At 42.7% G+C, this 57,671-nt stretch carries 52 protein-coding genes and 1 pseudogene (2 of these 53 cut by a window edge); 26 read left to right on the top strand and 27 right to left on the bottom strand.

Going from position 1 to position 57,671, the window contains the following annotated elements; translation table 11 throughout:
* The 8 genes from ampG to Xedl_RS05700 all read left to right on the top strand — a co-directional run.
* Window positions 1-1,301 carry the 3' portion of a muropeptide MFS transporter AmpG gene (gene ampG / locus Xedl_RS05735; RefSeq protein WP_074022865.1) on the top strand. The gene continues 229 nt to the left of window position 1, outside the view, so 1,301 of the gene's 1,530 nt are visible here — the last part of the coding sequence; its start codon lies off the left edge, out of view; the stop codon is at window positions 1,299-1,301.
* A gap of 277 nt (window positions 1,302-1,578) precedes the next feature.
* On the top strand, window positions 1,579-2,346 hold the full coding sequence (locus tag Xedl_RS05730) for a nucleoside-specific channel-forming Tsx family protein (protein ID WP_074022864.1): 768 nt from the start codon (window positions 1,579-1,581) through the stop codon (window positions 2,344-2,346).
* Between the two features lie 350 nt (window positions 2,347-2,696).
* Window positions 2,697-3,662 (top strand): cytochrome o ubiquinol oxidase subunit II, encoded by a 966-nt coding sequence (gene cyoA, locus Xedl_RS05725; protein ID WP_074022863.1) that lies wholly within the window; start codon window positions 2,697-2,699, stop codon window positions 3,660-3,662.
* Window positions 3,663-3,666: 4 nt separating this feature from the next.
* A complete protein-coding gene (cyoB, locus tag Xedl_RS05720) occupies window positions 3,667-5,649 on the top strand; it encodes a cytochrome o ubiquinol oxidase subunit I (RefSeq protein WP_074022862.1) in 1,983 nt (660 codons plus the stop codon).
* Window positions 5,649-6,260, top strand: a complete 612-nt coding sequence (locus Xedl_RS05715; protein ID WP_074022861.1) for a cytochrome o ubiquinol oxidase subunit III — start codon at window positions 5,649-5,651, stop codon at window positions 6,258-6,260. The genes cyoB and Xedl_RS05715 overlap by 1 nt, the downstream gene beginning before the upstream one ends.
* Window positions 6,260-6,592, top strand: a complete 333-nt coding sequence (locus Xedl_RS05710) for a cytochrome o ubiquinol oxidase subunit IV (RefSeq protein WP_074022860.1) — start codon at window positions 6,260-6,262, stop codon at window positions 6,590-6,592. Before Xedl_RS05715 ends, Xedl_RS05710 begins: the two co-directional genes overlap by 1 nt.
* Before the next feature lie 12 nt (window positions 6,593-6,604).
* Window positions 6,605-7,489, top strand: coding sequence for a heme o synthase (cyoE, locus tag Xedl_RS05705; protein ID WP_074022859.1), 885 nt, complete (start codon window positions 6,605-6,607; stop codon window positions 7,487-7,489).
* A gap of 140 nt (window positions 7,490-7,629) precedes the next feature.
* Window positions 7,630-8,997 (top strand): MFS transporter, encoded by a 1,368-nt coding sequence (locus Xedl_RS05700; RefSeq protein ID WP_074022858.1) that lies wholly within the window; start codon window positions 7,630-7,632, stop codon window positions 8,995-8,997.
* A gap of 86 nt (window positions 8,998-9,083) precedes the next feature.
* Here the strand turns inward: Xedl_RS05700 and Xedl_RS05695 are convergent, their stop codons facing one another.
* A complete protein-coding gene (locus Xedl_RS05695; RefSeq protein WP_074022857.1) occupies window positions 9,084-9,575 on the bottom strand; it encodes a YajQ family cyclic di-GMP-binding protein in 492 nt (163 codons plus the stop codon).
* Between the two features lie 126 nt (window positions 9,576-9,701).
* On the opposite strand from Xedl_RS05695, the gene panE reads away from it, so the two are divergent.
* Together panE and yajL are read left to right on the top strand one after the other, a co-directional pair.
* On the top strand, window positions 9,702-10,613 hold the full coding sequence (gene panE / locus Xedl_RS05690) for a 2-dehydropantoate 2-reductase (protein WP_074022856.1): 912 nt from the start codon (window positions 9,702-9,704) through the stop codon (window positions 10,611-10,613).
* Entirely contained in the window at window positions 10,576-11,172 is a 597-nt protein-coding gene (yajL, locus tag Xedl_RS05685; RefSeq protein ID WP_074022855.1) for a protein deglycase YajL, read from the top strand. The genes panE and yajL overlap by 38 nt, the downstream gene beginning before the upstream one ends.
* An 83-nt stretch (window positions 11,173-11,255) precedes the next feature.
* Here yajL and thiI read toward each other — a convergent pair whose 3' ends face one another.
* The gene (gene thiI / locus Xedl_RS05680) at window positions 11,256-12,704 is read right to left on the bottom strand and encodes a tRNA uracil 4-sulfurtransferase ThiI (RefSeq protein ID WP_074022854.1); all 1,449 of its coding nucleotides are present in this window, start codon (window positions 12,702-12,704) and stop codon (window positions 11,256-11,258) included.
* Between the two features lie 249 nt (window positions 12,705-12,953).
* On the opposite strand from thiI, the gene xseB reads away from it, so the two are divergent.
* From xseB to Xedl_RS05660, 4 genes and pseudogenes are all read left to right on the top strand, one after another.
* Window positions 12,954-13,211, top strand: a complete 258-nt coding sequence (gene xseB / locus Xedl_RS05675; protein WP_074022853.1) for an exodeoxyribonuclease VII small subunit — start codon at window positions 12,954-12,956, stop codon at window positions 13,209-13,211.
* A 4-nt stretch (window positions 13,212-13,215) separates the two neighbouring features.
* Window positions 13,216-14,148, top strand: coding sequence for a (2E,6E)-farnesyl diphosphate synthase (gene ispA, locus Xedl_RS05670; RefSeq protein WP_074022917.1), 933 nt, complete (start codon window positions 13,216-13,218; stop codon window positions 14,146-14,148).
* A 108-nt stretch (window positions 14,149-14,256) separates the two neighbouring features.
* A complete protein-coding gene (gene dxs / locus Xedl_RS05665; RefSeq protein WP_074022852.1) occupies window positions 14,257-16,122 on the top strand; it encodes a 1-deoxy-D-xylulose-5-phosphate synthase in 1,866 nt (621 codons plus the stop codon).
* A 278-nt stretch (window positions 16,123-16,400) separates the two neighbouring features.
* Window positions 16,401-16,610 (top strand): annotated as a pseudogene (locus tag Xedl_RS05660) (helix-turn-helix transcriptional regulator); the annotation flags it as partial.
* Here Xedl_RS05660 and Xedl_RS31030 read toward each other — a convergent pair.
* The gene (locus Xedl_RS31030; RefSeq protein ID WP_208605028.1) at window positions 16,562-16,711 is read right to left on the bottom strand and encodes a hypothetical protein; all 150 of its coding nucleotides are present in this window, start codon (window positions 16,709-16,711) and stop codon (window positions 16,562-16,564) included. The pseudogene Xedl_RS05660 and the gene Xedl_RS31030 overlap by 49 nt on opposite strands.
* A 204-nt stretch (window positions 16,712-16,915) precedes the next feature.
* On the opposite strand from Xedl_RS31030, the gene Xedl_RS05655 reads away from it, so the two are divergent.
* From Xedl_RS05655 to pcp, 3 genes are read left to right on the top strand one after another with little or no spacing between them, the layout of a single operon-like run.
* Entirely contained in the window at window positions 16,916-17,644 is a 729-nt protein-coding gene (locus tag Xedl_RS05655; protein ID WP_074022851.1) for a DUF969 domain-containing protein, read from the top strand.
* A complete protein-coding gene (locus tag Xedl_RS05650; protein ID WP_244149674.1) occupies window positions 17,641-18,660 on the top strand; it encodes a DUF979 domain-containing protein in 1,020 nt (339 codons plus the stop codon). Before Xedl_RS05655 ends, Xedl_RS05650 begins: the two co-directional genes overlap by 4 nt.
* 35 nt (window positions 18,661-18,695) lie before the next feature.
* Window positions 18,696-19,343, top strand: a complete 648-nt coding sequence (gene pcp, locus Xedl_RS05645; RefSeq protein ID WP_074022916.1) for a pyroglutamyl-peptidase I — start codon at window positions 18,696-18,698, stop codon at window positions 19,341-19,343.
* A gap of 46 nt (window positions 19,344-19,389) precedes the next feature.
* On the opposite strand, the gene pgpA is transcribed toward pcp, so the two are convergent.
* The 13 genes from pgpA to queA all read right to left on the bottom strand — a co-directional run bounded on the left by pgpA (window position 19,390) and on the right by queA (window position 30,535).
* Complete coding sequence (gene pgpA / locus Xedl_RS05640; RefSeq protein WP_074022849.1) at window positions 19,390-19,881, bottom strand: phosphatidylglycerophosphatase A; 492 nt, start codon at window positions 19,879-19,881, stop codon at window positions 19,390-19,392.
* Complete coding sequence (gene thiL / locus Xedl_RS05635; protein WP_074022848.1) at window positions 19,874-20,920, bottom strand: thiamine-phosphate kinase; 1,047 nt, start codon at window positions 20,918-20,920, stop codon at window positions 19,874-19,876. The genes pgpA and thiL overlap by 8 nt, the downstream gene beginning before the upstream one ends.
* A 101-nt stretch (window positions 20,921-21,021) precedes the next feature.
* Window positions 21,022-21,438 carry a transcription antitermination factor NusB gene (gene nusB, locus Xedl_RS05630; RefSeq protein WP_074022847.1) on the bottom strand — a complete coding sequence of 139 codons (417 nt, stop codon included), beginning with the start codon at window positions 21,436-21,438 and terminating at the stop codon, window positions 21,022-21,024.
* 29 nt (window positions 21,439-21,467) lie between these two features.
* The gene (gene ribH / locus Xedl_RS05625) at window positions 21,468-21,938 is read right to left on the bottom strand and encodes a 6,7-dimethyl-8-ribityllumazine synthase (protein ID WP_074021384.1); all 471 of its coding nucleotides are present in this window, start codon (window positions 21,936-21,938) and stop codon (window positions 21,468-21,470) included.
* 87 nt (window positions 21,939-22,025) lie between these two features.
* Window positions 22,026-23,132, bottom strand: a complete 1,107-nt coding sequence (gene ribD, locus Xedl_RS05620) for a bifunctional diaminohydroxyphosphoribosylaminopyrimidine deaminase/5-amino-6-(5-phosphoribosylamino)uracil reductase RibD (protein ID WP_074022846.1) — start codon at window positions 23,130-23,132, stop codon at window positions 22,026-22,028.
* Between the two features lie 21 nt (window positions 23,133-23,153).
* Window positions 23,154-23,603, bottom strand: coding sequence for a transcriptional regulator NrdR (gene nrdR, locus Xedl_RS05615; RefSeq protein WP_074022845.1), 450 nt, complete (start codon window positions 23,601-23,603; stop codon window positions 23,154-23,156).
* Between the two features lie 122 nt (window positions 23,604-23,725).
* On the bottom strand, window positions 23,726-24,694 hold the full coding sequence (gene secF / locus Xedl_RS05610; protein WP_074022844.1) for a protein translocase subunit SecF: 969 nt from the start codon (window positions 24,692-24,694) through the stop codon (window positions 23,726-23,728).
* Between the two features lie 10 nt (window positions 24,695-24,704).
* A complete protein-coding gene (gene secD / locus Xedl_RS05605) occupies window positions 24,705-26,552 on the bottom strand; it encodes a protein translocase subunit SecD (RefSeq protein WP_074022843.1) in 1,848 nt (615 codons plus the stop codon).
* A gap of 28 nt (window positions 26,553-26,580) precedes the next feature.
* Window positions 26,581-26,919 (bottom strand): preprotein translocase subunit YajC, encoded by a 339-nt coding sequence (gene yajC, locus Xedl_RS05600; protein WP_074021392.1) that lies wholly within the window; start codon window positions 26,917-26,919, stop codon window positions 26,581-26,583.
* Window positions 26,920-27,058: 139 nt separating this feature from the next.
* Entirely contained in the window at window positions 27,059-28,183 is a 1,125-nt protein-coding gene (tgt, locus tag Xedl_RS05595; protein WP_074022842.1) for a tRNA guanosine(34) transglycosylase Tgt, read from the bottom strand.
* Between the two features lie 247 nt (window positions 28,184-28,430).
* Window positions 28,431-28,784: a hypothetical protein gene (locus tag Xedl_RS05590; protein WP_074022841.1), complete on the bottom strand. Its 354-nt coding sequence runs from the start codon at window positions 28,782-28,784 to the stop codon at window positions 28,431-28,433.
* Window positions 28,781-29,083, bottom strand: a complete 303-nt coding sequence (locus Xedl_RS05585) for a hypothetical protein (RefSeq protein ID WP_074022840.1) — start codon at window positions 29,081-29,083, stop codon at window positions 28,781-28,783. The genes Xedl_RS05590 and Xedl_RS05585 overlap by 4 nt, the downstream gene beginning before the upstream one ends.
* 378 nt (window positions 29,084-29,461) lie before the next feature.
* Complete coding sequence (gene queA / locus Xedl_RS05580; RefSeq protein WP_074022839.1) at window positions 29,462-30,535, bottom strand: tRNA preQ1(34) S-adenosylmethionine ribosyltransferase-isomerase QueA; 1,074 nt, start codon at window positions 30,533-30,535, stop codon at window positions 29,462-29,464.
* A gap of 119 nt (window positions 30,536-30,654) precedes the next feature.
* Between queA and Xedl_RS05575 the strand changes: the two genes are divergently transcribed.
* The 3 genes from Xedl_RS05575 (at window position 30,655) to ggt (ending at window position 34,002) form a co-directional block, all read left to right on the top strand.
* Entirely contained in the window at window positions 30,655-31,242 is a 588-nt protein-coding gene (locus Xedl_RS05575) for an acyl carrier protein phosphodiesterase (protein WP_074022838.1), read from the top strand.
* A 197-nt stretch (window positions 31,243-31,439) separates the two neighbouring features.
* Window positions 31,440-32,042, top strand: a complete 603-nt coding sequence (locus Xedl_RS05570) for a peroxiredoxin C (RefSeq protein WP_074022837.1) — start codon at window positions 31,440-31,442, stop codon at window positions 32,040-32,042.
* Between the two features lie 199 nt (window positions 32,043-32,241).
* Window positions 32,242-34,002, top strand: a complete 1,761-nt coding sequence (gene ggt / locus Xedl_RS05565; RefSeq protein WP_074022836.1) for a gamma-glutamyltransferase — start codon at window positions 32,242-32,244, stop codon at window positions 34,000-34,002.
* Window positions 34,003-34,104: 102 nt separating this feature from the next.
* On the opposite strand, the gene brnQ is transcribed toward ggt, so the two are convergent.
* From brnQ to phoB, 3 genes are all read right to left on the bottom strand, one after another.
* A complete protein-coding gene (brnQ, locus tag Xedl_RS05560; protein WP_074022835.1) occupies window positions 34,105-35,445 on the bottom strand; it encodes a branched-chain amino acid transport system II carrier protein in 1,341 nt (446 codons plus the stop codon).
* 356 nt (window positions 35,446-35,801) lie between these two features.
* Entirely contained in the window at window positions 35,802-37,112 is a 1,311-nt protein-coding gene (gene phoR, locus Xedl_RS05550; protein ID WP_074022834.1) for a phosphate regulon sensor histidine kinase PhoR, read from the bottom strand.
* A gap of 19 nt (window positions 37,113-37,131) precedes the next feature.
* Window positions 37,132-37,821: a phosphate regulon transcriptional regulator PhoB gene (gene phoB, locus Xedl_RS05545; RefSeq protein ID WP_074022833.1), complete on the bottom strand. Its 690-nt coding sequence runs from the start codon at window positions 37,819-37,821 to the stop codon at window positions 37,132-37,134.
* 292 nt (window positions 37,822-38,113) lie between these two features.
* Between phoB and sbcD the strand changes: the two genes are divergently transcribed.
* Window positions 38,114-39,331 (top strand): exonuclease subunit SbcD, encoded by a 1,218-nt coding sequence (sbcD, locus tag Xedl_RS05540; protein WP_074022832.1) that lies wholly within the window; start codon window positions 38,114-38,116, stop codon window positions 39,329-39,331.
* A 17-nt stretch (window positions 39,332-39,348) separates the two neighbouring features.
* Entirely contained in the window at window positions 39,349-43,029 is a 3,681-nt protein-coding gene (locus Xedl_RS05535; protein WP_074022831.1) for an SbcC/MukB-like Walker B domain-containing protein, read from the top strand.
* Between the two features lie 377 nt (window positions 43,030-43,406).
* Here the strand turns inward: Xedl_RS05535 and Xedl_RS05530 are convergent, their stop codons facing one another.
* From Xedl_RS05530 to mak, 4 genes are all read right to left on the bottom strand, one after another.
* On the bottom strand, window positions 43,407-45,056 hold the full coding sequence (locus tag Xedl_RS05530) for an ABC transporter substrate-binding protein (protein WP_083600277.1): 1,650 nt from the start codon (window positions 45,054-45,056) through the stop codon (window positions 43,407-43,409).
* A gap of 246 nt (window positions 45,057-45,302) precedes the next feature.
* The gene (locus Xedl_RS05525) at window positions 45,303-45,497 is read right to left on the bottom strand and encodes a hypothetical protein (protein ID WP_074022830.1); all 195 of its coding nucleotides are present in this window, start codon (window positions 45,495-45,497) and stop codon (window positions 45,303-45,305) included.
* A gap of 79 nt (window positions 45,498-45,576) precedes the next feature.
* Window positions 45,577-47,547, bottom strand: coding sequence for a bifunctional 2',3'-cyclic-nucleotide 2'-phosphodiesterase/3'-nucleotidase (locus tag Xedl_RS05520; protein ID WP_422645907.1), 1,971 nt, complete (start codon window positions 47,545-47,547; stop codon window positions 45,577-45,579).
* Between the two features lie 113 nt (window positions 47,548-47,660).
* Window positions 47,661-48,569, bottom strand: coding sequence for a fructokinase (gene mak, locus Xedl_RS05515; RefSeq protein WP_074022829.1), 909 nt, complete (start codon window positions 48,567-48,569; stop codon window positions 47,661-47,663).
* A 167-nt stretch (window positions 48,570-48,736) separates the two neighbouring features.
* On the opposite strand from mak, the gene rdgC reads away from it, so the two are divergent.
* Window positions 48,737-49,648, top strand: a complete 912-nt coding sequence (rdgC, locus tag Xedl_RS05510; protein WP_074022828.1) for a recombination-associated protein RdgC — start codon at window positions 48,737-48,739, stop codon at window positions 49,646-49,648.
* Window positions 49,649-49,692: 44 nt separating this feature from the next.
* Here rdgC and Xedl_RS05505 read toward each other — a convergent pair whose 3' ends face one another.
* A complete protein-coding gene (locus Xedl_RS05505; RefSeq protein ID WP_074022827.1) occupies window positions 49,693-50,841 on the bottom strand; it encodes a porin in 1,149 nt (382 codons plus the stop codon).
* 726 nt (window positions 50,842-51,567) lie between these two features.
* Here Xedl_RS05505 and Xedl_RS05495 point away from each other — a divergent pair.
* Complete coding sequence (locus Xedl_RS05495; RefSeq protein WP_074022826.1) at window positions 51,568-52,197, top strand: TetR/AcrR family transcriptional regulator; 630 nt, start codon at window positions 51,568-51,570, stop codon at window positions 52,195-52,197.
* A 417-nt stretch (window positions 52,198-52,614) separates the two neighbouring features.
* Here the strand turns inward: Xedl_RS05495 and Xedl_RS05490 are convergent, their stop codons facing one another.
* From Xedl_RS05490 to Xedl_RS05480, 3 genes are all read right to left on the bottom strand, one after another.
* Window positions 52,615-53,658 carry an acyltransferase gene (locus tag Xedl_RS05490; protein ID WP_074022825.1) on the bottom strand — a complete coding sequence of 348 codons (1,044 nt, stop codon included), beginning with the start codon at window positions 53,656-53,658 and terminating at the stop codon, window positions 52,615-52,617.
* A 12-nt stretch (window positions 53,659-53,670) separates the two neighbouring features.
* Window positions 53,671-54,327, bottom strand: a complete 657-nt coding sequence (locus tag Xedl_RS05485; RefSeq protein ID WP_074022824.1) for an SGNH/GDSL hydrolase family protein — start codon at window positions 54,325-54,327, stop codon at window positions 53,671-53,673.
* 437 nt (window positions 54,328-54,764) lie between these two features.
* Entirely contained in the window at window positions 54,765-56,678 is a 1,914-nt protein-coding gene (locus tag Xedl_RS05480) for a BglG family transcription antiterminator (RefSeq protein ID WP_158024344.1), read from the bottom strand.
* A gap of 190 nt (window positions 56,679-56,868) precedes the next feature.
* Between Xedl_RS05480 and Xedl_RS05475 the strand changes: the two genes are divergently transcribed.
* Both Xedl_RS05475 and Xedl_RS05470 read left to right on the top strand, forming a co-directional pair.
* Entirely contained in the window at window positions 56,869-57,183 is a 315-nt protein-coding gene (locus tag Xedl_RS05475) for a PTS sugar transporter subunit IIB (RefSeq protein WP_074022822.1), read from the top strand.
* A 63-nt stretch (window positions 57,184-57,246) separates the two neighbouring features.
* Window positions 57,247-57,671 carry the start of a PTS transporter subunit EIIC gene (locus tag Xedl_RS05470; RefSeq protein WP_074022821.1) on the top strand. The gene runs 820 nt beyond the window's last position, so only the first 425 of its 1,245 coding nucleotides appear in the window; it begins with the start codon at window positions 57,247-57,249; its stop codon lies off the right edge, out of view.

Here is a 57,671-nt window from a genome sequence, read left to right as displayed (position 1 = left end):
TTTTAGGACGCCGACGGGGGTGGATGCTCGCTACTCAACTTTTGTTGATCGCCAGTATTGCAGCAATGGGATTCCTGCAACCGTCTCAGCATTTATGGTGGCTTGCGGCATTGGCTGTTGTTGTTGCATTCTTCTCAGCTTCCCAAGATATTATTTTTGATGCCTATAAGACCGACTTATTATCACAGGAAGAACGAGGATCAGGTGCCGCCATTTCCGTATTGGGTTATCGGTTAGCTATGCTGGTTTCGGGTGGATTAGCCTTGTTACTCGCCACCTATATTGGCTGGCAAAATATGTATTGGGTTATGGCCGGATTGATGTTAATTGGGGTTTATGCCACGCTTACAGCCAAAGAACCCGAAATCAATACAGCACCACCAAAAACACTGCATCAGGCAGTATTCGAACCATTGTTTGATTTTTTCAGCCGCAACAATGCCTGGCTTATCCTGCTATTGATTGTACTGTACAAACTAACCGATGCTTTTGCTCTCTCACTCAGCACACCTTTCCTTATTCGTGGTGTTGGTTTCAGTCCGGCTGAAGTCGGTATGATCAACAAAACCCTCGGACTCGCTGCAACTATTGTCGGCGCATTGTACGGCGGTTATTTGATGCATCGGCTTAGCTTGTTCCGTGCCCTGATGATCTTTGGCATTCTTCAAACTGTTTCAAATTTCGGTTATTGGATACTGGCCATTACCCCTAAAGACATCTACCTGATGGGGACGGCGATTTTTCTGGAAAATATCTGTGGCGGTATGGGAACAGCGGCTTTTGTTGCTCTTTTAATGACCTTATGTAATAAATCATTTTCAGCAACACAGTTCGCGTTGCTTTCTGCATTATCCGCAGTTGGCCGAGTTTATGTTGGTCCGGTAGCAGGGTGGTTTGCAGAAGCCTATGGCTGGCCAATGTTCTATCTATTTTCTGTTGTTATTGGATTACCGGGGCTTGTGTTGTTGTTTGTCTGCCGTAAAACACTGGCTTATACCCAGCAAAATGATGACTTTTTGCCTCGGACACTATTTAAGAACGCTTATAAATTTGCCTTTGGGATCATGATATTAGCCGCCCTGATATTCATAGTTTGGTTAATTATCAGTAGCGTACTGTTTATCATCACTCATTTAGTACCTCTGGTGTACACTATATCGCCAGAATACAGATTATATCTGCATGAAGTTGGTGAGTGGATATCTCCACTGTTATCCTGGAGTGTAATCATTGGCACCTTGGGCTTTCTTTTAGGTGGAATATTAGATTATTTGGCTTTAAAGAAAAGTAGGCTCGCTTAGTTCACTATTCCCATTCAACGCCTTTTTCACACCTGCCTACAGCAGAAGGCTGACAAAGTTCAGCCTTCTGTTACCAGTTTATATTGCTGGCTTATCTGGTTTATATAGTGACAAACTTCACAAGAAGCGTAAAAACCTACCATTAGGTGGCCTGAAAAACATTTTTTTCAAAGTGAAATTATTTATATTTGAACTAACAAATATTATTATTTGAACGTAATTATTTCGAACTATTCGAAATATCGTTAATCACCTTAAAACCATATAAAGGGAATTTATGAAAAGACGTATTTTGACACTCACCGCAGTTGCCGCCGCCTTAGTTTCTGCTTCAGCCAGCGCGGAATACCAGTGGGGGTTTGGCAATGTCAGCATGAATTACCTAGACTGGAGCAAACATACCACTCATAAAACCGGACAAACCTCACATAAGGATGATTTTGCTTATTTAGAACTGGAAGGCGGGGCAGGGTTTAGCTGGGGCGAACTCTATGGTTTCGCTGACTTAGAGAATCCTTTTAACAGTAAAACAGCCCAACCGGGTGATAACCAACGTTATACTTTCAAAACAACAGGCCGTTTCTATCTGGGTGATACAGGTTTCAACCTTTATGGTCATGTTTATGGAACCTATTCATTGCCAGGCAAAGCAAACGGTGGCAACTTCCATGAAGTTAATACACTCTATGGATTAGGCTATAATGCAAATATTGCTGGCTTGTGGTTCAAACCTTTTGTCGCACTGCATTATGTTGACCAAACATTCTATTCAGGCAATAACGGTTATGTCGTAGGCTGGGTTGCAGGATACGATTTCAATCTTTGGGAACAAAAATTCAGTGTTACAAACTGGAATGAAATTGAATTGAACCGCAATGAACGCTACGGCAACGGCGGGCGCGAAGGTATTAATGGCGCAATTGCATTATGGTGGACTCCGCATCCTTCTTTTACAACCGGAGTTCAATACCGTTATGCGGATAACAAACTGGGAGAAGACTTCTTACAGGATGGTATTGTTTACAGTGTAAAATATAACTTCTAATAACTAGTTTAATCGATGAGCAGCCTGATGCTGCTCATTAAAACCGATAAACAACAGTTATCCTATCAATAAAAAAGTATATTCTTATAATTTTTCTTTTATTTTTATCAAATTTTTTCTTTTTAAAATAGAGGGTTATTGTAAATTAATTGTTTATTTTGATTTTTTGGTTAAGATAACCAACCGAAATTAACGTTTTGTTAAATTTAGAATCACATGTGATCCCTCTAACATAAAAAGCCCACAAGCCAACCTGCTTCTATTACAATTGTTTACACTCCGGTAACCTTACCGTAGAATGCCCGCACTGATGAAACGACAATAAAGCTTTTGTTATCTGGGGTCGCTCAATGAGACTTATGAAATACAAAAAAACTATTGGGTTATCGTCATTACTCGCAGCCTCCTTAATGCTAGGTGGTTGTGATATGGTATTGATGAATCCCAAAGGGGCGATCGGCGTCGAACAAAAAACGCTGATACTGACAGCGTTTGGTTTAATGCTGATCGTTGTTATACCGGCTATTGTAATGGCAATCATTTTTGCCTTACGTTACCGGGAAGCCAATAAATCTGCAACTTATCGTCCAAACTGGGCACACTCAAATAAAATTGAGCTTGTCGTTTGGACTGTGCCTATCCTGATTATCATCACCTTGGCGACGATTACATGGAAAACGACACATGAACTCGATCCATATAAGCCATTAGACAGTGATGTCAAACCGGTAACGATTGAAGTTATTTCCCTTGACTGGAAATGGCTGTTTATCTATCCGGAACAGGGTATCGCAACCGTAAATGAAATTGTATTCCCTAAAGATGTTCCAATTAACTTCAAAATCACCTCAGACTCTGTGATGAATTCTTTCTTCATCCCACAGTTGGGTGGTCAGATTTATGCAATGGCGGGTATGCAGACAAAACTGCACCTGATTGCTAACTCAGCGGGTAAATACGATGGATTCTCAGCAAGTTACAGTGGTCATGGCTTCTCAGGCATGAAATTCACTGCAACAGCGACGGATGATCGTGCAGGTTTTGAAGAGTGGGTGCAGAAAGTTAAAGCATCATCTAAGACTCTGAATACCGTACAAGCATTCAATGAGTTGGCTAAACCTAGCCAAAACAACCCTGTTGAATACTTCTCAAGCGTGAAACCAAAACTGTTCCAAGAGACTATTGACAAATTCATGGGTGATATGGGCCATGCCGGTATGTTTGGTATGTCTGGTCACGGCAAAACAGAACATGGTAAAGCTGCGGATCATAATATGAATATGAGTCAGCCGGCTCATTCAGGTGTTGAGGAATAAAGGCATGTGGGGAAAATTAACACTGGATGCGGTCCCATTACATGAACCCATTATTGTGGTGACATTACTTGGGATCTTGCTTGGGGGACTGGTAGTTGTTGGTTCCTTGACTTATTTCCGTAAATGGAAATGGCTTTGGAGTGAATGGTTAACCAGCGTTGACCATAAGAAAATTGGTGTCATGTACATCGTCGTTGCCATGGTGATGATGCTCCGTGGTTTCGCTGACGCCATCATGATGCGTGGACAGCAAGCCCTAGCTTCTGCTGGTGAAGCCGGTTTCCTGCCCCCGCACCATTATGATCAGATCTTCACCGCTCACGGCGTTATCATGATCTTCTTTATGGCAATGCCTTTCGTTGTCGGCCTGATGAACATTGTTGTTCCTCTGCAAATCGGTGCTCGCGACGTTGCATTCCCATTCCTGAACTCTTTGAGCTTCTGGTTATTTGTTGTCGGTGTTGCACTGATCAACATCTCTCTGGGAGTAGGTGAGTTTGCACAAACCGGTTGGTTAGCATATCCGCCTCTATCTGGCCTGGAATACAACCCAGGTGTTGGTGTTGACTACTGGATATGGAGTCTTCAGCTCTCTGGTGTCGGTACCTTGCTGACGGGTGTTAACTTCTTCGTGACTATCCTGCGCATGCGTGCACCAGGTATGTCCATGATGAAAATGCCCGTCTTCACTTGGGCTTCACTGTGTACCAACATTCTTATTATTGCTGCGTTCCCAATCCTGACAGTAACCATCGCGTTGCTAACCCTGGATCGTTATCTGGGCACCCATTTCTTTACCAACGATATGGGCGGCAACATGATGATGTACATCAACCTGATCTGGGCTTGGGGTCATCCTGAAGTTTACATTCTGGTGCTACCTGTCTTCGGTATTTTCTCCGAAGTCACCGCAACCTTCTCGAAGAAACGTCTGTTTGGTTATACCTCACTGGTGTGGGCGACAATTGTTATTACCATCCTGTCGTTCATTGTATGGTTGCACCACTTCTTCACCATGGGTTCTGGCGCGAACGTTAACGCCTTCTTTGGTATCGCCACGATGATTATCTCTATCCCAACTGGGGTTAAGATTTTCAACTGGCTGTTTACTATGTACCGTGGTCGTATTGAATTCAAAACCCCAATGCTGTGGACTGTTGGCTTCTTAGTTACCTTCTCCATTGGTGGTATGACGGGCGTTCTGCTGGCAGTACCAGGCGCAAACTTCGTTCTGCACAACAGTCTGTTCCTGATTGCTCACTTCCATAACGTTATCATCGGTGGTGTGGTCTTCGGCTGCTTCGCAGGTACAACTTACTGGTTCCCGAAAGCATTCGGCTTCACGCTGAATGAAAAATGGGGTGTCCGTGCATTCTGGTTCTGGATCACGGGTTTCTTCGTTGCCTTTATGCCGCTGTACGCATTGGGCTTTATGGGTATGACTCGTCGTCTGAGCCAGGATATCAACCCTGAATTCCATCCTCTGCTGGTTGTTGCAGCAGGCGGCGTGGTCTTAATTGCTTTGGGTATTCTGTGTCAGGTTATCCAGTTCTACGTCAGTATCCGTGACCGTGAGCAGAACCGTGATCTAACCGGTGATCCATGGGGTGGCCGTACTCTGGAATGGTCAACTTCATCTCCACCTCCGTTCTATAACTTTGCGGAAGTTCCACACATTCAGACTCGTGATGCGTGGTGGGATACGAAAGAAAAAGGCACTGAATATAAGCGTCCGGCTAAATATGAAGAAATTCATATGCCTAAAAATACCGGTGCCGGTGTGATCATTAGTGCTTTCTGTCTGACCTTAGGCTTTGCTTTGATCTGGCATATCTGGTGGATGGCTATCGCAAGTTTCGCTGGCATCATCATCAGTTGCATCGTGAAAAGCTTTGACGAAAACGTTGATTATTACGTTCCTGTAGCTGAAGTCGAGAAAGTTGAAAATCAGCGTTACGAAGATCTGAGAAAGGCAGGTGTGAAATAATGTCGACTCAAACCCTTAACAACACAGCCGCCCATGATACTCATGGGCACCACGATACGGGAGCCAACAAGGTATTTGGCTTCTGGGTCTACCTGATGAGTGACTTGATTCTGTTTGCAAGTCTGTTCGCTACCTACGCAGTGTTAGTTAACGGCACTGCGGGTGGCCCATCTGGTAAGGATATTTTTGAACTGCCATTTGTACTGGTAGAAACCTTTTTGCTGCTATTTAGTAGTATCACCTACGGTTTCGCCATGCTGTGCATGAATAAAGGTAAAGTTGCTCAGGTTAATTTGTGGCTATTCATTACCTTCCTGTTTGGCCTTGGCTTCGTTTCAATGGAAGTATATGAATTCCATAAACTGATCTCTGAAGGATTTGGCCCTGACCGTAGTGCGTTCCTGTCTGCCTTCTTCGCACTGGTTGCCACTCATGGTCTGCACGTCACCTTAGGCCTGATTTGGATCGTCATCCTGATGATTCAGGTTTCACGCCGTGGCCTGACTGATGTGAACCGTATGCGTCTGAACTGCCTGAGCCTGTTCTGGCACTTCCTTGACGTTGTATGGATCTGTGTATTTACTGTCGTTTATCTGATGGGGGCTATGTAATGAGTCATCCAAATACTTCTCATTCCGGCGCAAGCCACGGTAGCTTCAAAACCTATCTGATTGGTTTTGTTCTGTCAGTCATACTGACCGTGATCCCATTCTGGATGGTGATGGATGGCACGGCTTCACACAGCACCATTCTGGTGACAGTAGTCGCTATGGCTGTTATTCAGATCTTTATTCATTTCATCTGCTTCCTGCACATGAATACATCGTCTGAAGAGCGTTGGAACCTCGTTGCCTTAATCTTCACATTAGTGGTCATCGCTATCGTTGTTGTTGGCTCCCTGTGGATTATGTACAACCTGAACATCAATATGATGGTTGATTAAGGGTTGATTTGAATGATTAAGCAATACCTGCAAGTGACCAAACCAGGAATTATTTTCGGAAATCTAATTTCTGCGATTGGTGGTTTTCTACTCGCTTCCAAGGGCGTAATAGATTACCCCTTGTTCTTTGCAACGATGGTCGGGGTATCGCTGGTGGTAGCATCGGGTTGTGTATTCAACAACTATATCGACCGCGATATTGACCGTATCATGGAAAGAACGAAAGAAAGGGTCCTTGTGAAAGGGCTTATCGATCCGAAAATCAGCCTGATTTACGCCTCAGTGTTAGGTATTGCTGGCATAGTGCTGCTCTATGTAGCAGCCAATGTCTTAGCAATGCAGTTAGCTCTCATCGGATTTATCGTTTATGTTGGGGTTTATAGCCTCTACATGAAAAGAAAATCTGTTTATGGCACGCTGGTTGGTAGCCTGTCAGGCGCAGCACCTCCCGTGATTGGTTACTGTGCAGTAACAGGGCATTTCGATACAGGCGCGTTGATCTTATTACTGATCTTCAGTTTGTGGCAAATGCCCCACTCTTACGCCATTGCTATTTTTCGGTTCAAAGATTATCAAGCGGCCAACATCCCAGTATTACCTGTGATTAAAGGTATTTCTGTCGCGAAAAACCACATCACTTTGTATATTCTGGCCTTTATGATTGCTACTTTGATGCTGACTATCAGTGGTTATGCAGGTTATAAATACCTTATCGTAGCTGCCGCAGTGAGCATCTGGTGGTTGGGTATGGCATTATCAGGTTATAAGACCTCTGATGACCGTATTTGGGCCCGTAAGTTATTTCTGTTTTCTATCGTCGCTATCATGTCATTAAGCGTCATGATGTCTGTAGATTCAACAGCATCTCCAGAAAACCTGTTGACTTACGTCTGGTAATATTTAGATGGTAGGGTAAAACCTGCCATCTTTTCCCTTTCTTTTATCTCTATTCAATGACAACTTATTCGGTTACAAGCGCTTCTTTTTCGTTTGCTCTCACCTAATTGAAATGTCATACCAGATTTTTTGAGGTATCCATGAACGATAATAAAATGACTCCGCTTGAACTTCGGGCAACATGGGGTTTAGGTTCTGTTTTCTCCCTGCGCATGTTAGGCATGTTCATGGTTCTGCCTGTTCTGACGACCTATGGTTTAGCGTTACGTGATGCGACTGAAGCGCTGATTGGGATTGCCATTGGCATCTACGGCTTAACACAAGCAATATTCCAGATCCCATTTGGGCTACTATCAGACAAAATTGGCAGGAAACCTTTAATCATCGGCGGGCTTCTCATTTTTGCATTAGGCAGTGTTATTGCCGCCTTAAGCGACTCTATTTGGGGAATTATTATCGGGCGAGCTTTGCAAGGCACAGGGGCAATATCCGCCGCTATCATGGCATTACTTTCAGACCTGACTCGTGAGCAGAATCGAACAAAAGCAATGGCATTTATCGGCATTAGCTTTGGCATTACATTTGCCTTTGCAATTGTTGCCGGCCCTATTATTACCCACCAAATCGGTTTAAATGGCTTATTTGGGGCAATTGCAATCCTTGCTGGCTGCGCGATCCTGATCACACTGTTTGCCGTACCAAATACACACAACCATTTGCTAAATCGTGAATCAGGTATCGCACGCGGTAGCTTCAAACGTGTACTTTCAGATCCGCAACTGATAAAACTGAATTTTGGTATTCTCTGCCTGCATACCTTATTGATGTCGAGCTTTGTCGCCCTTCCCCTTATTATGGAAAAGGCAGGCTTTCCTCCACAACAACACTGGAAAGTATATTTAATTACTACCCTTATCTCTTTTGTCGCCGTTCTGCCTTTCATTATCTACGCAGAAAAAAAACGTCGCATGAAACAGGTATTTTTGCTGTGTATAGGTATGCTATTCATCGCTGAAGCCGTTTTATGGTCTCAGGGATCGCATCTTTGGGGGATCTTTGCAGGCATTCAGATTTTCTTCCTTGCATTTAATATCATGGAAGCTATCTTGCCTTCACTGATTAGCAAAGAAGCACCTGCGGGTTACAAAGGCACTGCCATGGGGATTTACTCTACCAGCCAATTCCTTGGCGTTGCTTTGGGTGGTTTTCTTGGAGGAATGCTTTACGAATGGCAAGGCGCATCGCTCGTCTTTATGGCTGGCATCGCGCTGACGGCATTCTGGTTTATTGTCAGTCTGACCTTACGGCAACCCCCCTATGTCAGTAGTATCAGGCTCATCTTGCCAGAACAGCTAAACAATTCTGAGATATTGGAGAAAAAGATATTGGCGCAAGCCGGCGTAAAAGATGTTGTCATCGCACCAGAAGAATTTAGTGCGTATATCAAAGTTGATACGAAACTAACCAATCGTGATCAGTTAGAACAGCTTGTATTATCCCATAAATAGCTTGGGTATTTAGTATTTATAACAAGTACGGTGTTACCAAACACCGTACTATGATTAATTATTCACTATTAGGATAATGACAAAAATTAATCGCGGAAATTAGTAAACTGGAAAGGCTGCCCTAATTCTGCGCCACGAACCAATGCAATAACACTTTGCAAATCGTCACGTGCCTTACCAGTTACCCGTACTTGCTCACCCTGAATTTGAGCCTGTACCTTCAGCTTACTGTCTTTAATCAGCTTCACAATTTTTTTCGCTAACGGCGTATCGATACCTTGCAGTAAAGTGGCTTCTACACTATACGTTTTGCCGCTATGAACCATATTTTCAGGAATATTGATTACAGAGCCATCAATTCCACGTTTAGCAAACTTTTCACGCAGAATATCGACGAGTTGGTTCACCTGAAAATCAGATTCACTGGCAATTTTGATCGATTCATTCTTTTCGTTTAATTCAAAACTCGCGGGGACGTTACGAAAATCCCAACGATTGCTTAATTCCCGCTGTGCGTTCTCTACTGCATTGCGCACTTCTTGCATATCAACTTCAGAAACAATATCAAATGATGGCATTACCCGTCACCTCCGGCGAATCAATAAATCGGCATGATAACCGCTTTCCATTATTGACAAAAGCTCTATACTCCGGAAGTTCAGCGATCTTTTTGCAACTCCCCTATTTTCAGATCAGGAAGAAATATGAAAATAACCGTTCTTGGCTGTGGCGCTATCGGTAAACTATGGCTTGCCGCCCTATCCCAACAAAATCATAGTGTTCAGGGATGGCTAAGAGTTCCACAGCCTGTTATTTCCGTCCAGATCGAAAACTTTCATGGTCAGGCTTTTAATCAACAATTCCCTGCCAACGATGAAAAACACCTTGCTGAAAGTAAATTACTTCTTGTTTGTTTAAAAGCGTGGCAAGTTTCTGACGCAATCAATCACCTTGCTGACAAACTTTTCCCCCATTGCCCAATTCTGCTATTGCACAATGGAATGGGAACCCAAGAGGAATTCAGGTCTCTACCCAATCCCATTTTACTTGGCGTAACTACGCATGGCGCCTATCGAAAAAATAGTATTGTGTACTATAAGTCACAAGGGATGACTCACATTGGTGCCATAACAGCCAATGCCGCCAGATTCAGCAATCTGGCCGATATTTTACACAGTGCCCTGCCCGATGTAGCATGGCACAATGAAATACAGGCTATCAGTTGGATGAAACTTGCCGTCAACTGTGTCATTAATCCCCTCACCGTCATCTATGACTGCAAAAATGGTGATTTACGGCATCACCAGACACAAATTAAGGCATTGTGTGGCGAAATTTACCAAGTCATGGAACATGATAGTATCCATACAACCCAACAGACATTGATTGATTACGTCATGAGCGTGATTGAGCAAACCGCTGAAAATTACTCATCCATGCTGCAAGATATACGGGCACAGCGACATACAGAAATAGACTACATTACCGGTTTTTTAATGCGTCGAGCTCGTGTTCACGGTTTGTCAATTGCAGAAAATACGGCTGTTTATCATTACATTAAACGCAAGGAGGAAAAATATGAGCGCCTCAGCCCTTATTTGTCTCGCCCACGGTAGTGAAGAAACCGAGGCTGTTACGACGATTGATTTGCTTGTCCGGGCGGGAGTGAATGTTACCGTAGCCAGTGCGGAAACCGATGGTTCCCTCACATTGACCTGCTCACGCGGCGTCAAAATCGTTGCTGATGTCCCCTTGGTGAATGTCGTTGACGACGATTTTGACGCCATTATTCTGCCGGGAGGCATAAAAGGCGCAGAATGTTTTCGTGACAGCTTACTGGTAGTAGAAAAAATTCGAACCGCACAAAGTCAGGGAAAAATCATTGCAGCAATCTGTGCTTCTCCGGCGATCGTATTGGAATATCATCAACTTTTTCCTGTCGGCAATATGACTGGCTATCCCAGTATGCAGGATAAGATTGCACCAGAAAAATGGATTGATAAACGCGTTTATTTTGACGAACGGGTTAACTTACTGACCAGCCAAGGGCCTGCCACTGCTTTTGACTTCGCCTTGAAACTGATTGAATTGTTGAAAGGAAAAGAGAAAGCCGCAGAAGTTGCCGCCCAACTCGTTTTACCACCTGGCATTAATCATTACCAAAACATCCAATAATCATCTCGCCTTATAAAGGAGAGAGACAACACAGGCTGCCTATGGGATCAGTTCCGTAAGCAGCCTGGTTCTTTAAGGACAAATTAAGGCCGATATACCTTCACATTGTCGAAGCCTTGTTCACGCAGATAAAGTGCCTGTAAACGGCTCATCACACCACGCTCACAATAAAGCAGATACGTTTTTTCTTTCGGCAGATCACCAAACTGAGTGCCCAGTTTATAGAAAGGCAATGATTGGATTTCAATATTATCGATATTTAACGGACAATTATCCTGTTCATCAGGGGAACGGATATCCAACAATACATCATTAGGAGAAAGTGCAGAGACCATTTCCACTTCCACCACTTGCTCACTGGATTGCTCCGCAATTTGGCGGATATCCAGATTCTGAGCTTCACTAACCACGCGTTCTAAAATCTCAAAGTCAAAATTGTTTTCCTCTGCTTCAATTTTGGCTTTAACGGCTTTCACTGTCGGGCTTTTTGATATCACCCCACAAAATTCCGGCATAGTACGGGCAAAATCTTCGGTGCCAATCTCACGAGCCAGCTTAATAATGTGCTCTTTATCATGGGAAATCAGAGGACGGAGGATCAACGTATCTGAAACATTGTCAATCAACCTTAAATTAGTCAAGGTTTGGCTGGATACCTGCCCCAGAGCCTCACCGGTTACGATCGCCTGTACACCATAACGCTCTGCAACTTTGGAAGCTGCCCTGACCATCATCCTTTTCAGCACAACGCCCATTTGCCCATCGTCAACTTTTTCCAGAATTTCAGCCACGACAGGTTCAAAATTAACAGCAACGAAACGGACTTTATGCGAACTACCAAATCGATTCCACAAATAATGGGCAACCTGCTTTACGCCAATTTCATGGGCTGCGCCACCAAGATTAAAGAAACAGTAGTGCACACGGCAGCCACGACGCATCAACATATAGCTGGAAACGCCGGAATCAAAGCCACCGGAAATGAGTGACAGTACATCTTCCTGCGTACCGATAGGAAACCCGCCAATTCCTTCATGACGGGCTTTAACCAGAATCAGCTTATCCTGATCAATTTCCAGATTCACGGTGACATCAGGCTTAGTTAGTTTCACCTTGGCTGATTCAATATGTTGATTCAGCCCGCCACCGACATAACGTTCAACTTCATTGGATGTAAAACTGTGTTTACCACGACGCTTTACGCGAACACAAAATGTTTTACCATGCAGTAAATGACCATATGTTTCGTAAGTTTGCTCAAAGATATGATGCAGATCACGAAAATCTCGCTCTTCTACTTGCAGGATATGGTGAATACCTGGAATACGTGTCAGTGCGTCACAAATTTCCGCACCGAGGTTATCATCCTTAACCCGAACTTCGATATTATCCCAATGGCGAACAACAGCAATACCTTCTCCGAAGGTCTTCAACACATTGCGGATATTGCTGGCAAGAATTTTAATAAAGCGCAAGCGGACGGTCTGGCTCTTAATTGTAATTTCTGGGAATAATTTAATGATAAACTTCATAGTAAGATATAGTAGTCATTCAATGTAGAACTATCACAAACAATATCCATGATTGTTCTTAAGTGTTCAGTTGGATAGGGCGCAGAGTATAACACCATCTGGCTTATCACCTGTAAAAAATCGACGGCAAAAACCGACTATAAAAAAATAGTGGTAATACATGATTTATTTTTCTTGGTGTAGTAGGGTACTCTGCAATTCTGTAACGAACTTGCTGTAATTCGTTAAATAATCACATGTTAAGCCATTATGTCTAAAGCAAATCAAACATCAGCAACCGAAAAAATGCCAGCATTCGAGGATTCTCTTAAAGAGCTAGAGGAAATTGTGATTCGGCTGGAATCCGGGGAACTCCCATTAGAAGATGCGTTGAATGAATTTGAACGTGGTATTCAACTTGCAAGACAAGGACAGAAAACACTTCAACAAGCGGAGCAACGAGTGCAAATTTTACTGAACCATGATGCACAATCGCCTCTTGATGAATTTTCGTCCGATGCTGAGTAAATTTATGTCTGAACACTATAAGGCTCCTTTTGAAGAGCAATTTTTTGAAAAAAGACTGCTCGCTTGTCAGCAACATACCACTGACAAACTGATGGCAATATTTTCTTCATTGCCCTTTTTAAACAGCCCGTTAGGCACAGCCATGCAATATGGTGCAGTGCTGGGTGGAAAACGGCTGCGTCCATTTTTAGTTTACAGTGTGGGAGAAATGTTTGGCCTCCCGAAAAAGAGTCTGGATGCCGCAGCTATAGCAATAGAGTGCATTCATGCCTATTCATTGATCCACGATGATTTACCCGCAATGGATAATGACGATTTACGTCGTGGGCAACCCACCTGTCATATCAAATTTGGTGAAAGTCAGGCTATTTTAGCGGGTGATGCATTACAATCACTGGCCTTTGAGATTTTGGCAAAACAGGACATGCCCAATGTGGCCTTATCCGATCGTCTTGCTATGATCGCTGAACTGGCAAGCGCCAGCGGCTTTGCCGGCATGTGTGGCGGGCAATCACTGGATTTGCAAGCAGAAGGTAAACAAATCGATCTCGCTTCGCTGGAACAGATCCATCGACATAAAACAGGTGCATTAATACGTTCAGCCGTCCGATTGGCTGCTTATAGTGCAGGGCAACGTGGTCGTGAAGTACTGCCGTTGCTGGAACAATATGCCCAAGCCATCGGTCTGGCATTTCAGGTACATGACGATATTTTGGACGTCATTGGCAATACTGAAGTTATTGGCAAGCGCCAGGGTAACGATCAGCAACTCGGCAAAAATACTTACCCTGCACTATTAGGTTTAGAACAAGCCCAACAAAAAGCCAGAGATCTGTATGAAGAAGCGCTTGCCGCCCTGACAGAGCTGGAAAAACGGTCATATGACACCACAACCTTAAAGCAATTGGCTGGTTTTATTATTGAGAGAAACAGCTAAAAAACCGGTAAAGCGCCTTACGGGATGAACCCAGAAATTACACACTGATAATAACAGGGTTCTTAATATTCAACTTCTAACGGATATAGCATTTTACACAGGCATAGCATGAGCATTGATATAGCGAAATATCCAACATTGGCATTGGCAGAAACTCCAGAAGAGCTTCGCCTGCTACCCAAAGAAACCTTGCCAAAGTTATGCGATGAACTGCGTCAATTTTTGCTGAACAGTGTCAGCCGCTCCAGTGGTCACTTTGCTTCCGGCCTTGGCGCTATCGAATTAACCGTCGCACTCCACTATGTTTATAAAACCCCTTTTGACAATTTAGTCTGGGATGTTGGACATCAGGCTTACCCGCACAAAATTTTAACCGGACGTCGCGATCGCATTAATACCATTCGCCAAAAAAATGGCCTTCATCCCTTTCCCTGGCGAGAAGAAAGTGAGTATGACACTTTGTGCGTCGGCCACTCATCCACATCAATTAGTGCTGGCTTAGGTATGGCTATCGCAGCCAAACACGAAGGTAAAGGCCGCAAGACAGTATGCGTTATTGGGGATGGAGCCATTACTGCGGGCATGGCCTTCGAAGCCATGAACCATGCCGGCGATATCGATCCCGACATGCTGGTTATTCTCAATGACAACGAAATGTCTATCTCTGAAAACGTGGGGGCATTGAATAACCATCTGGCACAGCTTCTGTCAGGCAAGCTGTATACAACCTTGCGTGAAGGTGGTAAAAAAGTTTTTTCCAACCTACCTCCTATCAAAGAGTTATTGAAAAAAACGGAAGAGCATCTGAAAGGTATGGTTGTACCTGGAACGCTGTTCGAAGAGCTTGGGTTCAACTATATCGGGCCTGTTGATGGTCATGACGTACTGGCACTAACCCAGACTTTGAAAAATATGCGTGAACTGAAAGGGCCACAATTTCTGCATATCATGACGAAAAAAGGTCGTGGTTATGCACCAGCGGAAAAAGATCCTATCAGTTGGCATGCCGTCCCAAAATTCGATCCCTCAACGGGTTCTTTGCCCAAAAGCGCAGAGACTCGTCCGACATTTTCCAAAATCTTCGGTGACTGGCTATGTGAAAAAGCCGCCCATGATAAAAAACTGATGGCGATCACCCCAGCCATGCGCGAAGGTTCCGGTATGGTGCGCTTCTCCCGCGAATATCCTGAACAATATTTCGATGTCGCGATTGCCGAGCAGCATTCCGTCACTTTTGCCGCAGGTCTGGCTATTGGCGGCTACAAACCTATCGTCGCCATTTACTCCACCTTCCTGCAACGCGCTTATGATCAGGTGATCCACGATGTCGCCATCCAAAACCTGCCTGTCTTGTTTGCCATCGACCGTGGCGGTATTGTTGGTGCTGATGGTCAAACCCATCAAGGCGCTTTTGATCTTTCTTTCCTGCGCTGCATCCCGAATATGGTGATCATGGCACCCAGCGATGAAAACGAATGCCGCCAGATGCTGCATACCGGATATCATTATCAAGCAGGCCCTGCGGCTGTTCGTTATCCTCGCGGTACAGGGACTGGTGCTGAACTCAAACCGCTGGAAACATTGCCAATCGGCAAGGGCGTAATTCGCCGTCAGGGAGAGCGCATTGCGATCCTTAACTTTGGCACATTATTATCCTATGCGCTGCAAGCGGCTGAAACCCTGAATGCAACTGTTGTAGATATGCGTTTTGTCAAACCGCTGGACAAAGAGCTGGTGCTGGAAATGGCAGCCAGCCACGAGCTACTGGTGACTTTGGAAGAAAATGCCATCATGGGCGGTGCAGGTAGTGGTATTAACGAACTGCTGATGCAGGAAAAGTTACCTGTTCCCGTATTGAATCTGGGTTTACCCGATGACTTTATTCCACAAGGAACGCAACAAGAGCTTCATGCTGATTTAGGGCTGGATGCGGCAGGCATTCAAAATAGTATCGAGAAATATCTGGCTAAATAGCTGATAAGAACGGATGAGGATTTTTCAGTCATTCATCCGTTTTTTCCTTATTGTGCCAGTTATACAATCACCTATCGACTACCAATAAGTTTTCTTGAATGCAAGTCGGTAATGACAACCAGATGCAGCGACTTCTCACTGCCCATTAGATAAGTTATACACCGGCCCATTGCTAATTAAGAAGAGGAATTGAGAAGTATATTAATTACGTAATTTGACAGATATATTTTCCCACTGGATTAATTTCATGATAGTGAATTCTCTTCATTGTTTATTCCATATTTCTCTCTTTGCACAAATATACCAGTAAACAAATTGGTAGAATGTTAAACATTTCTTATCGTACTGTCGAAAACTATACAGCCCAAATATATAAAAAAGCAGGTGTTAGCTCCGTTCAACAATTAGAAGAATATTGTCGCCTTAATAATTTCGATCTCTATGTGCCAGAAAGATTTTTACGTTCTGCAAGCCGACTTTTTGTTTGAATTTCAAATGCTGTTGTCTCCACGTTAATACCGATATTTAACGCCTGTAAGGTATCACGAATATCAGTTTTATCCCTTTTGGTTTCTAAGCCGATTAGCAAACCTTCTCATCCAATAAACGTTTTTTCATCCAAGAAGTGAGCTGCATTCCACTTTTACAATTCATTGCGAATTTTATTTGCTTATTTGTTAATCGAAGTTTATTTATTGCTCAACAATGTAAAACAACATGTTAACAATAAGTGCAAATTAAACCCACAATAAATCAACAACATGTCAATGTGTCAATCATGGGGAAATAAAATATGCAGCAAGCCATTAATTTTTGGCCCCTAATCGGGATCGCCGTCATTATCATCGGTTTTGTTATCCGATTTAATCCGGTTCTGGTCGTCACCATTGCTGGCCTTGTCACGGGACTTGCTGCCCACATGCCGATAACCGATATTTTGGAGAAGTTAGGTTCTGGGTTTGTTAATACCCTAAATTTAACACTGACCATCCTGTTTCCTTTAGTCATCATTGGCCTATTGGAAAGGCACGGTCTAAAAGAACGAGCCCAGAAATCCATTGCTCATATCAAAATGGCGACAACCGGGCGTTTATTGATTATCTATTTGTTTATACGAGAAGTCTCTGCTGCATTAGGTTTAACCAGTTTAGGCGGGCATCCGCAAATGGTTCGTCCCCTCTTGGCTCCTATGGCAGAAGCGGCGTCTGAAAATCAATATGGAGAGTTGCCGGATTCAGTTCGTCACCGCATCCGCGCTATGTCAGCAGCAACGGATAATACCGGTCTGTTCTTTGGGGAAGATATTTTTGTCGCCTTCGGGGCCGTTATCTTTATGCACAATTTCATGCTGGAATCAGCGGATATTCACACTGAACCACTACATATTGCCCTTTGGGGGCTACCTACTGCCATTTGTGCTTTTCTAATCCATTCCACTCGGTTATATCGCCTTGATTATCGGATTGCCAACGAACTGAATGCGTTAAATCACACCTGGCTACATAGCAAGGAGGGGAAATAATGTTTCAGTTACAGTATCTCTACGTGCTGGCAGGCGTGCTCTTGATGGCTGTCGCTATCATGTCATGGCGTGATAAAGCTAATCCTCGCCGTTTAACTACCGGTCTATTCTGGGCGCTTTACGGTTTAATCTTCCTGATGGGGAAATGGAGTCATTATATAGTAGCTATCTGGATCAGTGATGAAGCTTATGCCCAAAGAATTGCCTATATTAGTATCGGTGTGCTGGTCGTCTTTATGGCACTATTGGCAGGATTTGGTGGAGTCCAACTGGGAAATTATCATCAAAGTACCCCAAAACAACGGTTGGAAGGCGCTAATCGTCTTGGCAATAAACTATTTTTTCCCGTCCTGCTGATCCCCGTTGTCACCATTATTGGTGTGTTAATGTTTGACCACATTCCAGGCTTACAACAAGCAATCTTTGGTGAGGGAAATCATTCAACCCTGGTGACACTCTTTTCAATTACTCTCGGCTGTCTGATAGGATTGGTTATGGCATTACGCATAAGTCGTGATGCCATACCACAGCCAATACAGGAGACTCGCCGCCTGCTCGACGCCATTGGTTGCGTATTCATCCTGCCACAGCTTCTGGCTACGCTCGGATTACTCTTTACAACTGCCGGCATAGGTACGGTGATTTCCTACCTAACCGAAAATTATATCGCTGTCGATAATCGCTTTATCGCCGTGGTAGCGTATGTTTTTGGGATGGCGCTGCTGACTATGGTTATGGGTAATGCTTTCGCGGCTTTTCCCATCGTTACTGCCGGTATTGGTATTCCCATTTTGATCTTACAACATGGTGGCAATCCCACCGTTATGGCAGCCATCGGTATGTTCTCCGGCTATTGCGGTACATTGATGACCCCCATGGCAGCAAACTTCAATATCGTCCCAGCAGCTCTATTGGAACTACCGGATCGAAATGCCGTTATTAAGGCGCAAATTCCCACAGGATGCGTTTTATTAATCGCCAATGTATTTCTGCTCTATTTTCTGATCTTCTTATAAAACAACAAAAAGGAACCGACATGAAAGCTGTTGCCATAAAAACTACTCTAGTTACTGCTTTTGAACCTTTCGGCGGTGAAACAATCAATCCATCATGGCAAGCCGTTAGGCCATTGCAGGGATGTCAAATCGCGGATGCAAATATTGAAGTTTGCCAACTACCTTGCATTTTCGATACTTCTCTGGAACAACTCTATGCGGCAATTGAACTCATTAAACCAGAAGTAGTGATTTCCGTTGGGGAAGCGGGAAACAGATCAAATATCAGTGTAGAACGTGTCGCAATCAATGTTAACGATGCCCGTATTCCTGATAATGCAGGCCAACAGCCCATTGACACTCCTGTCATTGTCGGTGGCCCTACGGCTTATTTTTCTACCCTGCCTATCAAGGCAATAACCAATGAGTTAAATAATGCAGGAATTCCAGCAACAGTATCCCAAACTGCGGGAACCTTCGTTTGCAATCATGTTATGTACGGTTTGCTGCATTATCTGAACCAACGTACTCCTGCTATACGTGGCGGCTTTATCCATGTTCCTTATTCACCAGAGCAAGCCACAAGACATTCTGGTGCGCCAAGTATGGCTGTAGAGATGATGACGGCAGCCTTGAAAATCGCCATTGAGTCAGCATTGAGGCATGAAAAAGATATTCCTATCTCAGGTGGGGCAACAAACTGAAAAATAAACCGAAAAAATAGCCACTGGATCCCAGTGACTATTTAACTTAAAAGGGTAACAGTTGGTAGAAATCCAGCAGCCAAATGACTACAACCGCAAAAATCGCTGCGATAATGTCATCCAACATAATACCGACACCACCTTTCACATAGCGATCAAACCAGCGAATCGGCCACGGTTTCCACATATCAAAAATGCGGAATACCACAAACCCAACCAAAACCCATTGCCAGTTGAGCACCGGAATTGCCATTAGTGTGATCCACATTCCAATGAATTCATCCCAGACGACACAACCAGGATCGTCCACATTCATGGCATCGGCAGCTTTCTGGCAAATCACACAGCCAATGACTGCTCCCAATACAATAGCCAACCAAATTCCCCATGTCGGTAACTGCATCAACAGTAACCAGAAAGGGATCGCCGCTACTGAGCCCATTGTGCCCGGTATGATCGGCGATAAGCCACTACCGAATCCCGTAGCCAATAAATGCCACGGATTACTCATTTTTAAGTGGCGTTTTGCATCATCCATGCGTTCCCTCCGTTTGATCGTTTTCTTCCTGGTGTGCAGCCGGACAAGGTACTACCGGTTTTTTATCCGTTTTAAAGTGGTCAAAGCCGTTCAGATCCAACGCAATTTCTTTGTTATTGTTAAAATAGCGGATACCTTCTGATTCTGGCCTGATTTGCCCAATACAGCAGAAACTCGCCCCCGAATGAGCCAATGCCATATTTAACGCGCCACGGTTGAGCTCAGGTACAGTGAAGCACAACTCATAATCTTCCCCACCACTCAGCGCCCATTTCAACGCCTGTTCAGCGGGAACATATTGCTGCATCGCTTCCGAATAAGGCAGCGCATCCAGATTAATACGCGCACCGCATTGGCTAGCTTTCAGAATATGGTTGAGATCAGAAATCAATCCATCGGACAGATCAATTGCGGAAGAAGCCAGATCACGCAGTGCCTGCCCTTGTAAAACGCGTGGTTGTGGACGGAGATGACGCTTAACCAACCAATTGTGGATCGCAGGATCTTCCACAAGCAGGTGCTCTTGTAACAAGGCAAGTCCTGCGGCGCTGTCACCTAATGTTCCGGTGACATAAATCCAATCCCCGTTCTTTGCACCAGCACGACGCAACGCCCTGCCAGTCGGCACTAATCCATGCACGGTTAGCGTTAAACTCATGGGACCTTTTGTCGTATCCCCACCAATCAACTGCATACCGTAATAGTTCAGTTGTTCAAACAGACTATCACTAAACCGTTTTAACCAATCCTCATTGATGTCAGGCAAGGTTAATGCCAACGATACCCAAGCGGGATCAGCCCCAACGGCAGCCAAATCACTGATATTGACAGCCAGTGCTTTATACGCCAAATCTTCCGGTGAGATCTCAGGAAGGAAATGGACACCAGCAACCAATGTATCTGTTGTTACCGCTAATTCTTGCTTATCAGCAACGGTCATCAGTGCACAATCATCGCCAATCCCTAGGTTTACATCACGTCGGCGGATGAGAGGGCGATTGAAGTAACGTGCAATGAGGTCAAATTCACCACATGCCATAATAGAATTCCAAAAAGTGACCAACGATGAGCACATGAGGCCGGATTTCCGGCCTCATGTGTAAAATCATTGAGTTATAATGGGGAACTCCTGGCAAGCAATCACTTTTTCTTACGTGCTGCCGGGCCAGCTTTATCCAACACCCCATTCACGAATTTATGACTATCTTCAGCACCAAATATTTTTGCCAGTTCGATGCCTTCATTAATAGCCACTTTGTAGGGAACATCATCACGAAAGCTTAGTTCAAACATCGCAACGCGCAAAATGGCTTTTTCTACCTGACCTAACTCTTCGAGCTGACGGGAAAGATAAGGCGCCATCAAAGCATCCAATTTTGTAGCATTGACTGCTACCCCAGACAGCAATTCACGAAAATAGGTGACATCAGCACCGGATACGTCCTGCTCTGACAGAAACTGCAGTTCAACATCAGCAATGCTGTTTTTGGATAATTGCCATGAATAAATTGCCTGAACAGCACACTCACGAGCACGACGACGAGCAGCAGGTTTCACAAAATTCCCCTTAATTAAAACTAAAAAATTCAGCCTTTAATGGCTTTGATTACATTAATCATTTCCAATGCGGTCAAGGCAGCTTCCGCACCTTTATTGCCCGCTTTAGTCCCAGCGCGTTCAATCGCCTGTTCAATATTTTCTGTTGTCAGAACACCCAATGTAACAGGAATATTGCTGGACATTGCCACGCTGGACAAGCCTGAGCTACATTCACCGGCAACATATTCAAAGTGGGCTGTTCCGCCACGGATAACCGTACCTAAAGCAATAACCGCATCATATTTTCGGGATTCAGCCAGCGCTTTGACCGTCAATGGCAATTCATAAGCACCCGGCACCCATACTACGGTGATATTGTCCGAAGAAACCTGACCGATACGTTCTAACGCATCAACGGCTCCTTCCAGCAGGCTGTCATTAATGAAGTTGTTAAAGCGGGCAACAGCAATGGCAATGCGAGCTTCAGGAGCTGCAACAACACCTTTGATTACGTTCATAGCCTTCCTTATATCTTATTAAGATCCGCAGGGGGGCGGATCTTATCACATTATTTTTGATTTAGGGCAATCCCAAAATCAAAACACCTAGTTCGGCCGTAAGCGAAGACGTACATCAGGGCCAATCTGTTGAACATCAAACAGAGAAAATTCAGGGGCATCCGATAATTTTTGCAATTCAGGAATATCGAACAATCCACGGGCACTATTTCCCAATATCTTAGGCGCGATATACAGGATTAATTCATCGACTAACCCTAGCGACAATAAAGCCCCAGCTAAGGCAGGGCCGCATTCCGCCCAAACAGAATTTATCTGGCGCTTACCAAGTTGCATCATCAGCAACACTAAATCAACACCGTCACCATACGCTGGCAAGAAAATCTGTTCGCTATTATCAGGCCATTTTTGCTGATCTTGCTTAGTACGTGCTAGCCAACATTCCCCTGGTTGCTGTACGACCTGATGCTGTGGAGTGACGCGATTTTGGCTATCCGTAATAATACGGATGGGTTGGCGGAGCAATTCTTGCGGATAAATCGCTTGTGTTTCAGCATCCAGTTCATGCCAGCGAACCGTCAGAGAAGGATCATCTGCCAATACCGTTGCGCTGGAGCTCAAAATAGCACTGCACTGCGCCCGTAGTTTCTGCACATCTTGACGGGCTTCAGGTGAGGTAATCCACTTGCTTTCCCCCGATGCCAATGCAGTTCGACCGTCCAATGATGCACCTAGTTTCAATTGCAGGTACGGGAACCCTGTACGCATACGTTTCAGAAAACCCTTATTCAAGGATTCCGCCTGTTCCATCATCAAACCATGTTCAACGGCAATTCCAGCTTGCTGCAATTTATACAAGCCACGTCCAGCCACTTGAGGATTGGGATCTTGCATCGCTACCACAACTCGGCTTAAGCCGGCGGCAATCAAAGCATCAGCACAAGGGGGAGTTTTACCGTGATGACTGCACGGTTCAAGAGTAACGTAAGCGGTAGCACCTTGAGCTTTTTCACCGGCCATACGCAGAGCATGAACTTCTGCGTGAGGTTCGCCCGCCCGTGCATGAAAACCTTCCCCGATTATCTGCCCATCCTTAACGATGACGCAACCTACATTCGGATTTGGCGATGTGGTAAAACGCCCCTGAAACGCCAGCTCCAGCGCTCTGGACATATATATTTCATCAAGTGTCATAGTGTTTAGTCTTGCTCGTGGTTAGTCTTGCAATCTGGCAATCTCTTCACCGAATTCGCGAACATCTTCAAAGCTGCGATAAACAGATGCAAAACGAATATAAGCCACTTTATCCAGTTTTTTCAGCGCATCCATGACAAAATTTCCGATCATTTTGGCCGGAATTTCGCGCTCTCCTGTTGCCCGTACCTGTGACTTAATATGGTTAATTGCTGTTTCTACATCATCAGAGCTGACAGGGCGCTTTTCCAGTGCTTTCTGCATTCCACGACGCAATTTTTCTTCGTCGAAAGGCTCTCGAATGTCATCACTTTTAATGACTCGTGGCATCACCAGCTCTGCAACTTCAAACGTAGTGAAGCGTTCATGACATTCCAGGCACTGACGGCGACGGCGCACTTGTGAGCCATCCCCTACCAGACGGGAATCAATAACTTTAGTATCAACGGCTGCGCAAAATGGGCAATGCATATCGTTTCCTGACAGTTAACCGAAGGGATAACAGTGTACCTTGAAGTGGTGACGAAAAACACCCTGTCAGTAAGTACTCACAGGGTGTTTAAGCGATATCAGTGCTCGATCAGGCAAAATAATTAAGGAAGAATGGAGGGCTGATCTGCCCCTTCTTTCTCAACCTTCTGCTGGATCAAATGTTCACGCTTCATACCTAATTTCAAAGCCAGTGCAGAAGCAACATAAATAGAAGAGACTGTACCGATAGAAACACCGATTAACATGACCAGTGAGAAACCTTTCAGCATTTCACCACCAAAAATGTATAGCATCAATACAACCAACAATGTGGTGGCTGAAGTCATGATGGTACGGCTCAAGGTCTGGGTTAAAGAAATGTTGGTGATTTCATACGACGTACCACGGCGTATCTTACGGAAGTTCTCACGAATACGATCCGACACAACGATGCTATCGTTCAATGAGTAGCCAATAACGGACATCAACGACGCAACAATAGTCAGGTCAATTTCGATATGGAACAACGACAGGATACCCAGCGTAATAAGCACGTCATGCGCAAGCGCAATAACAGCCCCCAATGCCAGACGCCACTCAAAGCGGAAACCGACATAAATCAGGATACAGATCAATGCAACCAATAACGCCATCGCTCCGGTCTGTGCCAATTCGTTTCCGACACTTGGACCAACAAACTCTACACGTTTAACTGTGGCATCTTTATCAATATCCTGGTTAATTACCGAGATAATTTTATTGCCAAGCTCTTGCCCTGCATTACCTTCCACAGGTGGCATACGAACCATCACATCACGGCTGCTGCCAAAATTTTGCAAAAGTGGATCAGCAAAACCATGCTGGCTCAGGCTTTCACGCATTTTGTCCAGATCCGCAGGTTTACTCAACTTCACCTCAATGACTGTACCACCGGTAAAATCAAGCCCCCAGTTAAACCCACGAGTGCCTATCATAATGATGGAAGCAATCAACAGCAGGAACGAAATCCCAAAGGCAACGTTGTCCCAGCGCATAAAGTCGATAACTTTACGCCCATAGTTTAATTGTTCAACAGTATAATCCTGTGCCACAACGTGCTCCTTAAATTGACAACTTATTGATACGCTTGCCACCGTACAGCAAGTTCACGATTGCACGTGTTCCCACAATAGCAGTGAACATTGAAGTCGCCACACCAATACTGGTAGTGATCGCGAAGCCCTTGATCGAGCCAGTACCCACTGCATACAAAATAATGGCAGTAATCAGCGTAGTCAGGTTTGCGTCGATGATACTGGAAAACGCCCCTTTATAGCCTTCATGAATTGCCTGCTGTACCGTACGGCCATTGCGCAACTCTTCTTTGATACGTTCGTTGATCAATACATTCGCATCGACGGCGACGGCAAGCGTCAAGACGATACCCGCAATTCCTGGCATGGTCAGCGTCGCCCCTGGCAACAGGGACATAATACCGACGATCAGCACCAAGTTAGCCAGCAACGCAGAACTCGCAATCAGACCAAACTTGCGGTAGTAAATCACCATAAATACGATAGAAGCAATCAAGCCCCACAAACACGCTGCAAGTCCCTGCTCAATATTCTGCAAGCCCAGAGTTGGCCCAATCGTACGCTCTTCCACAATCTGGATTGGCGCAATCAACGCCCCCGCCCGCAGTAACAGGGATAACTGACGAGCTTCAGCCGGATTGCTAATGCCTGTAATACGGAAACTGTTACCTAAGCGTGCCTGAATCGTGGCAATGTTGATAACTTCTTCTTGCTTAACCAAAATCGCCCGCCCGTTGGCATCTTTCTTGCCGCTGTCCTTATATTCCACAAACAGCGTTGCCATCGGCTTGTGCAGGTTATCTTTGGTGAAATTAGACATCGCTGTGCCACCGGCGCTATCCAGGGAAATATTCACCTGTGGATAACCATTCTCATCAGCACTGGAAGTCGAATCAGTAATATGATCACCCGTCAGAATAACGCGCTTGTACAGCACAACCGGATTGCCATCACGGGTTTCTTTCACTTCTGAATCAGCCGGAATACGGCCATATTGCACGACATTTTGGTCAACATTGGCATTGACCAGACGGAATTCCAATGTTGCGGTTGCACCGAGGATTTCTTTCGCACGGGCAGTATCCTGAATACCAGGCAGTTCAACCACAATGCGGTCTGCACCCTGGCGTTGAACCAGAGGTTCTGCAACCCCCAATTGGTTAACACGATTACGCAAGATAGTAATGTTCTGCTGTACCGCATAAGAACGGGCTTCACGCAGACGTTCATCACTCATCACCACTTTCAGCGTGCTGTTGGCTTCATTAGAGAACACCAAATCACGGTGACGAGGTTCAAGATAACTTTCCGCTTTAGAACGTGCATCGTCATCACGGAAACGAACTTCGACGCCATAATTATCCGTTTTGCGGATAGTCGAATAAGGGATGCCTTGATCACGCAGTTCAGAACGCAGGCCATCAATATTCTGTTCCTGCAATTTGCCCAGCGCGGTTTCCATATCCACTTCCATCAAGAAGTGAACACCACCACGCAGGTCAAGCCCCAGTTTCATCGGTTCAGCGGCGATTGCCCTTAACCAGACAGGCGTTGCCGGCGCGAGGTTTAATGCCACAACATACTGTTCACCCAGTGCAGAAACCAACGCTTCACGCGCACGAAGCTGCACATCAGTGCTACTGAAACGAGCAAGAATTGCGCCATTTTCCAATGCAATGGACTTGCTCTTGATTTGATCTTTTTCTAAAACATTACGGACTTGGTCCAGCGTTTTTTCACTGGCGGCGATGCCTCGCGCGCCAGTGATTTGTACAGCCGGATCCTCACCATAAAGGTTGGGAAGTGCATAAAGCAAACCGATGAGGATCGCAGCGATCAGCATCAGATACTTCCACAAAGGATAACGGTTCAACACGGCAGTTCCCTTCGGGAAAATCGGAAAATTAAATAGCTTTCATTGTACCTTTCGGCAAAATGGCAGCAACGAAGTCACGTTTGACAGTTATTTCTGTGGTGTCATTCAAGGCAATAACAACATAACCGGTATCAGACACTTTAGAGACACGACCCACCAAACCACCAGAAGTCAGTACTTCATCCCCTTTGGAGATGGAATCCATCAGTTTTTTATGTTCTTTGGTGCGTTTTTGTTGTGGACGCAGGATCATGAAATAGAAAATCAAACCGAAAACAACCAGCATGATAATCAGAGAATATGGGCTTCCCTGAGCTTGTGCTGATGCACCAGTAGCTGCCGCCGCTTCAGAAATAAAAAAACTCATCAAATTTCCCTCATTGTTATCGAAAATATGACTGCCGAAAACATTGCTGTTGAAAACATAGCTATTGAAAATCGACAGTGGCTCGATCAAAAACCAGCCCAATATGCTACACATATTGAGACTGATTAGTCACGATAAATTATATATTTAACGGCGGAACGGGTTTACCGATCTGCTGATAAAACGTTTCAACAAACTGTGCCAGTTTGCCTTCTTCAATGGCCTGACGAATTCCAGCCATCAAACGCTGATAATACCTTAAATTATGTATCGTATTCAGCCTTGCACCAAGAATTTCGTTACAACGATCAAGGTGATGGAGGTATGCCCGACTATAATTGCGGCAAGTATAGCAGTCACAATGCTCATCCAACGGAGAAATATCTTCTTTATGTTTGGCGTTGCGGATTTTGATAACCCCTTCGGTCACAAACAGATGACCATTGCGAGCGTTACGTGTTGGCATCACACAGTCAAACATATCGATACCACGACGAACACCTTCAACCAGATCTTCCGGCTTGCCGACGCCCATCAAATAACGAGGCTTATCCTGTGGGATCTGAGGGCAAACATGTTCCAGAATACGGTGCATATCTTCTTTAGGTTCACCGACAGCCAGTCCCCCTACAGCGTAGCCATCAAAGCCGATTTCCACCAGCCCTTTTATGGAAACATCGCGCAAATCTTCGTAAACACTGCCCTGAATAATGCCAAACAAGGCATTTTTATTGCCCAGCTCATTAAACCGTTGACGACTGCGGGCAGCCCAGCGCAATGACATTTCCATGGAACGCTTCGCATAATCCCAATCAGCAGGATATGGCGTACATTCATCAAAAATCATGACAATATCGGAACCCAAGTCATATTGGATTTCCATGGATTTTTCCGGGCTGAGAAACACAGGCGTTCCATTAATTGGGTTACGGAAGTGAACCCCTTCTTCCTTGATTTTACGCATGGCGCCGAGGCTGAAAACCTGAAAACCGCCAGAATCGGTCAGAATAGGGCCGTGCCACTGCATAAAATCATGCAGGTCACCATGCAATTTCATGATTTCCTGTCCCGGACGCAACCAAAGGTGGAAAGTATTCCCCAACAGGATTTGCGCCCCTGTTTCTTTCACCTCTTCCGGCGTCATGCCTTTTACCGTGCCGTAAGTTCCCACGGGCATAAATGCCGGGGTTTCCACAACGCCACGATCAAAAATCAGACGACCACGACGGGCATTCCCATCCGTCTTTTGTAACTCAAATTTCACTTAACCTCCAGACATCAGAAAGACAGTCTGATGCTTGACATAAAATGATGCATTCTAAACACTAATGATGCCACTGTACACGCCAGCCTTGTGATATACAGTATGTCAATTTCTATAATTTAACCTTGCTCTTGGGCACGAACCTGCGTCACATTCCACTCCGAACTTTCGCATAAAAAAACCGCAGTTAAGCGGCGTTAGAAATGAGAAACCCGCGCGAGCGGGTCGGGTTAACTATTTATGTCTGTTAAGCGACCTTATGGCGCTTATTTGCTGATTTTCTTTTTTCATTTTTCATCGCCTTGCTGTGAGCTTCTGTCAGTATCTGTTTTTTCTCACTATTAACAAAACGATTTAAAACCTGCCGGATTAACGGCTGATAACCTAATCCATTAAGATCAGCTATCATTTTCAGGTCTTCTATCAGAGACTTATTTAACCTGATTGAAATTGGCTGTAAGTCTAGTGCCTCATTAATCAGTTCTTCCGTGATATCATCAGATACTTTAACGTGAGCCTCACTGCAACCAAGCTCACCGCTTTCCCATGCCTCATCAGTAGAAGCTATCAGGTTTGTTCGCTTATCAGTTTGTCTGCTCATTTCTCTGTTCCTAGGCCGTATTTTCTGTAAATTCTCAATTCATCTTCGTTAGGTGCGTAGGCTGTTCTTATAGCTACCCCCTTATCAGGGTAATAAATAAAGACTACCTTTAATTTAACACCGTAATCAGTTTCAGATATAAACCACTTAGTTGGCGGGTCGGTTTTGTTGTCTTCTCTTGTATCCTCAAGAAAACGCCCAACCCGATTAGAAAAACACTGGCGTATATCCTCTTCATTAACAGGTGGATTCTTACCTGCTAACTTCAATCTGATATTTGATGATATTAAGAACTTCATATGACAGCGTCTTTAACCTATGGTTAATTTGTATATACAAAATACACCACAAAATAGTTCAAAGCAACTCAAACAGACTCATGAACAACTAGTTAATACATTGTAATTAATAGATAAAATAAATCATAATTACAATTTTTTGTATATACAAATTATCTGAGGAATCCCATAGGTAAGTATAAAACTGTGAAGCAGTAGATGTCCTGTTTAGGTTTAGCCAAATATAGCGGCGCTGTCACATTCTTGGCACAGCCCGATAATTATGGCAGCCAGCAACAGCATTTAAGGCTAGTAACTGGCTGAAATGAAAAGAATTTTGATTTTAAAATCTTTTATTGCAAAGCACTTAATTTATATCGGCACCGTTTCTTCTGGTATTCACTCTTCTGATACCCGCTCTTTTACTGCCATTTTATTGCGATTAATAAACATGGCATCACCATAACTAAAAAAGCGATATTTTTCTGCTACCGCTTCTTTGTAGGCATTCATGGTATTCTTATAGCCGGCAAACGCAGAAACCAGCATGATCAGTGTGGATTCAGGCAGATGGAAATTGGTGATCAGTGCATCTACAACCTGATATTCAAATCCAGGATAGATGAAGATTTGGGTATCATCGAAAAATGGTGCGATCATCCCATCCTGACAAGCTCTCGCGGCACTTTCCAGTGAACGGACTGATGTTGTTCCTACAGCAATAACCCTGTTGCCACGCGCTTTACATGCCAGTACTGCATCCACGACATCCTGTGGCACTTCCGCATATTCAGCATGCATCACATGATCTTCGATGGTTTCCACTCGTACAGGCTGAAAAGTACCAGCACCAACGTGCAGGGTGACAAAGGCCATTTCAATGCCTTTTTCACGCAAGGCAGCTAACAGAGGTTCATCAAAGTGTAATCCAGCAGTCGGTGCTGCCACTGCGCCTGGGCGTTCATTATAAACTGTCTGATATAGCTCGCGATCCGCAGCTTCATCAGGACGAGCGATATAAGGTGGCAAAGGCATATGACCAATTTGCTCCAAAATGGTCAATACATCACGCTCATCATCAAAACGGATTTCGAACAACGTATCATGACGCGCCAGCATCGTTGCCTTAATGTCCTGAGTTTCGCCAAGGATCAGTTCCGTGCCTTCTTTCGGAGCCTTGGAAGCACGAACGTGAGCAAGCACTCGCTTATCATCCAACATCCTTTCGACTAAAACTTCCAACTTTCCCCCCGTCGCCTTACGGCCAAACAGGCGCGCAGGGATAACGCGGGTATTATTAAAAACCAGCAGATCACCAGCTTCCAACTTATCCAGCACATCAGTAAAAACACCGTGCGTTAGATTGCCTGTTTCACCATCAAGGGAAAGCAAGCGGCAAGCACTTCGTTGTGGCTGGGGATAGTGAGCAATCAGCTCTTCTGGCAGTTCAAATGTAAAATCAGCGACACGCATTTTATCTGTATCATTCAAAAAAAACAGGCGGACTAGTCTAGTGCTGCAAGCGCAAGGGTGCAACAAAGAAGCATCGGGTTTAACTATTTGCGGTGCGCTCTTTACTGTATACTCTCACTATGAATTTTCTCGCACACCTTCATTTAGCTGCATTAGCAGAAAGTTCCTTATTGGGGAATTTAATGGCGGATTTCGTCCGCGGCTCTCCAGAAGGCGCATTCAGTTCTGACATTGTAGCGGGTATCCGTATGCATCGTCGGGTAGACAGCCTGACGGACAAGCACCCACTTGTCATGGAAGCACGCAAATTATTTCGCCCCCAATATCGACGCGTTGCCCCCATTACCCTTGATATTATCTGGGATCATTTTCTTTCTCAGCATTGGGGCAAGTTTGAAGCAAATTACTCCCTGCCCGAATTTGTCAATTTTGCCCGCAACAATATAGAACCGCATCTCGCTTCAACTCCTGAAAAATTTCAGGAATTGAATAACTACCTCTGGTCGCAGAACTTACTCATCCGTTATGCCGATATGTCATGCATCGCCAATGTCCTGCAAAACATGGCTCGCAGACGGCCAAAATTATCCGCACTGGCGGACTCGTATCAGGATATAGAAAATCATTACCTTGATTTTGAAATACTATTTTGCCAGTTCTACCCAGAAATGATGACATTAGCCTCAAATAAGTGTTTGCTTGAGTAGCAATGTCTTGGACTTTTCATAACTTGAATTTTTCATAAATAGTCTTATCTTATGTAGTCTAAAAGGAATTAAAAACAGTTTATTGATAGGTAAAATCTATTATAACGATTGGTATTTTATCCTTTATTGCTATACCCTAATTCCTTATGCTGTAACCCGTTTTTACATAACATCTTTTAAAATCACAGGAGTCAATTATGGTTTTAGTCACCCGCCAAGCCCCTGACTTTACGGCTGCCGCAGTTCTCGGTAACGGTGAAATTGTTAATAACTTCAATCTGAAAAAACACCTGAATGGCCGTCCTGCTGTTATTTTCTTCTGGCCAATGGATTTCACTTTCGTCTGCCCTTCTGAGCTGATTGCTTTTGATCATCGCTATGAAGAATTTCAGAAACGTGGTGTTGAAATTGTTGGTGTATCCTTCGACTCTGAATTCGTTCACAACGCATGGCGTAAAACCCCAATCAACGAAGGCGGTATCGGCGAAGTCAAATACCCAATGGTTGCTGACATTAAACGTGACATCATGAAAGCTTACGGCATTGAGCATCCAGAAGCTGGCGTTGCTCTGCGTGGTTCTTTCTTGATTGACAAAAATGGTGTTGTTCGTCATCAAGTGGTTAACGATCTGCCACTCGGCCGTAACATTGATGAAATGCTGCGTATGGTTGACGCTCTGCAATTCCATGAAGAACACGGCGAAGTTTGTCCTGCACAATGGGCAAAAGGCGAAGAAGGTATGGGCGCTTCACCTGAAGGCGTAGCAAAATACCTGACCAAAAACGCTGACAAGCTGTAATCCCATTAGGATTCAATTAATTCATAACATAATGTTATGAATTATTCCAAACCAGCCGCTCAATCGGCTGGTTTTTTACTTTCAAAAATCCTGAGCTTTAGATAAGGTGAGTTACGCATTAGAAACATAAATATTACACAAGCGCAACTCTGTTAACAGTTGACCAGTGATAACTGGTCTATCCTCAGGAGAACAACACATGTTCAAAGCATGGAAAATTCCACTTATCGCCGTAACCCTACTGATTTCTACCCCACTTTATTCGGCCACTGAGCCTGCTGTTGAAGCCAAACAAGGTATGGTTGTCAGTTCACAATACCTTGCTTCCCAAGCTGGCATAGACATTCTCAAAATGGGCGGGAACGCTATTGATGCTGCGGTTGCCGTTGGATATGCCCAGGCAGTGGTTAATCCCTGCTGCGGTAATATTGGTGGTGGTGGTTTTATGACTATCCACCTCGCCAATGGAAAAAATACTTTCATTAATTTCCGTGAAACCGCCCCTGCCGCAGCCAGCGCTGATATGTATCTGGATAAAGATGGAAATGTTATCAAAGGTGCCAGCCTGTATGGTTATAAAGCGATTGGTGTACCGGGTACAGTGATGGGATTTGAAGAGGCATTGAAAAAGTACGGCACATTAACTCGCGAACAAGTCATGGCGCCAGCCATCAAACTGGCGCGCGAAGGCTATATTCTGACCCGTGGCGATACCGACATTCTGGACACCACAGTGAAGCGTTTCGCTCAAGATCCAGAAGCTGCCCGTATTTTTCTGCGTAAGGATGGCACACGATTCGAACCAGGGGACAGGCTTATCCAAACCGATTTAGCCAACACACTGGACATGATTGCCAAACACGGGCCTGATGCTTTTTATCACGGCAAAATTCCCCAATTAGTTGAAAAAGCATCAAAAAAAGCAGGCGGAATTATTACCGCAACGGATTTTGCCAATTACCACATTACGGAAACAGCTCCCATCACCTGTAGTTACCGCGGCTACAAATTTATCTCGTCTCCGCCGCCAAGCTCCGGTGGTGTTACATTATGCGAGATATTAAATATCATTGAAGGTTATGATCTTAAATCCATGGGATTCAACTCTGCGGCTTATATCCATACCTTGACAGAAGCCATGCGTCACGCCTATATGGATAGAAATACCTATCTGGGTGATCCGGCATTTATCCACAACCCACTTGATCGCCTGTTGAGCAAAAGCTACGCCGCATCCATCAAAAAAGAGATCCAACCTAACAAAGCCACACCATCGGTAGATGTTCAACCGGGCATTGGCTTCCATGAAAAACCAGAAACCACCCACTACTCTGTGGTAGATAAAAAAGGCAATGCAGTATCCACCACTTACACCATCAATGGACGCTTTGGTGCTGTTGTGATTGCGCCAGGAACAGGTTTTTTCCTTAACGATGAGATGGACGACTTCACAACTAAAGTCGGTGAGAAAAACTTGTACGGGCTAGTACAAGGTGCAACCAACTCAATCGCTTCTGGTAAGCGCCCACTATCATCAATGAGTCCAACACTTGTGACCAAAGATGGTAAAATCTTCCTGATCTTAGGTTCTCCTGGAGGCTCACGCATTATCTCCATCACACTACAAACGGCTCTAAATATCATTGATTTCAATATGCCACCACAAGAAGCTGTCAACAGCCCACGATTCCACCATCAATGGCTACCTGACGAAGTCTATTATGAGCAGCGAGGACTGTCGAAAGACACCTTGAATTTACTGGAAAAAATGGGCTACAAAATGGTGGAACAGACCCCTTGGGGAGCAACAGAATTAATCATGATTGGATTACCGGGTGCCGCCGGTGTCACTACTGATTCCTCTGGTAATGATTCAGCCGTATCGGATATTGTCCGTGAAGGCTACCTCTACGGCTCTAATGATGTACGGCGACCTGCGGGTGCTGCTATTGGTTATTAATCCAGAACATAGCAACAAAAAAGGTGAGCAGTTTTCAGCGGCTCACCCTTTTATCATCTAATAACACATTGACATCATGTGCATCATAAACAAACTTTCTTCCTACTTCTCTTCAGGCTGCACTTCATACTTTGGGAGCTTTACGCTTCCTACGATGCGATCATAAATGGCGCACACAACAATCGTCAGAACAGTAGGCAGTAACCAAGCCAAACCTTGATCCGCCAACGGCAGATGCTTCGCCCACTCAGGTAGTAAATGGGATAAGTACTCAGAAACTTTTATTGCATCCAAAATCCCAAACAACAAACTGATAGACATGGCAGGAGCCAAAATCCGTGTGCTGTTATTCCACCAGCGGATTGTAAAGTTCAACAATATCAGCACGATACAGGGTGGGTAAATTGCCGTCAGTACTGGAATTGAGAACTTAATCAAGTGGCTTAAGCCCATGTTAGAAACCAACATGGAAAATGTACCTAAAATCAGCACCAGAGCACGATAGGATAATGGCAGATAACGGCTGAAAAATTCAGAGCAAGCACAAGTCAAACCGACAGCCGTCACCATACAGGCAACGAAAATCAGTAGCGCGAGAAAGAAGCTGCCGTAGTTACCAAAAATATTTTGGACATAGGCATGCAAAATTACAGCACCATTCTCTGCTGTAGGCACTAATGTGCCACTACCTTCCCCAAGTTTAAACAAAGAGAGATACACCAGCGTCAAGCCAAAGCCAGCAATCAAGCCAGCCCACATGGCATAACGCGTCAACAGAGAAGAGGCTTCAACCCCTCTGGAACGGGCTGCATTGACAATAACAATACCGAATACCATTGCGGCTAGTGTATCCATTGTCAAATAGCCATTGACAAAGCCATTTGAGAACGGAATTTCCCGATAAGTTTCAATAGCAGGAACAGGGCCACCTGCCGGCCACAACACTGCTGCAATTCCCAAAATGGCTAACGCCACGATTTTGATTGGAGCCAATATATGACCAACACTATCCAGTAGTTTGCCCGGATATAATGAAATCAGTACCACGAGTGCAAAATAGATCACACTATAGATAAATAGAGGAAAATCACCTGTTCCGGTAAGTGGTGCAATCCCCACCTCAAAAGAAACCGTTGCGGTTCTGGGGGTTGCAAACAGGGGGCCGACAGCTAGATAGCAGACCGTTGCCAGAACCAAACCCGCAGTTTTTCCAATCGGTGTACTAAGGGCTTCAATGCCTCCACCCACTTTTGCCAAAGCAATGACAGTAATGACTGGCAAGCCAACAGCAGTTAGCAAAAAGCCGGCTGCTGAGATCCAAACGTTCTCTCCTGCCTGTAAACCAACCATAGGCGGAAAAATAATATTTCCCGCCCCAACAAACAAGGCAAAGGTCATAAAGCCTAATGCCCAAATATCCTTAGATGATAAACGGTATGCCATAATGATTATTAATGTATTTTTGCCAAAAGAAATGCATCTACGACAGTAACTATCGCAAGCACTTGAATTTTCACTGGCGAGACCGGATTCTGATTTAACAGTCAGTGAGCAACATAATATTCACTGATAATCGCAAGATACAGAATGATGGTAGTAATAACAGCTAGAATCGCCAACAACTGCCCCCAAGTAAAACTTTTATAGCGCTAAAAGGCAAGCGTAAAACCAAAAACCAGAACAATATCCTAAACTGGTTTTTAAAATCAGTTATTATTGTTATCTATCATTGAATACACACTATATGATTTGTGTATTTTTCTGCTCATGCGCATTTTTTGTTCATGACGATGAATAACTCATTTTGTCATGAAACTATTTTTGGCAGAAGCAATAAGCCGAGACGCCAATAAAAAGCTAAAAACTGAACCCTTTCCTAAAGTACTCGCAATATCAAGATGAGTATTGTAGTGATGCAATGCATGTTTCACTATCGCCAAACCTAACCCATTTCCCCCAGTTTGACGTGAGCGCGCCCGATCGACGCGATAAAAACGTTCTGTCAGACGTGGTAAATGTTCCGCGCTAATCCCACCACCATTATCTTTCACTTTGAACAGTGCGCCCTGGGAAACATGTCGCCAATTCACCTCAATCCTTGTGCCCGGAGGGGTATGTCTGATGGCATTATAAACAAGGTTAGACATTGCACTGCGCAGTTGTTCTTCATTACCAAACACATTTAGCGTTTCATCAATATCAAACACTATATCGTACTGCTCATTTCCCAAGGTCAACACTTCTCGTTGCAATATTTTCAACATATTGGGAACATCCACAACTTCATTCATGTCGACTTGTGGCCCCCCTTCGATTCTGGAAAGATGCATCAGTTGCTGCACCAGGCCATCCATTCTTCGTATTTGTTCCCGCATCGTACCGATGACTTTCTGGTTCACCTTATTGCCGAACGCCTGATCCTCCATCATTTCCAGATAACCTTGCAGTACAGTGAGAGGGGTTTTGAGTTCATGACTCACATTGGCAAAAAAATCCCGTCGGGCATTTTCCAACAGTCGTTTTTGGGTGATATCACGCACGACCATCAATAATTGCTTCTCAGAATAAGGCATAATGCGGAATTCCATCATATTGCCATTATTCAATTCGATGGACAGAGGGTGGGAAAAATCATTCGCTGTGATATAACGGCTGAAATCAGGATAGCGGAGCAGGTTAAAAATATGCTGACCATGATCCTCAGGCCAGCGGAACCCCAGTAAATGTTGCGCCAGACGATTACACCAAAAAATGTTGCCTTCCGTGGTCATTATCACAATAGCATCCGGCAATGATTCAGCCCCACTACGAAAGCGTTTGATGAGTAATGCGAGTTCACGACGCCGTTTGCGATTGCGTTGCTGCATCTGGTAAATACCATAAAAGATAGGTTCCCAACCACCACGACCGACTGGCGGTAACATATTGCGATCCAACCATAACCAATCGGATAATTTCAGCAAATTGTAACCATGCCATACCAGCGTCAAAAACAGTGCGATAACCAGCAACCATGCCAAGTGGCCGATAAAAAGAGACAAGATGACAGCGGGCAAGCAAAAAAGTACAAGCCCCCATACCAACTTTTTCCAAGATAAACGCTCAAGCACGTGACCTTACTCCAAACAGTTAATAGCGGGTAGAAAAACGATAACCTGTACCACGCACTGTTTGTACCATCTTAGCGTGATCCCCTATTTCCAACGCCTTACGTAAGCGTCGGATATGTACATCAACCGTGCGATCTTCCACATAAACATTAGTTCCCCACACATAATTAAGTAACTGTTCACGACTATAAACACGTTCAGGATGAGTCATAAAAAAGTGGAGAAGTTTGAATTCCGTTGGCCCCATGTCCAAATCGTGTCCCTGACTGGAAACGCGGTGAGATGATGGTTCCAGAATCAATCCATCTATATCAATAATGTCTTCCGACTCTATAGGTAAAATACGCCGCAAAACAGCCTTAATCCGAGCAATCAATTCTTTAGGTGAAAACGGCTTCGTTATATAATCATCAGCACCAACATCTAAACCACGTATCCGATCTTCTTCTTCCACACGAGCCGTGACCATAATGACGGGGATCGCCTTAACGTTATTATCCCGCTTCATTTGCCGGATCAGTTGTATCCCTGAACCTCCAGGCAACATCCAATCCAATAATATCAAATCAGGATAAGGCTCAGATAAACGCCTTATTGCTGTATCGTAATCTTCGGCTTCAATGGCTTCATAACCGTTTTGTTCCAGTGCAAAACAAACCATTTCACGGATCGGTGCTTCATCTTCAACTACCAAAATGCGTTTAACCATGATCAATCCCGTTAATATCATTAAGGCTAGTGACTTTCACTGAAAATATTATGAGTCAATTTTATGACACTTTTATGAAACTTCTTATCTCTCAATTAACAAGATACAAACTACTTCCCAAAGAAAATCCTGCATCTTTGTCATATTTCATTAAAGATGCAAACCAGCTCGAAAATTCTGTAAATAATGCTGAATTACACAGGACAACCCTTACGCTGCCATTATAATTAGCACCTGCAACAGGCGAGAAGTAACGGGATAGAAAAACAACTAGGGCAACGGCGGGAAAATCATGCGAATTATTCATACATCTGACTGGCATCTTGGCCAATATTTCTTTACTAAAAGCCGCGCCGCTGAACATAAACATTTTTTGCAATGGCTGATTGAAAAGATCGTACAGCATCAAGTTGACGCCCTCATTATTGCCGGCGATATTTTTGATACAGGCTCCCCACCCAGCTACGCACGCGAACTTTATAACAAATTCATTGTGGCACTACAGCCCACAGGCTGCCAACTTGTTATTCTCGGTGGAAACCATGATTCTGTTGCCACACTCAATGAATCTAAATCCCTTCTCTCTTATCTGAATACCACGGTGATTGCTAATGCTGAAACCGAGGATATAGCACAGCAGATAAAGATCCTAAATAACAGAGATAACAATGCAGGAGCGATTCTCTGTGCTATTCCCTATCTGCGTCCACGAGATATCATGACCAGCCAAGCGGGGCAATCTGGTACACAAAAACAGCAGGCGCTCCAGGATGCCATCACCGAACATTACCACAATCTCTACCAGCAAGCCTGTGCATTACGAGAGCAGCTCGGACAGCCATTACCGATTATTGCTACAGGTCACCTCACTACGGTCGGGGCTTCTACTACAGATTCCGTTCGCGATATTTACATTGGCACATTAGAGGCCTTCCCTGCACAATCTTTCCCCCCTGCTGACTATATTGCACTAGGGCATATCCACCGCCCGCAAATTATCGGTAAATCAGAGCATATCCGCTATAGCGGCTCCCCTATTCCGCTCAGTTTTGATGAAGTGGGACAAGAAAAAAGCGTCTGCTTAGTGGATTTTAAATCAGGCAAACTCGATAACATCACACTTTTACCGATCCCATATTATCAACCTATGCAACTTATTCGTGGTAATTTGAAACAAATCGCAGAGCAATTACAATCTTTCAAGGAATATCAAGGAGAGCGCCCAGTCTGGCTGGATATTGAAGTCGCAACCCAAGATTATTTGCCCGATATCCAAAAACGCATCCAGGCTCTAAGTGAAGGTCTGCCGGTTGAGATTATTCTGCTACGCCGCAGCAAAAGTGCTCGCCAACTGTCATTGTCTGAACAAAATAAAGAAACACTTACCGAGCTAAGTGTAGATGAAGTCTTTGAGCGTCGTTTGGCGTTGGCTGCAATCGATGACCCCGCGCAAAAACAACGTCTGACCACCCTGTTTAAACAAACGCTGGATGATATTTCTCAGCAATAACATGAAGAGAACATGCCATGAAAATTCTTAGTTTACGGCTGAAAAATATCAATTCTCTGCAAGGTGAATGGAAAATTGATTTTACGGCAGAACCATTTGCCAGTAATGGATTATTTGCCATTATCGGCCCAACTGGTGCAGGAAAAACCTCCTTATTGGATGCTCTTTGCCTCGCCCTTTATCATGAAACACCAAGGCTCAACACCATTTCTGCCTCACAAAATGAGTTAATGACCCGTCATACCGCAGAGTGCCTTGCTGAAGTAGAGTTTGAAGTTAAAGGCATTGCTTATCGGGCATTTTGGAGTCAGCGCCGTGCTCGTAACCAAGCAAATGGCAAACTCCAACCCCCAAAAGGAGAATTGGCCCTCAAAAAAGGGGGGGGAATCCTGGCTGATAAAATTCCAGAAAAAAAAGAAAAAATTGCCGAAATAACTGGACTGGATTTCAGCCGTTTTACCAAATCCATGCTTTTGTCGCAGGGAAATTTTGCCGCATTTTTAAATGCACAAGATAAAGATCGGGCAGATCTACTGGAAGAGCTAACCGGTACAGAAATTTACGGCATTCTGTCCCAGGAAATTTACCAGCGCCATAAAGAGGCACAATCTGAACTGAACATTCAGCAAGCTAAAGTCTCTTCCATTGAATTACTCACACCAGAGCAACAACAGGCATACCAGAATCAACAACAACAGCTTATTGCAGAAGAAACCCTATTCAGCCAACAAGTGAAGGCATTACAAACAGCCGAGCAGTGGTTGTTGCGGCAGAATGAACTACAGCAATCACTGGTCAGCAATACTTCACTTTTGCAACAGACTGAGCAAGCTATTCAAGAAGCACAACCTCAATTGCAACAACTTGCTGCCGGCGAGCCAGCAGAAAAAATCCGTCCATTATGGGATGCGCAAAACCGCGCTTACCATGAAAAACAGAGGCTCGCGGAGCAACGCACAAAAATAGAGCATGAACGCCAACAACAACTTGAGATGCTGCAACCTGCCGAACAGCAACTAACACAGTTAGAAAATAGGCGGGAAGAGCATCAACAGCACCAAAATCAGCAAGAAAAGCTCATCTCAGAGCAAATTATGCCGCTCGAGCATAAAATTGATATTCAATCCAAAGATCTACTGAAACTTGAACAAGAAATCGCAGGACAAGACCGTGATCTCACAGACATTTTATCCCAGCACCAAGCCACACAGGAGCGAACGGAGGTCTTAAATAACGAACAAAAGGCGTTGGAATCCTACTATGAGCAGCACCCTTATTACCACAATTTGGACAGCAAACTACCAGAATGGAAGCAACTATTCACCCGTCAGAAAGAACGGCGAGAAAAAATAGACCAGCTTACCCAAAGCACCCAAAAAATTGGCTCAGAGCTTGCCCATACGACCGATTATTTACACAGATTGAATGCAGAATTGGCTAAACAGCAAGAACAGAGCCAAATACTGCGCAACAGCTTTACCGCTGCGGCAACCCAACTCACAACGTTGCAGCAAAAGCACCCATTAGAACAATTGCAGAAAAATCTAAAAAATTATCAGAAACAATTGGTATCACAGAACCAACTGGAGATCTTGCTTCCCCAGATCCAGCAGTTACAAACCGCGATCTCAACGGATCAAAACCAATTGATCCAATCTCAGGCACTGATAAAAGCCTTACCTGAGCAGATAGCAACCCTCAATCAACAATTGAAAGATAAACAGCAACATTATGACGATCTCACCAATCGAATTCGTTTGGAACAACGGATAGTCAGTCTGGAAAAAGAACGGGCACAATTAAAAGAAGGTGAATCTTGTCCGCTTTGCGGTTCAACCGACCACCCTTTAATCAACGAATACCAGAATATTGCCCTACCCCATTCAGAGGAGCGCCTGAAAACCCTGCGCCAACAGATTGAACAATTGCAAGAAAATCGTACAACCCTACAGCAAAAACAGCAGCTTCAACAGCAATATGGCGAACAATTGCAGCAAGATATTGCACAATACCATGCTAAATTGACGGAATTGGTTAAGCAATGGGAACACCATTGCCGGCAGTTACAGGCTACAACATTACCGATGGAGACAGAGACGGTTAATCACTTTATCAGTCAACGACAATCGGCTTATCACCAACACCAAGCTCAACAGGAAGCGTTATTACAGGCAGAGAAAAACCATCAAACCGCCGAAAAAGCAGTTGCTGCCAACCGAGAACAATACCAAGCCTGCGAAAAGAATATTGAACTGGAAAAGTTCAAACAGGATTCAGCTCAAAAACAATTGGCAGAAAAAACAGCAGAGGCTCAACAAATAGAAGCCGACTATGCGGCAACAACACAACAGTTAAACACGGAATTACAGCTAACCCCTTTTACACTTCCTGCTTCTCATGAAACAGAAAACTGGCTGCAACAGCGTGAACAAGAATTAAAAAACTACCATGATTCACGGGAGAAATGGCAGCAACTCCAAAAAGAACAAGCCGCCTTGCAAAGCAAACTGAGTGAACTAGACAAACAAAAAAATAAGCTCTCTACTCATCTTCATACTTTGAATGAACAACAACAGCGGCAAATGCAGCTATTGGAACAAACCCGTCAGGAACGTCAGCGATTATTTGGCGAAAAATCCATCATAGCCGTTCGTCAGGCTTTGCAACAAAAAACCCATGAATTGGAAATCGCCTACAAGCAGGCCGCTTCCCATCTGCAAACATTGCAAAACAAAATGAGCCAATTAATCGGCGCTGCCAGTGAAGTAGAAAAAAACCACACCGCAGCCGAAGCAAACTACAAACTTGCTATCAGCCATTTTCAAACAGGTTTAGAACAGCAAGGTTTTTCCGATCAATCATCCTTTGAACATGCCTTATTGGAACCAGAACAGCGGGAAAAATTACAACAATTACAAGAAAACCTTGAACAACAACAATTGCAAGCTAAAACACGGCTTCATGAATCAGAAGTAGCCTTACAGCGACATACAAAAACGCAGCCGCAGTTGCTTAATCAACATGAACCTCAACAACTATCCGCCATATTGACCGACGTTACGGCTAAGTTGAAGCAAAATAACCAACAACAAGGCGAAGTCAGAACCCTATTGAACAGTGATGCAACTCGTCGCCAACACCAACACGAGTTATTGGCACAGATCGCACTCTTACAACAAACATATGATGACTGGAGCTATCTCAATAATCTCATTGGCTCTGCCGACGGCGCTAAATTCCGCCGTTTTGCTCAAGGTCTGACCTTGGATCATCTCGTACATCTGGCAAATATCCGATTGGAAAAATTGCATGAACGCTACTACTTGCAACGCAAAGATGACGGCGGACTGGAATTACAAATCGTTGATACCTGGCAAGCGGATGCCATGAGGGATACCAAAACGCTTTCTGGAGGAGAAAGTTTCCTTGTCAGCCTTGCACTTGCACTTGCCTTGTCTGATTTAGTGAGTAACAAGACACAGATAGAATCCCTGTTTCTTGATGAAGGCTTTGGCACGCTTGATCCTGAAACTTTGGATATTGCTTTGGATGCCCTGGATCACCTTAATGCATCAGGAAAAACTATCGGAGTCATTAGTCATGTGGACGCATTAAAAGAGCGAATTCCTGTTCAGATCAAAGTGGAAAAAAAGAATGGATTGGGTTTCAGTCAATTAGCAGCAGAATTTCGGGTTTAAACACATCAATCAAGCAACAATTTGATCAATGTGTATATGATATTCAAAGTGGAAAGGGGGCTGCCCGTAAGGCACTGCAATAGATTATGGAGAGCCTGCTAAAAAGCAGGCTCTTAATTTAATAAATGATAAAGTCATCGGCATGTTCATTGAACGTGATTACTATATTTAACACAAATCAACGGATTGAGTACATGACCAAGAATTTAAATGAGCTTACTTTTCATTAAACCCGCCATGATTTTTTTCATATTTTTAATCTCCATCAATTGCTTTTTTATTATTACATTACGATACCATTATTATTTAAATTATGATTTTATTTAACTTCATTGAATAATAAGAGCCGATTACAACAGGCTCTTATTATCAAAAAATTAGTGCTTAATAATATAAAGATCTTTTGTCGGGATATTTCCCATCGAGTCAACGTTAAACCCACCAACATAAGGCTTAACTAATTTTACACGGACATAATAATAAACAGGAATGGCTGGTGTTTCTTTATTGAGAATATCAATGGCTTGTTGGTAATCGATCGGATCATTAGTTTCATCTGCTTTTAAGACCCATTGATCAAACTCCTTATTTTGATATCTCATATGGTTATTGGTATTGCCTGATGTGAAAATATCTAAAAAACTCGTCGGGCTATTATAATCAGCATTCCATGCGTATCTTGTCAACTCAAAGTTACCTTGAGTCATACTATCATTTTGTGTTTTTGTTTCCTGATTTTGTAAAGTGATTTCTATACCTAGATACTTTTTCCACGCCGAGCTGGCAGCAATGGCGATTTTTTTATGAGCATCGGAGGTGTTATATAGCAAGGTAAATTTGAGTGGATTATTTTCATTAAAACCAGCCTCATTCAGTAATATTTTGGCCTTGGCAACGCGTTGTCCTTGTGTCCAGTAGGCATATTCAGGCTGTTTTAAATAAATACCTCCAGCACCCGGAGATACAACATCATAAGCAGGTTTTTGCCCATTACCTAATACTTTGTCAGTGATAATGTTTCTATCCAGTGCTAAAGACAACGCTTGTCTGACCCGAACATCATTAAATGGCGCTACTTGTGTATTAAAGAAATAATAATAAACACTCATTATAGGACTAACATGCAATTGCTCGCCAAACTTCTTCTTAACGGTTGGTAAGAACTCCGATGGCCCTCCATTGGATATATCAATCTCTCCTGTCATATAGCGGTTTAGATCCGCTTTATAATCTGATAATGGCAAGTAAGTAACTTTATTAATGACGGTATTTTTATCATCCCAATAATGGGAATTTCTGACACCAACAATTTTTTCATTCACTACCCATTCAAAGAGTTTAAAAGGTCCATTGCTGACAAAATGTTGAGGCTGAGTCCATTTACTGCCATATTTTTTAATCACCTGTTCACTAACAGGGGACATCGCGGGATGCGCCAGCATTTGCAAAAAACCCGCTTTTGGCCTTTCCAGTACAATTTCTACCGTTACATCATCCAGTGCCTTAACACCGAGTTTTTCTGGTTTTTTCTTACCAGATAGTACATCTCGGGCGTTCACAACAGTAGCCTGAATCAAGTAGCTACCATAAGGAGAAATCGTATCAGGTATCACCAGCCGCCGGAAAGAAAAGACCACATCATGGGCAGTAATTGGTGAACCGTCAGACCATTTAATCCCTTTCCTTAAATGGAAGATCCAGGTTTTATGATCTTTGGTTTCCCAGCGTTCAGCCAAAGCAGGGATAATATTCTCTTCTTTATCTGTATCAACTAAACGCTCAAAAAAATCCCGCAAGATATCAAATTCACTACTTCCCTCAGACTTATGTGGATCCAAAGAACTGGGTTCAGAAAAATTGTTGCGGGTAATTTCCTGTTTATCCGCCAATTGAACATTGGGAGGAACAGTCGCAGCATAAGAGAAAGTGATATTTCCCAGAATCAGACTGACAGAACAGATAAATATTTTAGCTATTTTATTTTTTATTATCCTTACCAAAATGGTATACATATTAGTGGTCTCCATAATTGTTTTCATTATTAAATAATCAATACATATATCACTATTACCTTATGACTATTACCTTATAATTATTACCGATATGAGGATGACTATATTTAGTAAGTTATTCGAGTAATTTGAAATTTATTCCAATGCAGAAGTGCAACACGTAATGATTAGCGTTGCCTTCTGATCTGGATCAAACAACCTTTACAGTATCTTTGATCTATTACTTTTATCTACGCCGATCTGCGTTATCTTTTATCCCCGTCACATTATTTTGCTCCCATAGCGATAGGCGCACGGATAGCGCCATTGAGATGCTTGCAGTACGCCATGAAAATCATTCAGTCCCAGAACTCGCACATCCACAATATTTTCTGGATCATAGGCTGGCTCGGTTGCACACCCTGCTAACAATGCAGTACCAATCGCAATCGGAAGTAATTCATATTTATAATTCATTTTGTTATCTTTTAATAATCAGGAGTTGCCTGCCCTTTTGCAGGAGGGCAGGCATTAATACAATAAAGTTCAATAATTTTTATTTTTTCCCTGTTAAATCAATTTGATAGATGGAAAAACCGATATCATCATTTTTCAAATACTGCATCGGGTATTGGGCATGTTCTTTAATGAATTTCGCCGCTTTTTCCGATGGTGAAGTTTCGAAACGTATATCTAATTTTTTATCTGTTTTGATTGGCAAGAATGACCAATTGTTTTCGGCCTGAGTTGATACTATGCCCTTTTCTTTAGTCATTCTGGAAATGTAAGCAGCCAAAATGGTGCGGTTTTCATCCGGTGAAGCAAACGCAATATGATCTTCTCCGGTTCCGGCGAATTTGCCGCCATAACCTCGATAGTTATTGGTGGCGATCAGGAAAGTAGCTTTTGGATCAATCGGCTTACCCTGATAGGTAACATCTTTGATGCGGTTCGCATCTTTATTGATAAGCTGGCAATCGGTGTCATATTTAACGGGTTGGGTCAGGTCTATCTGATAGTTAACTCCCGTAATGGTGTCGAAGTTATAAGTACGGAAACCATCCCAATTCAGTAATTCTTGCGGTTTGGTGGAATTTGGATCAATCTGGTTAAACATACCCGCCGAACATTCCAACCATTCGACCACATCCTCTCCCGTTGCTTTCACTACCACCAATGTATTTGGGTAGAGGTACAAATCAGCCGCGTTGCGGAAAGTCAGATCGCCTTTTTCCACTTCCACAAAATCAGCCGGTGCGTTTTTACGTCCTCCTGCTTTAAAAGGTGCTGCTGCCGCTAAAACAGGAAGCCCATCCAGATTTGGATCACCTTGAATAAAGCGTTTGGTGTAGTCTACCTGCGCATCATTGACGATCTGAACGGTTGGATCGCTTTGGATCAGAGCCAGATAGCTGTACATGTTATCAGAGGCTTTACCAATGAATTTACTCACAAATTCGCGCGTTCCCAGGTGATCTTTTTCAATGATGGAAGCCAGTTTATTATCGCGTTCAACCAATGCTTTCTTATGAACTTTGTCATAAATAGGGCGGGCTTGCCCTTTAGCAGATTCGACTTTCCATTCACCACTGTCGTTATTGATCACCATATCAACAACGCCCAGATGATCCCCCCACTGTCCTGGCATAACGGCAGGAATGCCATTAATCGTTCCATTAGCGACATTCACGCCCTTGATACCGGTATATTCCTTGCCTGGGAACACGCCGTGAGCATGACCAAACATAATGGCATTAATACCGGGAACTTCACTCAGATAGTAAACCGAGTTTTCTGCCATTGCTTTATAAGGATCTTGGGAAAAACCGGAGTGTGGAATGGCGATAATCAGATCTGCGCCCTCTTTTTTCATTTGAGGGACGAATTTTTTCGCGGTTTCAGTGATGTCATTAACAACCACTTTGCCATTGAGATTGGCTTTGTCCCAAATACTGATTTGTGGCGGCACAAAACCGATATAACCGATCTTAATCGTGTGTTCTTTGCCTTCGCGATCTTTAACTGGAGTATCAACGATAATATAAGGTGTAAAGTAGTTTTTGCTGGTTTTGGCATCAATGATATTGGCATTGATATAAGGAAATTTAGCACCGGCGATGGCTTGTTTCAGGTAATCCAATCCAAAGTTGAATTCATGGTTACCAAAGTTACCGACGGTATAGTCCATCGTATTCATCAATTTATAGGCCGGATGAACTTCCCCTTGTTTCAATCCTTTTGCCACCATGTAATCCGCAAGTGGGCTGCCTTGAATCAAATCACCGTTATCGACCAGGATCGCGTTGGTTGCTTCCGCTTTGGCCGCCTTAATTAAGTTCACAGTACGAACCAAACCAAATTGTTCCGTGGATTTATCTTTAAAATAATCAAAATCCATCAGGTTACTGTGGATATCTGAGGTTTCCATCACCCGTAAATCAACGGTTGCCGCGTTCACATTGAATGCCACCAGCATTGCCAAAGCCGACATTTTCAACACGTTTTGCCTTTTCAACATATTCTTCATTATGCTATTCCCCTTGATAGCTAATTAACTTTTTAGCGCTTTCTTCACGATGACACGCAACTTGAAATTTTCTTAGATATATTGATGCCCGCTATCGTTGCAGGAATGCGGTGTTATTGTTGAGGCCACAACCAAGCCGCACCACGTACACCACTGGAATCACCATGCACGGCTTTTCTGATGGGGGTTGCACACTCGCCACCAAAAACCCACTCTTTGACTAAATCGGGTAACGTTTGGTAAAGACGATCAACATTGCTCATGCCACCACCGAGTACAATCACATCCGGATCCAATAAATTAATTACCTGTGCCAGCGCTCGCGCCAAACGCCTTTCATAACGACGCATTGCCAATTCCGCGAACTCATCGCCCTGTGCCAAAGCTCCTATGATTTCATGGCCTTTTTTCTGCACTCCGCTCAAGCGGAAGTAATCCGTCATAAATCCGGTGCCTGACACAAATGTCTCAGTACATCCTGGCTTGCCGCAAAAACAGCGCACTTCATCCTGATATACGCGATCTTCTTCATCCATCCACGGTAATGGGTTATGCCCCCATTCCCCAGCCAATCCATTGCCACCAGCATGAACCCGTCCCTCAAAGGCAATGCCTGAGCCGCAACCTGTTCCAATGATAACAGCAAATACCATTGGCATGCCTTCACCCGCGCCATCAGTGGCTTCTGATACCGCCAGACAATTGGCATCGTTAGCGATACGCACTTCACGCCCCAACAAAGCAGCTATATCCTTATCCAATATTTTGCCATTCAACCAAACCGAGTTGGCATTTTTTACTTTTCCGGTAACAGGCGAAATTGCGCCAGGAATGCCAATCCCAACAGTTCCTTGCTGTCCGGTTGCTTGTTCCGCATCAATCACTAATCCAACGATAGCTGCCAATGTTTTCTGATAATCATTACGGGGAGTATCCACCCGTTTGCGAAATAACTCTTCTCCCTGATCGCCTAATGCAATCACTTCAATCTTGGTGCCACCGAGATCAATTCCTATACGCATAACTGACTTTTCCTATTTAGCGGAACGACGCTTTTTATTATATGAAAATAAGGCAGTGATGATATGAAACGAATGAAGTTCTAGGGCTTCGTCACATGATTCGTTATCATGCAGCCTTATGTTTAAGATGACCTTTGTCACGATGCGCAACAATATGGGGTAACTGCATGTTATGGTTCAAAAATTTAATGATTTACCGTTTAAACCGAGAGATCTCCCTTTCGGCGGATGAACTGGAAAAACAATTAAGCCCATTGGCATTCACCCCATGTGGCAGCCAGGATATGATGAAAACTGGCTGGGTTTCTCCAATGGGTTCCCACGGTGAAGCATTAACCCATGCTTCCGGCAATCAAATTCTGATCTGCGCACGCAAAGAAGAAAAAATGCTGCCTTCTCCGGTGATTAAGCAGGAATTACAGACCAAAATAACCCGTCTGGAAGGTGAACAACACCGTAAGCTGAAAAAGACAGAAAAAGATTCATTGAAAGATGAAGTGATCCATACCCTGCTGCCAAGAGCATTCAGCCGTTTCAGCCAAACCTATATTTGGATCGATACTGTCAACCATTTGATCATCGTTGGTGCCGCCAGCGCAAAGCGGGCTGAAGATAATCTGGCACTACTGAGAAAAACATTGGGATCATTGCCCGTTGTTCCTCTTACTTTCACTAACCCCATTGAACTGACGCTAACCGAATGGGTACGTTCCGGTGATCTTCCTACAGGTTATACGCTGATGGATGAAGCCGAACTTAAAGCCATTCTGGAAGAAGGTGGGGTGATCCGTTGTAAGAAACAGGATTTGGTTTCAGACGAAATTGCGGCGCATATTGAATCTGGCAAATATGTCACTAAGCTGGCCTTAGATTGGGAAGAACGTATTCAGTTTATGTTGTCAGACGATGGCACTTTTAAGCGTATTAAATTCAGCGAAACTTTACGTGAACAAAATGATGATATTGATCGTGAAGATGTTGCCCAACGATTCGATGCTGACTTTACCTTAATGACAGGGGAACTCAGTGCGTTGATCAAAAATACGATTGATGCACTCGGCGGCGAAGCCGAAAGGTAATCACAAATAAACTGCCTCAAACCCATTGAGGCAGTTCGATACCATTAGAAACGATAAACCAAACCAACACCAAAGACATCATCAGTGCTGATCTTCGTTTTCTTGGTAAAATCATTGTCTTTCAATAAATTGAATTGGTATTCAGCATACGTGCCCATATTTTTGTTGAAATCATAGAAGGCACCGACTGAAACATATTTCACCAAATCTTCAGCTCCCTTGGCTGTCAATATGCTCTTGTCAGCCAGGTCATTACCCAGATCTTTACCTTTGGAATAAACAAACGCGACAGAAGGGCGCAAACCAAAATCAAACTGATACTGAGCTGTCAGCTCAATGTTTTGGGTTTTATTAGCAAACATTGTGTGGCTATCCACGGAACTGCCAAATCTGGTTAAGTTACGGGTTTCACCATACATGGCCGCCAGATAGACATTATCTTTGTCATACTTGGCAGAAACGATCCACGCTTCGGCTTTATTCCCTTTTGCCAGAACCTTAGCCGCATCAGAACCCAATTTCTGTGCCGAAGTACGGTTAGAGTTACCGTATGATGCCCCAATATTGAAACCATTACCAAAATCATAGGAGCTGGAAAGGCCAAAACCATCACCATTCTGTCTTGCAACATCGCTACGGCTATTTTTAGTACTATCATCATTTTTAGCTTGATACTGCAAGGCAAAATTCAGGCCATTCACTAAACCAAAAAAGTCAGTGTTGCGGTAGGTTAATAAACCGGTTGAACGTCCCATCATGAAGTTATCGGTGGCCGCCATGGAATCCCCACCAAAGATTGGCAATGCATCTGTCCATGAGTTGGCATCATAAACCACACCATAATTACGCCCATAATCCAGCGAACCATATTCGCCAAATGTCAGCCCGGCGAAAGCCAAACGTGTTCTGGTATTTGCCCCACTCTCCACTTCTGTACCATTGGCACCCATGTTGAATTCCCAGCGGCCAAAGCCAGTCAGTTTATCCGTAATTTGGGTTGAACCTTTAATACCGATACGGCCGACAGAACCATCACCAGACTGTGCATCTGATTTGGAGAAAGTTCTTTGAACATCTGCCTTTCCATATAAATCTATTTTATTACCTTCTTTATTATAAATTTCAGCAGCATTTACTGTCCCTGTAATGAGAAGTACCGGAATTGCCATTGCTATTGCGTTGCGTGTTATCATTATCATAATCCTCATTCGTCTTGTTATTATTTAGCCACCGCCAGAGATCCATATTCCAAAAACGACTTTCTTTGGAATAATACATAATCAGATGGGCGGGATATTTTACTTGCTTTGGTTAAATCAATGTTAAATTTGTAACAAGCAATGACGATACTAAGATCTAAGGAAACCTTTTGCTAACAAAAATTAGCAAAAAATGCCATCTTGTGAAGAGTGTCACATTATAGGGAATATCCCTATAATTCAACATGATTAATTATGACAATAACCTATTAAAAACAGAAAGTTATAAATAATTGTTAGGGTAATAAAAAAGAGTTCTGTATTTGGTGACATTGGCATCTGGCAAGGCTCTATTCGGTACAAACCAGCCAGACCTAAATGCATCAACAAGTCACGCAATCTTGCCGGATATAGGACACATGCATCAAGTACCACGGGATAAGGAGAATGCTTAATTCTTTAATAGGCTAGCTCAAGTTTTTGTGCCTGAGCTGCAAGTTCTTGCATGGCAGCCAAACTGTCAGCATCTCGTTTCTTTTTGTATTCCATCAAGTCGGAAAATAACACTCGACGATGGGCGCAAATACCCTAATGTATTAGGGTGATAATCATGCTTTGATAGAATTGACAAGCCCCTGCGAGTTGTGTATCAGTCTGTTCTGTTTATTAATGAGATCACGCCAGTGCGGTACAAATATTCACAACTTATAAGGTGCTAAAATGGCAGAAAATCATCCACGTCCACGAGGCCGCCCGACAATTCCAGAGCAAGAAATACGCCAAAGAATTTACGATATCACCCTTCTACTGCTTATTAATCAAGGTTATAACAAAACAACCATGGATGTGGTTGCCAAAAAAGCCGGTATTGCCAAAAAAACGCTTTATCGGTTTGTCAAAAATCGAGAAGATTTACTTGAAAAAATTGTTATGGGTTGGGAAGAGAATTTTATTCCCACCTTTAAAAAAGATGCTAATAATTTTCAACACGTCATGAAATTATTGAAAATATTTCTAGCCGAAATGGCAGAAAAATCCTTATCTATGGAAGCAGTAGGGTTATTTAAATTATTACAATCTGATTTTCCTTATCGTGAAATACTATTGGATAAATATCAGCAAAGTGGAATTGAAAAAGGCAAAAATATATTAGCGAATTGGCTTGAACGCCAATATCAACAAGGATTACTGAAAAAAATGGATTTTCCTATTATCAGTGAACTTATCATCTCGATGGTTATTGCAGAACCACTCAGGAAAATGGCATTGGGCATTCTGCCACCGCGGCCAGAAACAGATATTATGCCCCGTATTAGTGCGGCGGTTAATTTTTTGCTGAAGTGTGGATAATATTTACTCTCATTAAGGCTGAGAAATAGTTTCCCAGCCTTTTATTTATCAAAATGGCTATTTTTAATAGACTTCACAACCCTATCACCATGCTATATTTACACCTGTATATTACCAACACCATAGGATTGAAATAAATTAATCTGGCCAAGTTCGCTATCTACTGACCGCATTTTCTTTCCAGCAAAGCAACTCTCGTTATGAGAGAAGTAAGAAACATCAAGTTCTCCGTAACGTTCGATAAGGTCGGCTCTAGCACAGTAATCTTATCCCCTCTTTCTCAAGTCCTTCAATATTATTAGTTACAAAATAACAATATCCGGTAACATCTAAAAATGTTATATCTGGTAGAGAAAAATCCTAATATAGTAGAGACATTAAAGGCTATTTAGCCCATACGCCCCTCAATTCATAACATTAAATAGTGATGATTGACGAAGTTATCTTGAATTTTCGCAATAAAACACACAGCATATATGATAAGGCAAAAGCCAGTAATGAATACACTATTATATAAACATACATATTGACGTAATGAAATTTTCTTAGCAAGAACTCATGGATAAACTCATTGTGTATCTCAACAACAAAAATATTGTGAACGAGATATATTCCTAGTATATTCTTGCTTATATTTTCTGTTGCGCTTGATATTTTACTTACATTTAAATTAATCAAGAATAAAAATAAACATACGGAAGAAACCTGAAGAAAGACATTATAAAATTTTCCATAAAAGAAGGCCATTCCTGTCCTGACTGAGATAAATGAAAGAAATATCAATGAGATAATGGATAATACCAACAGGGCTATATGTTTAAAGGAGAAGGATTTTATTTTAGGGTGCGTAAGCCCTATATACCCTCCAATCAGAAAACTGAGAAGCCCTTCAACTTGAAATGGAAGTAAAATATCAAAGGGCACAACGGAAAAGTGATATTTATAATCTGTTAATGCATTCAGTAAGGTAAAATTAGAAATAACAAACATTATGAATATTATCTTTATAAGCCCCTTGGCATTTCCTGAATTAAATGAATTCCGTATCAATGGGGTTAGTATATACAGAGAAATTATTGCAAATATAAACCACAAATGAGTGGCGTCTGATATAAATTTGCTAACATTAACATAGTTTAAAAAACTGACGGTAGGAATTGTTGTGAATTTACTGATAAACAAACTATCATAGAAATAATAAAAGGCTAACCAAAAAAATAACACAATTAAAATTTTCTTTACTTTATTAACTACATAAGTGGTTTGGTTTTCATGTTTGTTATTTAGTAAAAAATAACCACTACACATAAAGAATAACGAAACCCCCAACTGACCTGCTTGCCTATATAAATACAAAATCACATCATTATCATAACGTAACAAGAAGAACAATGTGACGTGGGATACTACAACGAAAAATATAGAAATTATTTTTAATAAATCGATGGTTAGAACTCTCATTCAAAATCCCTCTTAAATTGATAACATGAAGTTTGCAATTTTAGGCGCTATTTTTGCCATGCCTATTTTTGATGGATGCAGTCCATCGGATTCTGTACCTGAGCTATTGCTCGTCATGACATCTATATTTCCCTCATTAAAACCGGAGTTTTTCAATAAATCCAGATACGGGATAGAATAGCTTTCGCAAACTTCCCTGCAAACATTACAATAATCAGATAAATAGTATCCTTTCAAATTTTTCTCGTTCATTCCTCTTTCTATTGAGAGAGGTGTTGTTATGATGAACCCTATCCTTGATAATGGATATTGCTTTGTCACTCCTGCCATCAATAAATGCATAGCGCCAGTAAATGTTAATGGCGTTTTTTCTTTATTATCACCTATTTCTATTCCTCCATGAGAACCAAAATCATAGCCAAAATCGTTAACCCCTCCCCATATGGTAATGATGTCTGGGGTGTTTCCCATTTCTTTATATCTTAAACAAATAGCAGAACTATCATTTTTATCTTTTTGAGCGATACATGTTCCTCCAATGCCGTAATTCACAAATTTTCTTAGCCCTAACATTTCAGTCACGATGGGTTGATACCACCCTCTTTCTGTTATGCTGTCTCCAAGTGAGAACCAAACTTGCCCCGCCAAATGAGATTGAATATAAATCATTTCTTTTCCTTTGCTTTTTCTGGAATGATAATCGGGTCGTTTCTGGAGGTATCCTTCTCAGGAAAGAGGCCCCCCACATCACAATATTTGCCCGCATTAAAGAAACTAACAGTTAAATTCGTAAAATATTGTGTGCAACTTATCATTCTATAATTATTTATAAATATTACCGATGAAGTTTCGGTCAATAATCAATCAAGATGTTGCGAAGCAAAAAACAATCGGTGTAATTTTATTTTAAATAACAAGTTAATAACAAATGAAAATATAAAGCGAATATATTATAAAATAATTAAATATTAACACTTTTGACAAATATATATTGGTCAAAACGAAGGCTGAGAATACCTATTCCCAGCCTTTTATTTACCAATAATACTTATTTCAACATATTATATTGCGAAGCTAAATTCTCACCCTATTGGTAATGAAGTGATTTAATGATGGTGATCTTCAGTTAAAATATCTCGAAACTTTTCGAAATCAGTGATTTTACTAAGTGCACCAATAACGCTATCGTGATTGAAGATATCCAACAACGCATCATAACTCTCAGCAAAATATGTCCTGTCTACCCGATTTATTGCACTCAAAAATACTACATGCACACGTTCATCTTTTCCCCAACGTATGCCTTTTGGGCTGATGACTACAGCGATACAGGTTTTCACCGCATCCAATTTTATCGAATGAGGTAATGCTAAAATGCCAAATGCTGTCGAAGAGGCATTCTCACGCTCATACACATAGTTGATGAAATCAGCTTCCACATAGCCCTTCGCTAACATTTTCTGGCAAACTATTTCGATAAGTTCATCTCGATTGCGGAGATTAGGATTAAAAAGAAAAAGTTCAGGATCAAAGAACAAATCAATATTTCGGATTAACGTTGCTCTTTTCCGGTTTGCATTGGCTGTGTCAATTTTTTCCATTAATTCAGAATGCTTATCTCTTAAATAGAAAGGTGAGATGTAGACAGTTTCATAATATCGTTCTGGCGAAAAATTTATTGTCGTAATCAATAACTCAAACACCATTCCTTCCAATTCAGCAGGCTGGGAAATAACCTTAATAATATTTATTTCATCACCAAAATCGCGTAATAGCTGATGGTAAATTTTATTGTCAATTCCACGATAACTCGGACACAGGAGTACTGTTCTAATTTTAGTAATATTTCTTTTTTGCCGTTCAAACTCCGCCCCAACATGTAATGCAATGAAGGAAATTTCATCTTCATTCAATTTATTATTGAAATATCTATTTAACTGTAAAGAAATGAAGATAGCAATATCAAAAACGATTCTGCACTCCTTTTTGATTATTTCCAGCATGGGATTTTTAGTATAAATTTTATGTTTCAACCTGGTTTGTAACCCTGACAAGTGTAAGGACAGTAAAGAAATAAAATCATCGGAAGCTAAATCAATCAGATAATTTTCTTGCACAGACTCAGCTAATTTCCGGGTAAATTGATAAAGTTTAACGCCAACTAAGTCAACAATTTCATTATCGACCTTATTAAGATTTGTATTAGTTTTCAAAAAAAGATAGCAAGATCTTCTTTCATTTTCAGGAATAAAAATCTCAAAACAAAGTTGAAGTTTGTCGCATAATTCATCTGAGATCAATCTTAGATTACTATTTTCTACAGGTAATGCCCGATTCTCCAGATACCTGCCCTTTTTCAACCGTTCTATCAGTATCAAAAAATGTAAAATAAGATTAGTATACGAAAAATCACTAAGATACAATTCCCATTTATCAAAAACGTTGGTCATTATTTCAATAACATCTTTAACTTGTTTTCTCTCAAATATTTTTTCCAATACTTTTGAATCAATAAAACGATAGCTCGTTTGTTCAAAGATCGTGTAAGAAACTAATTTTCTTAAATCATGTTCAGTGCCTAATATTTCAATATGATTGTTTTTACATAAAAATTTCACGTTGAAGCGTTGAAATGATGTATTCATCTTATATACTAATGCCTTTAACGTAGAATCACTTATACATAAATCATTACCGAGGTCATATATATTACTGCTTCTCTTAGATAACAAGATCGATTTAATGATAAAGTGTGCTCTTTCTTGATACGTCTTGGGTAAACTATTCTTCTGTAAATTTAACTGTTTTACTATATTTTGTGACAATAAATTTTGTGATAACAAATACCCATGACGACTGGAAATAATGATTTTTTGTTCATGCAACCCATTAATTTCCGCAACATAATTCTTTACAGATCTTATTGATACCGCTAAGGCTTGAGATAATTTTAATGCTGAAACAGGGTTCTTCTGAGTTAATAGGTAATCTAATAAATCTTTCAGTTTAATTCTTAACATAACAATACCCATAACAATAACTATAAAATTAAAAATAATGATTTCATATTACTGTTAATATTTTCATTTAAAAATAAAAACCTGCCCTCTATGAGTGCAAATATTAATTTGAATATACACGAAAAATGGTAGAGAGTGTATCCACATAAAAAATAGCAATCAATGAATTACTCAATAACAAGAGGTTTACATGAAAAAGATATTTATTATGTTATGCTGCGGGGCAGGTATTTCTAGCGGAATGCTGGCAACCAGAACCCGCAATGCAGCAAAAGATAAAGCCATCCCTGTCACTGTTGAAGCCAGAAGTGAAAGTGAAGTCGCAGAATATTTTTCTGTAATCGATATTTTATTCCTTGGGCCACACTATGCTTCACAGCAAAAAGAGTTTCAGAAACATGCCGACCGTTATCATATTCCTGTCATGGTGGTACCACAAGAAATCTATGGAAGATTAGATGGTAAAGCATTACTTGATTTGGCTATAAATACCCTAAAAAACTAACTTAATTATTTAAATTAAATTTCACCAGGGAATTTTAGAGTAAAAATTAAAGAGAGATACAAAATGCAAGCATTTATGTCTTGGTTATCTGACTCATTTGCACCTGCTATGCAAAATTTTACCAAACGGCCTTGGGTAGCAGCAATTTCTGGGGCAATGCAAAAAAACATCCCTTTTATCTTAGCCGGTTCACTTATCTTTTTTTATAACGTATTTCGTTCTTATTTTTTGTTTTTGCCCGACCTTGGCAAGATTGCCAATTATTCTTTTGGCATGCTCGGTTTAATTACGGCTTTTATGATTGCAAATCAAATGATGGAGAAGCTGTATCACTTTCGCTATACGCTTATTGCCGGACTCACTTCGATTTGTGTTTACATGATGTTCATTAAGCCAGAATTTACCGATGGCAATATGCTCGTCAGTTTTGATCGCTTTGGCCCAGCGGGAATATTATTAGGTATTATCACCGGACTGTTTGTTTCTTA

This window comes from Xenorhabdus eapokensis, assembly GCF_001908105.1.
The sequence above is the reverse complement of the archived record's forward strand: the minus strand, read 5'-3'. Positions and strand labels throughout refer to the sequence as shown.

Bases quoted from the DNA above. Each gene is read 5' to 3' on its own strand.
- Xedl_RS05730 (WP_074022864.1), top strand. From the start codon at position 1,579: ATGAAAAGACGTATTTTGACACTCACCGCAGTTGCCGCCGCCTTAGTT.
- cyoA (WP_074022863.1), top strand. From the start codon at position 2,697: ATGAGACTTATGAAATACAAAAAAACTATTGGGTTATCGTCATTACTC.
- cyoB (WP_074022862.1), top strand. From the start codon at position 3,667: ATGTGGGGAAAATTAACACTGGATGCGGTCCCATTACATGAACCCATT.
- Xedl_RS05715 (WP_074022861.1), top strand. From the start codon at position 5,649: ATGTCGACTCAAACCCTTAACAACACAGCCGCCCATGATACTCATGGG.
- Xedl_RS05710 (WP_074022860.1), top strand. From the start codon at position 6,260: ATGAGTCATCCAAATACTTCTCATTCCGGCGCAAGCCACGGTAGCTTC.
- cyoE (WP_074022859.1), top strand. From the start codon at position 6,605: ATGATTAAGCAATACCTGCAAGTGACCAAACCAGGAATTATTTTCGGA.
- Xedl_RS05700 (WP_074022858.1), top strand. From the start codon at position 7,630: ATGAACGATAATAAAATGACTCCGCTTGAACTTCGGGCAACATGGGGT.
- Xedl_RS05695 (WP_074022857.1), bottom strand. From the start codon at position 9,575: ATGCCATCATTTGATATTGTTTCTGAAGTTGATATGCAAGAAGTGCGC.
- panE (WP_074022856.1), top strand. From the start codon at position 9,702: ATGAAAATAACCGTTCTTGGCTGTGGCGCTATCGGTAAACTATGGCTT.
- yajL (WP_074022855.1), top strand. From the start codon at position 10,576: ATGAGCGCCTCAGCCCTTATTTGTCTCGCCCACGGTAGTGAAGAAACC.
- thiI (WP_074022854.1), bottom strand. From the start codon at position 12,704: ATGAAGTTTATCATTAAATTATTCCCAGAAATTACAATTAAGAGCCAG.
- xseB (WP_074022853.1), top strand. From the start codon at position 12,954: ATGTCTAAAGCAAATCAAACATCAGCAACCGAAAAAATGCCAGCATTC.
- ispA (WP_074022917.1), top strand. From the start codon at position 13,216: ATGTCTGAACACTATAAGGCTCCTTTTGAAGAGCAATTTTTTGAAAAA.
- dxs (WP_074022852.1), top strand. From the start codon at position 14,257: ATGAGCATTGATATAGCGAAATATCCAACATTGGCATTGGCAGAAACT.
- Xedl_RS05655 (WP_074022851.1), top strand. From the start codon at position 16,916: ATGCAGCAAGCCATTAATTTTTGGCCCCTAATCGGGATCGCCGTCATT.
- pgpA (WP_074022849.1), bottom strand. From the start codon at position 19,881: ATGGATGATGCAAAACGCCACTTAAAAATGAGTAATCCGTGGCATTTA.
- thiL (WP_074022848.1), bottom strand. From the start codon at position 20,920: ATGGCATGTGGTGAATTTGACCTCATTGCACGTTACTTCAATCGCCCT.
- ribH (WP_074021384.1), bottom strand. From the start codon at position 21,938: ATGAACGTAATCAAAGGTGTTGTTGCAGCTCCTGAAGCTCGCATTGCC.
- ribD (WP_074022846.1), bottom strand. From the start codon at position 23,132: ATGACACTTGATGAAATATATATGTCCAGAGCGCTGGAGCTGGCGTTT.
- nrdR (WP_074022845.1), bottom strand. From the start codon at position 23,603: ATGCATTGCCCATTTTGCGCAGCCGTTGATACTAAAGTTATTGATTCC.
- yajC (WP_074021392.1), bottom strand. From the start codon at position 26,919: ATGAGTTTTTTTATTTCTGAAGCGGCGGCAGCTACTGGTGCATCAGCA.
- Xedl_RS05590 (WP_074022841.1), bottom strand. From the start codon at position 28,784: ATGAGCAGACAAACTGATAAGCGAACAAACCTGATAGCTTCTACTGAT.
- Xedl_RS05585 (WP_074022840.1), bottom strand. From the start codon at position 29,083: ATGAAGTTCTTAATATCATCAAATATCAGATTGAAGTTAGCAGGTAAG.
- queA (WP_074022839.1), bottom strand. From the start codon at position 30,535: ATGCGTGTCGCTGATTTTACATTTGAACTGCCAGAAGAGCTGATTGCT.
- Xedl_RS05575 (WP_074022838.1), top strand. From the start codon at position 30,655: ATGAATTTTCTCGCACACCTTCATTTAGCTGCATTAGCAGAAAGTTCC.
- Xedl_RS05570 (WP_074022837.1), top strand. From the start codon at position 31,440: ATGGTTTTAGTCACCCGCCAAGCCCCTGACTTTACGGCTGCCGCAGTT.
- ggt (WP_074022836.1), top strand. From the start codon at position 32,242: ATGTTCAAAGCATGGAAAATTCCACTTATCGCCGTAACCCTACTGATT.
- brnQ (WP_074022835.1), bottom strand. From the start codon at position 35,445: ATGGCATACCGTTTATCATCTAAGGATATTTGGGCATTAGGCTTTATG.
- phoB (WP_074022833.1), bottom strand. From the start codon at position 37,821: ATGGTTAAACGCATTTTGGTAGTTGAAGATGAAGCACCGATCCGTGAA.
- sbcD (WP_074022832.1), top strand. From the start codon at position 38,114: ATGCGAATTATTCATACATCTGACTGGCATCTTGGCCAATATTTCTTT.
- Xedl_RS05535 (WP_074022831.1), top strand. From the start codon at position 39,349: ATGAAAATTCTTAGTTTACGGCTGAAAAATATCAATTCTCTGCAAGGT.
- Xedl_RS05530 (WP_083600277.1), bottom strand. From the start codon at position 45,056: ATGGAGACCACTAATATGTATACCATTTTGGTAAGGATAATAAAAAAT.
- Xedl_RS05525 (WP_074022830.1), bottom strand. From the start codon at position 45,497: ATGAATTATAAATATGAATTACTTCCGATTGCGATTGGTACTGCATTG.
- Xedl_RS05520 (WP_422645907.1), bottom strand. From the start codon at position 47,547: ATGAAGAATATGTTGAAAAGGCAAAACGTGTTGAAAATGTCGGCTTTG.
- mak (WP_074022829.1), bottom strand. From the start codon at position 48,569: ATGCGTATAGGAATTGATCTCGGTGGCACCAAGATTGAAGTGATTGCA.
- rdgC (WP_074022828.1), top strand. From the start codon at position 48,737: ATGTTATGGTTCAAAAATTTAATGATTTACCGTTTAAACCGAGAGATC.
- Xedl_RS05505 (WP_074022827.1), bottom strand. From the start codon at position 50,841: ATGATAACACGCAACGCAATAGCAATGGCAATTCCGGTACTTCTCATT.
- Xedl_RS05495 (WP_074022826.1), top strand. From the start codon at position 51,568: ATGGCAGAAAATCATCCACGTCCACGAGGCCGCCCGACAATTCCAGAG.
- Xedl_RS05490 (WP_074022825.1), bottom strand. From the start codon at position 53,658: ATGAGAGTTCTAACCATCGATTTATTAAAAATAATTTCTATATTTTTC.
- Xedl_RS05485 (WP_074022824.1), bottom strand. From the start codon at position 54,327: ATGATTTATATTCAATCTCATTTGGCGGGGCAAGTTTGGTTCTCACTT.
- Xedl_RS05480 (WP_158024344.1), bottom strand. From the start codon at position 56,678: ATGTTAAGAATTAAACTGAAAGATTTATTAGATTACCTATTAACTCAG.
- Xedl_RS05475 (WP_074022822.1), top strand. From the start codon at position 56,869: ATGAAAAAGATATTTATTATGTTATGCTGCGGGGCAGGTATTTCTAGC.